This is a genomic window from Flavobacterium notoginsengisoli (assembly GCF_014207905.1).
GTDB lineage: Bacteria > Bacteroidota > Bacteroidia > Flavobacteriales > Flavobacteriaceae > Flavobacterium > Flavobacterium notoginsengisoli_A.
The window spans coordinates 1-57,671 of the sequence record NZ_JACHLB010000002.1 but is presented as its reverse complement, the minus strand read 5'-3'; the positions used below and the strand labels follow the sequence as shown (position 1 = coordinate 57,671).

The window sequence follows — 57,671 nt, the reverse complement described above, 5'->3', positions numbered from 1 at the left end:
CTCAGAGCAATAACTTTTGTATTTCTTTTGGTAAATTCAGGAACATAATTCGCTACAGTTCCCAATTCAGTTGTACAAACAGGAGTAAAATCTGCTGGATGCGAAAATAAAACACCCCAAGAATCTCCTAACCATTCGTGAAAATTGATTGGTCCCTGCGTGGTTTGTGCGCTGAAATCTGGTGCTATATCGCCTAATCTTAATGTTGACATAATTTATCTTTTTTAGTTCCTCTAAAATTAACTAAAAAATACATGTAGAAAACATTCAAAAGGTAAAAAAAAGTTAAAATTCTACTTTATCTATCTAATTAGTATTTTGAATTAAATAAAACTCAGGATAAAGTACCAAATAGCAAGAGTTAAGAAAGAAATCGGAATTCCAAAACCAATCATCATACTGCTTAATTTTGGCTTCAATCCGTAAGTAGAAGCTAGAATTGCACCCGTGATCATTGGAGCCATTGCAGTTTCCATTAAAGTAATTTTAATAGCCTCCGAACGCTGATTGAAAATAAAAACATACAGTACAAAAATTACAAACGGAACTAATAGCAGTTTAAAGAAAAGTCCCAGCCTTAAGAATTTCCAGTGCTGGCTTTTTCGATCAAAAGTCAATTGCAAACCAACTGAAAGTAATGCTAGTGGCGTAACTAAACTTCCTATCTTTAATAATACATTTTGAATATTTTCATTTAAATCGTAATTCATAACATTGAAAATACAAGCCAAAACAAACATCAGAAATGGCGGAAATGTAATAATCTTTTTAAATATCCCTAAAAAGTTTGGACTTCCTTTAGAATAAAAAGCCGCTGTAAAAACGCCAAGTGTAGAAACCACCACAAAAGTCCCCGGCTGATCTACTAAAACTGCCGTTTCTAAACCTTTTTTTCCAAACAAAGCTTCAATAATCGGATAACCTAAAAATGAACTGTTACTTAATCCTGCGGTTAGAATCAGACAGCCAATCAATTTATTCGACCAGCCCTTTTTCCTTCCTAAAAAATGAAAAAATAAAAAAGCCAAGATATAAGTAATCCAGCCCGCTCCTATTGGAAACAGCAATTCGTTGCTCCATTTTATTTTAGGAATATGATAAAGTGTAATTGCCGGAAGACAGAAATAAATAACAATTTTATTTAATGTCTTGTAAATATGAGTCGGAAATTGCTTTACTCGTTGTAAAACTAAACCGAGTGCAAGGAATAAAAATATTAGAAGAAAATTGTTCATATCTATAGTTCATCACAAAAATAAGTATTTATAGTTTAGTGATTAGTAAAAAGTAATTAGTAATTAGCTCTTTTAGTAAATAGTAACTACTGCTTTTCTTTTGTTAAACCTATAACAATTAACAAGGAACTTTTCAAATCAACTTCAAAACTTGAATTGGCTTTTCACATCTCAAAAACAACTAGTTACTAGTCACTTTTCACTAATCACTTTTTACTAATTTCAAAAAAAATAGTTAAATTAGTATTTTGTGTAACAAAAAAATGTAAATTTGTAACATATTTTATTACAGTATGATTTCAGGTAAATTTGCCATTACGATTCACATTCTTACGCTACTGCATAAGTTTCCTAACGATTATTTATCGTCGGAATTTATTGCAGGAAGTATGAATTTAAATCCTGTTCTGGTTAGGAAAGAAATTGCCAATTTAAAAGCACATCATGTTGTAGAGAGTAAAGAAGGAAAAAATGGCGGAACAAAATTGGCCGTAAATGCTTCCGAATTGACATTAAAAGAAATATTTGAAATGACTTTTGAAACCATTGGTTTAGGTTTTGCTAAAAATCAGCCAAATCCTGATTGTCCTGTTGGAAAAAAAATCAATCAGAATCTGGAAGCTTTATACAGCGAAATGAACGAAAAAGTAGGTGCTCAATTGCAGAATATTTCTTTGGAAGACTTTTCGAATCAATTTTAAAACTATTTTTTTAATCAAAACTGTAACATTTTTTATTACTAAATAAATTTATATATTATGAAAATCGCTATTATTGGAGCAACAGGATTTGTTGGTTCCGCACTTGTAAACGAATTCTCAGACAGAAAACATGAAATCACTGCTATAGCAAGAACTCCAAAAGATACTGCAAATGCTACTTGGGTTGCTGCAGATGTTTATAATGCAGACGCATTGGCAGAAATTTTAAAAGGACATGATGTTGTAGTAAACGCTTTTAATCCAGGATGGTCAAATCCAAACATTTATGAGGACTCAATGAAAGGTTCTAAAGCTATTCAAGAGGCAGTAAAAAAATCTGGCGTTAAAAGATTTATCACTATCGGTGGTGCAGGAAGTTTATTTGTTGCTCCAGGTTTACAAGCAATTGACACTCCAGATTTTCCAAAAGAAATATTCGACGGTGCAAATGCTGCAAGACATTATTTAGATATCATTAAAGAAGAAAAAGATTTAGATTGGGCATTTTTTAGTCCGGCTTTTGAAATGCACGCAGGCACTAAAACAGGAAGAACTGGAAAATACCGTTTAGGTTTAGATAATCCGGTTTTCAATGATGAGCAAAGAAGTATTTTATCTGTAGAAGATTTAGCGGTTGTTATTGCTGATGAAGTGGAAACTCCAAAACATCATCAAGTTAGATTTACAGCGGGATATTAAAAAAGATACTAAGTTTCTAAGAGGGTAAGATTCTAAGTTTTTTTGCCACTAATTACACTAATTTTCACGAATTATTTTTATAAGTTCTAGATGTCATCCTGAGCGAAGTCGAAGGACTCACAAAGTAATTCCATAATAATATTCAAACCCGACAGGTTTTTGAAACCTGTCGGGTTTCTTTTCATTAAACAAGCTTTGTCGAGCTACTTGCGTGCCCTTCGACTTCGCTCAGGATGACAAAAAATTGATAACAAATTCGTGAGAATTCGTGGGATTCGTGGCTAACTAACTTTTTGAAACTGTTTTTGTTTTCAGTACTTTTACATTTCTAAATAATGTATTTTGTCAAATTTGAATAAACAAGCTGGAAACATCTCTGAGAAACCTGGGATTTCATCTCCCGAAATCACCAATATTTCGGCTATTAATCAAATTAAAAACAAACGCAGGCAACAACCCACTTCAGAAGAATTAATTAACGGAATTTTAGACGGCAATAGAACTTTTCTAAGCCGTGCGATTACTTTAATTGAAAGCACAAATCCAGATCATTTTGAAAAAGCCAATGAAGTAGTTCAAGGCTGTTTGGCGCACGCAAACAAATCAATTCGCATTGGAATTACGGGTGTTCCCGGTGTTGGAAAAAGTACATTTATTGAAGTTTTTGGAAAACATCTTACTCAGTTGGGCAAAAAAGTTGCCGTTTTGGCCGTTGATCCAAGCAGTTCTCTTTCGCATGGAAGCATTCTAGGCGATAAAACTCGTATGGAAGAATTGGTTAAAGATGAAAATGCATTTATCAGACCAAGTGCTTCTGGGGAAACTTTAGGCGGTGTCGCACGTAAAACTAGAGAAACTATTATTCTTTGCGAAGCCGCAGGTTTTGATACTATTATTATTGAAACTGTTGGTGTTGGCCAAAGCGAAACCGCTGTTCACAGTATGGTCGATTTCTTTTTACTTTTAAAAATTTCTGGTGCTGGAGATGAACTTCAGGGCATTAAACGGGGAATTATGGAAATGGCAGATGCCATCGTAATCAATAAAGCGGATGGAGATAATATTAAAAAAGCCAATCAGGCGAAAGTAGATTTCAATAGAGCTTTGCATTTATTTCCTCCCAAAAAATCAAAATGGGAACCAAAAGTAACGACATGCAGTTCTATAACTAAAGAAGGTATTTCTGAAATCTGGAATACAGTTTCTGACTATTTTGAATTGACTAAAGAGTCAGGTTTCTTTCAAGAAAAAAGAAACGACCAAAATCATTTCTGGATGATGGAAACCATCAACGAACAATTGAAGCAAAATTTCTACAATCAATCTGAAATTATTTCTCTTTTAGAAGAAAATAAAAAAGCAGTGCAAAACAATGAAATCTCACCTTTTGCAGCTGCTTCTGAGTTGTTAAAATTATATTTTAAAAAAGATACTAAGTAGCTAAGATGCTAAGGTTCTAAGGTTTTTTCTCGATATTCTCACATTGAGCGAAACCGCAATGCATTTCGACTTCGCTCAATGTGACAATGTTATATAAATCCTCTAAATAAAAACTTAGAATCTTAGCAACTTAGAACCTTAGCGTCTTAATTTATATTTACTTTCTTTATATAAATTTCCAGCCGTAATTACATGCGCTAAAGCATCTTTTGCCAATTCTTCATTTAATTTTACTGGAATTAATGTTGTATCATTTTTAACTTCAAACTGAAGCGGTTTCAAATTCGGTTGCATAATGACAACTTGATTTTCTACTCTAAAAGCATTGATGTCATTAAATTGCATAATAGCTCTTCCCTGTACTTTTGGATCTAATTTCGCTAAATTTCTACCAACCATTGGTGTTTCAAAAGGAATTCCTAAATAAGCTAACAATGTTGGAGGAATATCAATCTGACTTGCCAATCTATCATAAACGGCATTTTTTGGAACTCTAGGTCCCATAATAAATGCCGGAATATGGAATTTATTTATTGGAACTAAATTCTTTCCATACGTTCTGGTATTATGATCTGCAATTACTATGAAAATAGTGTTTTTAAAATAAGCTTCTTTTTTAGCCAATTCAAAGAATTTTCCAATTGAGAAATCGGCGTATTTCATAGCATTGTTTACCGTTGCAGGTTTTTTATCATAAGGTTTGATTCTTCCGGCAGGATATTCAAATGGTTCATGATTGGAAGTGGAAAACATCAGAGAGAAAAATGGTTTATCTCCTTTTGATTTAAAATATTGATTGGCTTTCGTTACTAAATCTTCATCAGAATATCCCCAAGTTCCTTTGAAAGCATATTTATTTCCATCAGATTCGAAATCGGTTTGATCTACAATATCCTGAAATCCATTTCCGTTGAAAAATGATGCCATGTTATCAAAATTTGCCATTCCGCCGTAAATGAAACTAGTGTCGTAACCTTTTTGTTTTAAGGCATCTGCAAGTGTGAAAAATCCTTGTTGCGAATTTCCTAATCTTACAACACTTTCAGATGGCGAAGGTAAAAATCCAGTTACAACGGCTTCAATTCCGCGAACACTTCTTGTCCCTGTGCAATACAAATTGGTAAATAAAGTTCCCTCTTTAGATAATTTATCAAATTCGGGCGTTAATGGTTTCCCTCCTAAGATTCCAACATATTCTGCACCTAAACTTTCTTGTAGAAAAATCACCAAATTATATGGCTTTTTCATCACAGAATCTGGTTGTCGTACATGTAAAAACGGAATCTCAGCATCTGTAAAATCATTTGGTCCAGCAATCATGTATTTTTTTACACGGGCGATTGCTTCTGCTTCATCCATTTTACCGTACATTTTGGTGTTTCCTTCATTTTTGATAGAATACGCGGCAAAAGCAACCGTATAAAACGAATTCAAACCCAAAGTATTTGTCAGCTGATCTGTTGAGAAAACAGCATTACTGGCATTGATTGGACGTTTGGAAGTTAAACTTGAACGTGCTCCAAAAAACAACAGAAAAGCTACTAACGGAAAAACGATTAGTTTAAACTTATAATCTGCATTTGTTGTATAAAAAAACTTTTTCCCTTTTTTGAAAGCAAAATAAAGTACTATTCCCAAAATTAGGAAAGTCACAATTATAGAAGTCTGATAACTTTTCAGAAGCATTCCGACAACTTCTTTTGGATAAATCAGATAATCTAAGAAAATCTTATTTGGACGTGTGTCGTATTGTTTAACAAAGTCTGGCGAAGCTAATTCTACAAATAAAATTAAAAACAGGAATAAAAAGCTGTAAATCACCAAAAACTTATTGGTAAATTTTAGCCATTTATTTGGAAGAAAAGTGATTAATAAAGCAGGCAGAAATGACAAATAACAAAGCAATATCAAATCCATTCTAAGACCGATTGGAAAAATATACCAGAAATTTTCGGTCTGCTCTACTCTTTCTTTAAAAAGGAAAAATAAAAAAAGACGACTTAAAGTGGTAATCAATAAACCGACTAAAATAAAATTGAAAATCGGCTTTAAATAACTTAATTTTTTCATTGAAAAATAAAATAAGAACGTAAAAAATCAATAAAAGTAAAGACACAAAAGGTGCATCTTTACTCTTCGTAACGATTCACTTCTCTGTCATAAAACTCATTAGCTTTCTCGATCAATCCTTCCATTTCTGCATTTAATTCTGCCTCATCAAGATCTTCTGCTTCTTCTAAAAACTCTACCTCATCGTCTTTCAAATTGATGATAAATCTTGGATAATCTAAGTGAATGATAAAAATATCATCTGGAAAATCAGTGTTGTCTCCAAGTAAAAATTTAGGTAATTCCATATTTATTATTTTTTATTAATGGTTATTTTTTGAATCTAAAATTTTTTCAAAATTAGTTATTTGAAACTGAATTTGTAATCAATTTCTTAGTTAGATAATTAAAACGTAAATATAACATAACTGCCGCTGCGGTTAAACCAGCCAAAAGTCCGATCCAAACACCTTGCGCTTTCAATTCGGTATGTTCTCCTAAATAATAAGAAATAGGAAAACCAATTACCCAATACGCTACAAAGGTAATATACATTGGGATTTTTACATCTTGTAATCCTCTCAATGCGCCTAAAACAACAACTTGAATTCCGTCGGAAATCTGGAAAACTGCTGCGATTAATAATAATTTGGAAGCAATTGCAATAACCTCAGTATTATCTGTAAGCTGAATTGTGTTTTCCATATTTAAAAAGATATGCGGCAAAACAGTGTGAAAAGTAATAAATACCAAAGCAAAGAAAACTTCTAAAATAATGGCCAAAAGAAAAATAGATCTTGCCACAACAAGCAGTTTTTTATAATCTGTTAAACCTCTCTGATTACTCACACGAATCATCGAAGTTACGCTTAATCCCATTGCAAACATAAAAGTAAGTGAAGCTAAACTCAATGCAATTTGGTTTGCTGCCTGACTTGTTTTTCCGATATTTCCGCAAAGCCAGATTGAAGCCGTAAACAAAACCACTTCAAACAACATTTGCATTGCCGATGGAAAACCTATGCTGATAATCTTCTTTATTGTTGCTTTTTTAATTTCATTAAAACTGAAACCTTTAAAGAAACGTTTTAAATCTTCTCTTCGCGAAAGCATAATATGCATAAACATCACCAAAAATATTCTCGAAATTACGGTACCAAGTGCTGCACCGATAATTCCCATTTTTGGAAAAATCCAGATTCCGTAAATCAAAACATAATTGATTCCGACGTGTAAAACATTTGCCATAACCATTGCATACATAGAATATTTAGTCAACGACATTCCGTCTGCAAATTGTTTATATCCTTGATACATTACTAACGGAATCAACGAAAAAGCAACCCAACCTAAATATGGTTTTGCCAAAATAATAACGTCTTCAGGCTGTTTTAATAATTCCATTATTGGTTTTGCACACATAATAATACTGAACAAAACTAATCCTAAAATGGTACATAGAAATAAACCGTGATGAAACGCAGAACGAATTTTAGAGTCATTTTTTTCTGCATCTCCTTCTGCAACAATTGGTGTTATAGCAGTCGAGAAACCAATTCCGAGAGACATCGCGATAAAAATCATGCTGTTTCCTAATGAAACTGCAGCCAATTCTGTACTTCCGATTTTTCCCACCATAATGTTATCGACTATACCAATTAAAGTATGCCCAACCATTCCCAAAATAACAGGATATGCTAGTCTCAAATTATACGAAAACTCTTTGGTGTACTGCTTTAAATTCACTTCTACTCGATTTTAGTCGGCAAAGATAATCAGAAGCTTCGAATTCTATCCTATTAATAAAATTATATCCCAATCTTAAGGCAAAAATAAGGTGAACTCAATATTATATAAAGATTTTTAAAAATTGTATAACAATCTGCCAATACCTCCGTTTTAATTTTACAATATTAATAATTCAAATATATAAGCCATGAAAAAATTACAGATTATTTGCCTAGCTGCTTTTGCATTTTTATTCTCTAACAACACATTCGCTCAAGACACAGCAGCAACAAATTACGATCAAGGATTTAGATTAGGATTCGGTTTAAACGGCGGATTACCAACAGATGGCGATTACGACTGGGCTCTTGGAGGAGACGTTCGTTTACAATATGACCTTTCTAAGAAAACATCTTTAACCTTAACAACAGGTTTTACAAACTTATTCATGGGAAAAGATGATTTAGGAAACAACATAAAAGATGTAGGATTCATTCCGGCAAAAGCAGGTTTTAAAGCTTTTGTATTAAAAGATCAATTTTATGTATTAGGAGAAGTTGGTGCCGGTTTTGCCGTAACAAATGGTTATGATAAAACAACATTTTTATGGGCTCCAGGAATTGGATACGCTAACAAATTTATTGATTTAAGCGTACGTTACGAAGATTACCACGACTTTAGAACCAACCAAGTAGCGCTTCGTGTTGCTTATGGTTTTAAACTATAAAAAATAGGTTTAATTTATTATTTTGTTTTTGGATAAAAGCCGACAGATCTGCATAATCTGTCGGTTTTTTATTTTTTTTGAAAATTATCTAATTATCAAATTGACACATTTTCTAATTTAACTATTCTCCAAAGTCTTCTTGTAAGTATCAAAATTATCCAGAATTTCTTTGTCTAAAGCAGGAACCTGAATATCGGTATATTGCTTCATTTCTTCCCAAATAATCTTCGCTACAATATAACGCGCCATATCTTTATCATCTGCAGGAACAATGTACCAAGGCGCATGTTCTTTAGAAGTCTGATTGATGGCTTCTTCGTAATATTCCTGATATTCATCCCAATGTTCGCGTTCTCTCAAATCTCCAGGCGAAAATTTCCAATTGTGTTTTCCTTCTTCCAAACGACGCAGTAAACGGCTTTTTTGTTCGTCTTTACTTAAATGCAAAAAGAACTTCATCACAATCGTTCCGTTTTGTGCAATGTGTTTTTCGAAATTATTAATTTGATCAATTCTCTTTTCCCAGAATTTAGGTGTAATATCATCTACAGAATTAATGTCTGGTAAATTCTCTGCCAAAATAAATTCAGGATGCACGCGAGTCACCAAAACATTTTCGTAATGCGTTCTATTAAAAATCGCAAATTTTCCTTTTTCAGGCAATGCAATATAATGACGCCATAAATAATCATGCTCCAATTCGGTCGAATTTGGTGTTTTAAAACTATGCACCACTACTCCACGCGGATTAAATTCTTTAAAAACTTCTCGAATCAAACTATCTTTTCCCGAAGTATCCATTCCTTGAAGACAGATTAAAACCGAATATTTGTTGTGCGCATACATAATATCTTGCAAATTGCTCAATTTAGCCTGTACCTTATCTAGTTTTTCTTCTTTTTCATCATCATCTGCATCGACATTTAATAAAGTCGGAAGCTTTTTTAATTTTACTTTATCTACAACTTTAAAATCTTTTGGATCTATTGACTTCATATTTTCAAATTTTATATCATAAATATACTAATTTTACGAAGCAAATTCCTGCTATTCATTGCAATACTTTTCAATAAACTGCTTTTTTCCAAAGCCATAACAAGAGCTTCTTTCAGTCGCTTTGTTCTGTCAGGAAAAAATGCAATTTCTTTTCAAAGTATTTCTCCCGAAGCGTCGGGACTATCAGGGCTAGGCAATCGTTTTCAAAAGAACTTTCTGAAATTTCAAAATTTATAATGACGAAAAGAATTCTATTTTTATTTCTTATTTGTGTAATGTGCATAGGAAACGCACAAACAAATCAAAAAGTTAAGATTGATGAATTAGTTTCAGATTATATTAAAGAACTTCAATCTCAAAAAATTGATACTATTTGTGTTTATGAAAGTTATTGTGTTGGTTACATAAAGACTTACGATGAGCCTATCAATGGCACTAAAGAAACTTGCATTGATTATTTAACTAATGAACCTGTTTATGTATTTTGGAAAGAAGATGGAAAAACTTTTCTAACTAAAATTAATTACTGCTGGAAATTTTCTAAAATTGAAATCCCTAAAGATGATTTTTGGCAAATATACATTTTAAACAAAAAGATTATTAAGGAAGAAAAAATCCTGTCTTATGAATATGAAACTTTTGAAAATTCCAAAAAAGTAAAGTATAGAATTGCGGTTGACCATTCATGCCATAATGATTTTAGATTATTATTAAATGGCGAAATAATTGAGAAACGTTTTCATGATTTTGTTCTTCAAGAAAAAGATCAAGATTCATCGAATTTAAACATAAATTACAAACATAATATCAGCTTAAAAAGTAAACTAATAGTTGATATTCTCAAGAAAATAACTTCAGAAGCAGAAAAAAACAATACATTTAAAAAGATAAAGTCACGTTAGTAAAAGACTTTCAAAACAAAATTCATGGAAAAATTCACCTTAGAAATATTATTTCAAATTATCGGAATCGGTTCGGCATCAGGATTATTTTATAATAACGACGCACTTTATGTAATTGGCGACAACAGCGGATTTTTATACGAATACAATATGCAGAATCAGCAATTGAACCAACACGCTTTAATTGACAACCCGACGCAAAATATTCCGAAAAACCTAAAACCAGATTTTGAATCGATTACACATCATAACGATACGCTTTATGTTTTTGGTTCCGGTTCAACAGAAAACCGAAACAAAATGATTGAGTTTGATTTAAAGTCAAAAACTGTTTCAAAGAAAAATAATCTTGTCGATTTATACGCTTTAATGCAAAGTTTCGGCGAAATAAAACCAGAAGATTTCAATTTGGAAGGCGCTATTTTTGATGGAGAAAATTGGTATTTGTTCAATCGCGGAAATGGCGTTTCAAACAAAAACACGATTTTTACCATTCACGCCAAAAAATTAGATGAAGAATTTGCCTTGATTTCTGTCAATTATAAACTGCCAAAAATAAAAGGTGTTCGCTCTAGTTTTACAGATGCGGTTTTAGTTGAAGATAAAATTTATTTTCTTTCTACAGCCGAAGACACCAAATCGACTTATGATGACGGCGAAATCTTAGGAAGTTTTATTGGCAGAATCGATCTTAAAACGATGAAAATCGATTTTACGCAAAAAATAACTTCAACCAATAAATTTGAAGGTTTAACTTTTTATAAAAAAGAAAACAATAAAATCGAGTTTTTGCTTTGTGAAGATAATGATACGGAAGTTTTAGAAACTAAGATTTATAAATTGACGTTGCCTATTAAATAATCATTTATGAAAAAACTAATTCTTCGTGTCATAATAGTTTTCATGCTTTTTACTTTTATTCCTATTTTTTATTCTTTTGGAATACATAAAGCAGAGCAAGAAAATCATAAAATATTATATATAAAAGATTTAAATCCAAAATCATTTATTACCCTTTGTAAAGAACGACATAATAAAACACCAATAAATAGTGTTTCGATGGCTGGAGAATTCCCAGATAATTGGGTAAAACAAAATGATGTGCAATACTTAATATCAATAATGCATTCTAAAGAAAAATGTTGCGGATATATGAATATCCTTTCCTCTCATATTTCGAAAGATGATGCTGAAGTCGGAGGTTTTGCTATAATTTTCCTAAATTCTTATATCAATAAAACAAAGATAAATTTAGGTTTAAACAGTTATCCTAAAACGGATAAAGAATCAATTAAAAAAATAGAAAACTGGTATAAAAAAACAGCAAAGTAAATTGAATTCATTTTTCTCATTTCTAGGAATGACAAATTTTGAGAACAATTAGATTGCGTTAGACGCACTGCGGTGCGTCTCTACAGTAAAAAAAAAAACTTTTTTTCACATCCATCCCAACCTTTTTATCTTTTTATCTCTCTATATAAGAAAGACAACAATTGTGATAAACGAGACTCAAATAGCAAACTGTAAAAAAATGCATCGCGATGCCCAGCGCGAGGTGTACGAATACATGGCGCCTAAGTTGTACCGCCTTTGCAAAAGATATTTAAAAAAGGAAGAAGAAATTGAAGAAGCTCTTGCCGATGCATTCTTTACTATTTTCACCAAACTAGATCAGTTAAAAGAAGCTTATGCTTTTGAAGCTTGGGCAAAAAGAATAACGGTCAATCACTGTTTGGCAACGATTAGAAAAGCAACCAATTTTAATATGTATCTCGACGACGTGAAATTGCTTTCGCAACCTTCTGTCGAAGAATTAAACACATTAGAAGAAGAAGATTTACTTAATTTATTAAACCACATTCCAGACGGCTGTAAAACGGTCTTTAACCTTTTTGTTATTGAAGGTTACGGACATAAAGAAATAGCCGAAATGCTGAAGATCTCCGAAGGCACCTCAAAATCACAATTGAATGCCGCTAAGACCAAACTGAAAGAACTGGTTAATAAACTGTATTATCAAAAAGCAAAATAGTCATGGACAATCAAGATAAATTATTCGATAAAATAAAACAAGCTTCGCAAAATGCCGAGTTTAAAGACTTTCCCGGAATGGAAAAAGTCTGGTCGCGTGTTGAAGACAAACTGGACAAAAAAGAAGATAAAAAAACAATCGCTTTGTGGAAAAAAATTGCTGTTGCGGCTTCTCTTCTTTTACTGATATCTTTAGGTTTTCAATTTTTACGCACCGATAAAAACGTTGTGAATGAAACTCCTAAAGTAGTCATTCAGGAAAAAGAAAAATATCAAGAAACAATTTTAGAACAAAAAAATGCAACACCATCTTCTGGTTCTGGAATTGTTTCGAATGAAGAAGCTGTTAAAATTTTAGAAAATCAAACTAAGAATAAAGAAAGCATTGGTCTTCAAGAAATGGCAGTTCCGAAGGCAGAAGCTATTCAATCTGCACCAGCGCCGCAAATCACTTCAGAAGCTGTTGTTTCTGCAACTGCACCGCTTAAGGCTGAAGATATTGAAGAAAGTGACAATATGAGTTCTAAGAAAGACGCTTTTTCTGATAGAGCCTATTTACAAAAAAGAGAAATGGAATCGGCAAGAGTGGCTTACGCTTCTGAGTCAGCTCAAAAAGCGAAGAAAAGCAATCCTTTGGTAGTTCTTAACGGAAATGCAATGGCGCATAGTGACGATGCCAAAAAAGATAAAATGCTTCGAGAAGAAATGCCAAATTTTGCTCCAGAAAATGTAGATTCGCTTGTAATTTTAGATGAGCCTTTATACATCATCGATGGCATTTATTATTCTGAAAATGATTTATTTGGAAAGAATCCAACGAGTCCATACGCGCCTTTAGACAAACAAGAAATTAAAACTATAACTATTTTACAAGACCTTGAAGCTACAGAAAAGTATGGCGAAAAAGGTAAAAAAGGAGTTGTCATAATCACCACAAAAAACGGAAAACCAGCTCCGAAAAAATAATCTCAAGCTTTGTCAAAGTCTGCAGCTTTGACAAAGCAAAATCCGAACATTAATCTTAAAACTTCTTATCATGAAAAGTCTAAAACTTATTTCATCAGCTATTGCTATGCTTATATGTTTCGTAAGCATGGCGCAAGAAAGAACTATTACAGGAATCGTTTCAGATGAAACAAAACAACCACTTCCAGGTGTAAACATTTTCAATCAGACAGCAAAAACTTCGGCTTCTACTAATTTTGATGGACAATACAGCATTCAAGCTAAAAAAGGCGATCTTTTGATTTTTACTTTTATCGGTTACGATTCACAAAGACAATACGTACAAGATTCTAATATCATTAACATAAAAATGCGTGCCTCTCAACAAAGTTTAAATGAAGTTGTAGTTGTCGGATACGGAAGAAGTACTTCTGAATACGAAGACAGAAGTTATGCACGTGCCGAAAAAAGAAAAGAAAAAAGAGAAGCTTCAAAAGCGCTTCAAGGAAAAGTAGCGGGAATTCAGGTTTCTAATAATATTGCATACGTTGCTGCTCCAAGTCAAAATTTTAAAATGCCAAGAGAATCTTCGTCTATATCTCCAAAAAATGAGCCTTTATATATCATTGACGGAGTTCCTGCAAAAGCGAATCAAATAGCCAAAATTAACCCGAATGATATTGATAATGTTTCGGTTTTAAAGGACAAAAATGCTACTTCAATTTATGGAAATAAAGCTTTAAATGGCGTCGTTGTGATTTCGACAAAAAATGAACTTTATAAAAACCTTTCTGAAAAAGAATTGGATAAAAAATTAAATATAATGCCAATTCCAACAGAACCAACTCAGGAAGATTATGATGCTTTTGTGGAAAATGCTTTTGAAAGTCCAAAAACAGCGCCGCTTTCTACTTTTTCTATAGATGTTGATAATGCTTCTTACACAAATATCAGACGCTTTTTAAACAACGGACAGCAAGTTCCAAAAGATGCTGTTCGCGTAGAAGAAATGGTTAATTTCTTCAAATACACGTATCCGCAGCCTAAAACTGAACATCCGTTTTCTATCAATACAGAAGTAAGCGATTCGCCTTGGAATTCTAACAATAAAATCTTGAAGATTGGTTTGCAAGGAAAAAACATTCCGACTGAAGATTTACCAGCATCAAATCTTGTTTTCTTGATTGATGTTTCGGGTTCAATGAGCGACATGAACAAATTGCCTTTATTAAAACAATCTTTAAAAATTTTGGTGAATGAATTAAGACCAAAAGATAAAGTAGCCATTGTCGTTTACGCTGGCGCAGCAGGAATGGTTTTGCCTCCAACTTCTGGAGACGAGAAAAAAACAATTATTGATGCCTTAGACAAATTACAATCTGGTGGAAGCACGGCTGGAGGCGCAGGTATCGAACTGGCGTATAAAACGGCTACAGAAAATTTCATTAAAGGAGGAAATAATCGTGTTATTCTAGCAACTGACGGAGATTTTAACGTAGGAAGTTCTTCTAATTCGGATATGGAAAAACTAATTGAAGAGAAAAGAAAAACAGGTGTTTTCTTAACTTGTTTAGGTTACGGAATGGGCAATTACAAAGACAGTAAAATGGAAATTTTAGCAGACAAAGGAAACGGAAATTATGCTTATATCGACAACATTCAGGAAGCGAATCGTTTTTTAGGAAAAGAATTTAAAGGTTCTATGTTTGCGATTGCCAAAGATGTAAAAATTCAGATCGAGTTTAATCCAAAGCAAGTTCAAGCTTATCGTTTGATTGGTTATGAAAATAGAAAACTTCGTCCAGAGGATTTTAAAAATGATGCGATTGATGCAGGAGAACTAGGAAGCAATCATACTGTTACGGCTTTGTATGAAATTATTCCAGCGAATGTAAAAAGCAACTATTTAGCAGAACAGCCTGATCCTTTAAAATACACAAAAACAGAAACTAATTCTAATACTTACAGCAATGAATTGGCAACTATAAAATTCCGCTACAAAAAACCTGATGGCGAAAAAAGTATCGAAATGATCCAAGTAATTGAAAACAAATCAGTTGCTTTGGAAAAAGCGAGTGATGATATGAAATTTAGTTCTGCCGTAGCTTGGTTCGGATTGAAATTAAGAGATTCGAAATTAATTGCAGATAAATCTACTGAAGAAATTGTAAAACTAGCGAAACAAGGAAATTCTAACGATGGCGAAGGTTATAAAGCAGAATTTATTCGTTTAGTTGAAACTTCTAAGCAATATAATTAATAAATATTTTATTACATTTACGGCTTTATTTTTTAAATTTTATTACACACGTATGAATCCCATTTTAAGCCAAAATCTATTTTTAGTAAAAGAACATGTCGGAATGTTTAAAGCTGCAAACAATTACGACATTTACAATCCGGAAACCAATCAAATTATTATGAACTGTCGCGAAAACAATTTGGGATTTTTTACCAAAATGTTGCGATTCACAGAATATAAAAGAGCGACTCCATTTAATGTTGAAATTACAACTGCTTCTGGCGAAAAGTTAATTACCGTAAGAAGAGGTGTTGCAATATTCAGATCGACGGTTGAAGTTTTAGATGAAAAAGATCATTTGGTTGGAACCTTCAAACAAAAATTCTTTTCTATCGGAGGAAAATTTGAAATCTTAGATAAAAATGAAAGACCTGTTGCCACTTTACAAGGAAAATGGACTGGCTGGGATTTTAAATTCTCACACGAAAACAAACAATTGGCTCAAGTAAGTAAAAAATGGGCAGGATTAGGAAAAGAGTTTTTTACTAGTGCCGACAATTATGTACTGCAAATTGAAGAAACCATAGCAGCTGACAGTCCGTTGAGACAATTAATTTTAGGAGCTGTCATGTGTATTGACATGGTTCTGAAAGAATAACAAAAAGTTGTTAAACTTAGATTAAGAATAACTGACAAAGCATCATTTTAGTTTTCAAAACCCTATTTTTGTAAGACTTAAAATGATGCTTTCTGCATTTCTAAAAATTACCATAATGACCGACTTAAAAAATAAAAACGCCTTTATTACTGGCGCTGGAAAAGGAATTGGAAAAGCCGTTGCTATTGCATTGGCAAAAGAGGGCGTAAACCTTGTTTTAGTTTCTAGAACTCTAAAAGATGTAGAGCAATTGGCTGATGAAGCTTCTAATTTAGGCGTGAAAGCTTTGGCTTTAAGTGCCGATGTTTCTGATATTAATTCTATAAATGCTGCAGCAGAAAAAGCTATTGCGGAATTCAAACATATTGACATTCTAATAAACAGCGCTGGAATTGCTTCTTTTGGAAAATTCTTAGAATTAGAACCAGAAGCTTGGGAAAGAATTATTCAGGTAAATTTAATGGGAACGTATTTTACAACTCGTGCCATTATTCCAAATATGATCGAAAGACAAACTGGTGATATTATTAATATTTCTTCTACTGCTGGATTAAACGGAAACGCATTGACGAGTGCTTACAGCGCTTCTAAATTTGCTGTTTTAGGTTTAACCGATTCTTTGATGCAAGAAATGAGAAAACACAATATTCGTGTTACGGCTTTAACGCCAAGTACAGTTGCAACTGACATGGCAAAAGACTTAAACTTAACTGATGGAAATCCTGAAAAAGTAATGCAGTCTGAAGACATGGCCGATTTGATTATTGCACAGTTAAAATTAAACCGAAGAGTGTTTATTAAAAACAGCAGTATCTGGTCTACTAATCCTTAAAAAATTCCAATTTTGAAATTCCAAATTCCAATTATACTGCAATTGAATTATGAATTTTAAAATATTAAAGTCTTCAAAAAAATTCTGACCAACTTTGTCAAAGTTTAAAACTTTGACAAAGTTCTAACCAATCCTAAGCTTAAAATTTAAATTCAACCACAATTGGAATTTGGAATTTAAGTATTGGAAATTTAAAAAAATACAATGGAACAATATTTAAGACAATTAATCGAAATAGAATTTCAGGATAAGAAACAAATCTATAGCGGATTTTTAATTGATTATTCTGACGATTGGATTTTGCTTCGAAATAACCCGGTGGATTTTATTTTGGATGGTTTTGTTATTTTGAGAAATAAAAATATTGAAGCAATTCACCGAGATGAAGAACACATTTTTACTGAAAAAGTCATTCGCTTAAAAGGAATAAACATCAACACCGAAGACATTATTCCTATTCAGGATTTAAACTCGATTTTGAACTTTCTTGATCGAAAGTACACTATTTTTCAGCTTGCAAAAAAATCTTCTAAAGCGGTTTATTTAGGAAAATTAATTTCTCTTACTGAAGAAGAATTACTAATTGATTTCTTGGAAACAAGAGGTAAATTTGGAGGCGAATTAGGTTTTAATCCAGAAAAAATTCGAGTTATAGAATTTGATACAGATTATATTAATTCTTTGAAATTGCTTATTCCTGAAGATCAGAAGTAAGATGTTTTAAAATAGAAAAGCCCTTTTTGAAAAGGGCTTTTTTATTTTTATCATTCGACCGAAGGGAGAAATCTCCGAAATTAACTCCACTCTTAAAATTGCCAATCTTTGTAGAATTCTTTGCGGAGATTCCTCGTTCCTCGGAATGACAAACTTTATGTTTAAACTTTGTCAAAGTTTGGAACTTTGACAAAGTTCTTAAAATCGTTAATTAAGCTTCCGCCAATTTATTTAAAAACTCCAAACGAACGCTTCCGTCTTCGTCTATTTTAGTCAAATTGATTTCTTGCAAGGTATTTACCAATTCTGGATTCCAAGGCGTTTTTACCTTTACGTAGTTTTCAGTAAATCCGTGAATATAGCCTTCTTTATTTTCACCTTCAAAAAGAACCGTTCTATTTGTTCCTAATTGGCTTTCGTAAAAAGCACGACGCTTTTTAACAGAAAGTCCACGAAGCATTTTACTTCTTTTTGCTCTTACATTTGAAGGAACAACACCTTCCATTTCTGCCGCTTCTGTATTATCTCTTTCCGAATAAGTAAAAACGTGCAAATAAGAAATTTCCAATTCATTTAAGAAATGGTACGTTTCTAAGAAATGTTCGTCTGTTTCTCCAGGAAAACCAACAATTACGTCTACACCAATACAAGCATGAGGCATTACTTCGCGAATCTTATTTACGCGATCAGTATAAACTTCACGCAAATAACGACGTTTCATTAATTTCAAAATATCATTGCTTCCAGATTGTAGCGGAATATGAAAATGTGGTACAAAAGTGCGGCTTCTAGAAACAAATTCTATTGTTTCGTTTTTCAATAAATTTGGCTCGATTGAGGAAATCCTTAAACGTTCAATTCCTTCTACTTTATCCAAAGCCTGAACTAAATCTAGAAAAGTATGTTCGTGTTTTTTGTTTCCGAACTCTCCTTTTCCGTAATCTCCAATGTTTACACCCGTTAAAACAATTTCACGGATATTTTGAGCCGAGATTTCTTTGGCATTTTTCAATACATTTTCTAAAGCATCACTTCTAGAAATTCCTCTCGCTAACGGAATTGTGCAATACGTACATTTGTAATCGCAACCGTCTTGAACTTTTAAGAATGCTCTTGTACGATCTCCGATTGAGTAACTTCCAACGTAAAAATCGGCTTCAGCAATTTCGCAAGAATGCACTTCGCCCATGTCATTTTTACTCAAATCATGGATATAGTCGGTGATTTTGAATTTTTCTGTCGCTCCCAAAACCAAATCTACACCATCAACAGCAGCTAATTCTTCTGGTTTTAATTGTGCATAACAGCCAACAGCGGCAACAAAAGCTTTATCGTTAAGCTTCATTGCTTTTCTAACTACTTGCTTAAACTGCTTATCTGCATTTTCTGTTACAGAGCAAGTATTAATTACATAAATATCTGCTATTTCTTCAAAATCAACGCGGTCGAAACCTTCGTCATTAAAATTTCTGGCAATTGTAGAAGTCTCTGAAAAATTCAGTTTACAACCCAGCGTATAAAAGGCAACTTTCTTTCTATTTTCCATAATCTGTCTTAAATTAATGAAATCGTTGTCAAAAAATTTAAGGCTGCAAATTTACAAACAATATTCATCAAAAGAAAGCGATTAATCAACTTCGAATCAATTATTTGCGCCAATGTTATTAATAATGCATTCCTAAATTAATTTTTATTCCTTAAATTTAAGAGCCAGAAATGCACTTTTGGATGCTTTTTTTAACATTTCAATAAGAATAAAATGACAAAATAATCGATTAAGTGCAAATTTTATCGATTAAATACATTTTTTTCGTTTATAAAATCTAAATTTCTTACATTTACTTTAGTTTTAAACGAAATTGGAAATAATTTCTTATTTAAGAATTTTAATAAGCTTTAATTAATTTAATAATAATTCGGACATAACAATTTTGAATTTTAGCCGTTATGTTGTTGTTTTGTGTTACAAAATGAAATGGGAAAGCCGAAAACCAAAGAGAGTAGGCAAAATTAAATTACAAATACCACGCTTTATGAAAGCATTTTTACCCACGATCTGCTTGATGTTCTTAACCCTTTTTAGTTCGCAAGCGCAAACTAATACTCCAGCTGCAAATCCGTTTCCTACTATTAGTACATTAACGACTTGGGCTAGCTTTAATTCACAACAGCAATTTGATGTTGCTATTCGTGCTGTAGGGTTTAAGTTTGAAGTTAAAGAACCAGGTGAAGGATCTACAGCTTACACTTATATTCGTAAAGTAACTGTAAATGAAGTAAATTATACTGATAGAATTGTATACAGAATTACAAATAATAATTCTGCAAGTATCATTTCATTAGTAACGGCTTCTACAGACTTGGTTAGTTTGTATACTCCACAATTAACAACTTTCAAAAACAACAACTGTAAGACAGAAATGTCTAAAGACAAAAATACAACTTGCAGCTGTTACGAAAGTGCTAATTTTGCTATCGATCTTTGCGATGAGCGTGTAAAATTGACAATGGGTGACGGAAATAAATATTTTGTTTCTGTAGCTAAAAAATAATATTCAAAATATTATTTCTTTAATTGATTCCAAATCTTTACTGACTTTTAAGTATGTAAAGATTTGGAATTCGTTTTTTATAATGAGTTCGGATTTTTAAGTTCGTACCAAACTTCAAGTTCTTCATTGTATTCGAATGAATTCACAAAATGAAAACCTAGTTTCTCAAGAATTTTTCTAGAATTTTCGTTTCCTGCATCTGCGTAAGCGTAAAGCGTTTCGACCTTCATTTCGTTAAAAGCATAATCAACAAAAGCTTTTCCAGCTTCAGAAGCATAACCTTTTCCCCAATGTTTTTCGATAAAACGATATCCTAATTCGTAAAAGTTTTTATGATTATTGATTTCGTCTGTAATATATTTTATTCCAGACCAGCCAATAAATTCGTTAGTTTCTTTTAAAACAACTGCCCAGCGTCCAGTGCCAAAATCCTTATATTGTTTATGAACGAATTTGATATACTCAATACTTTCTTCAATATGTTTGACAGGCCTGTTACCAACAAACAAATGCACGTTAGGATTAGAATCCAACTCAAACATACCTTCGGCATCAGAAAGAAGTAACTCTCTTAAAATCAAGCGATCGGTTTCAATTGGATTTTTCATTTTCTTTAATTTAGAATATAACGGTTAATTACCTCAGCAACACCATCATTGTTATTTGAAGCTACAATTACATCAGCTTTATCACGCAATTCTGGCGTTACATTATCGACCCAAACACCTAAACCTGCATATTCAATCATTGTTAAATCATTTCCTGCGTTTCCAACAGCGATAATTTCACTTTGATGAATTCCTAGCTTATCTGCCAAATATTTTAAACTTGCCGCTTTATCAATTCCTTGCTGCGCGGCTTCTAAGAAAAATGGCTTAGACATCGAAACACTCAAATGTGGCATTTCTTCAATTAAATCATTTTCGACTGTTTTTAGATATTCAGGCTTTTCAAGTAAAATACATTTTACAGCTGGTCTATCAACATAACTTTTAAAATCAGAAACTTTACGATGTACCATTCCAGTAATTTCTTTTTCAACTTCGATATATTCAGAATCTGTCTGGCTGATAATTTCGTCATCTAAATAAGTAATGATATCGGTTTTCATTTTAACGCTGTAATCATATAAATCATGAATCTGTTCTACAGTAAGCTTTTGTTCAAATAAAACCAAATCGTCTTTTACACGGCTTATTATTGCACCATTAAACGAAATGATATACGAATCATTTAAGTCTAATTCCAGTTCTTTAGCGTAGGCTGTCATTGCGATTGTAGGTCTGCCCGAAGCCAGAATCACATAAACTCCTTTTGCCTGTGCTTCTAATATTACTTTTTTATTTAAATCTGAAATTCTGTGGTCGTCTGTCAACAAGGTGTCATCCATGTCGAGCACTAACATTTTGTATTGCATATTTTTTTTAGTTTTCAGTCGCAGTCACAGTTTACAGTTTGAATACTGAAAACTGTGACTGCAAACTGCGACTTCTTAAAGACTCATTCTAAATTTTTCTATAACAGGATTTGCTTTTGCAAAATCAGTTTCTTGAATAAAAATCTCAACAGCCAAATCTGTTCCGCCGAAACCTCCTAAACGAGCCGATTGAATATTATCTTTTTTCACTGTTTCTACGCCAGCTTCTTCTAATCTTTCTTGCAAACCAATTGCTAATACTTCACTTCCCGAAAACACTTTCATTAATCCCATGATAATCTATATTTTATTCTAATATTATAAATCAAAAATCCCGCTTTCCAATAACTGAGACTGAAAACCGGGACTGTATACTAATTTTATTCCTCTTCAATATCGTCTTCCTCTTCGTCAAGTTCTTCTCCTTCTTCATCCATATCAAACAAATAAGGCTCAACTAACATTTTGTCTGCCAAAATTTCAACACGCTCTGTCAGTGTTTCAGCAAAAATAATTCGCTGCGTTTTAGCAATACTGTTGGAAATACGCATAATTTTTGGTTCATGACGCAATTTTAAAATTGGATCAGCATCATCTAAAATAAACATTTTAAGACGATTTACGTTGTAACCTGCCGTACTAAACATATCGTTTAGTTTTGTTGGAGTTCCGATTAAAACATCAATTCCGGTTGAAACGTAGTTTTTATCATAATCCATATCACCTTTTTCATTTACGCCGTAAATTTCTAAATTGGTATATTTTCCATATTTATTAAAAAGATCAACCATTTCTAAAACCTTAGCCTTGTCTTCAACAATAATTAAGGCGCGAGGCGATTCTTCAGTTTTCCCAGCCAATTGCTGAATTACATTTAAAACAATTGTTGTTGTTTTTCCACTTCCTTTTGGCGAAACAATTACACAGTCGGCTCCACTTTTTATAGTCGAAAAAGTTTCTAACTGCAGAGCATTTGCTTCTGTTAAACCGTTTTCAATTAGTCCGTCTTGTAATTTCTCGTTTATCTTTTTTAGTTTCATTTCTTTTTAGCTTTAAGCTTTAAGCTATACGCCTTAAGCAAAAATTATTCATATTTTTTTAAAGCTTAAGCCTGTAGCTTATAGCCTAAAGCGCGAAGCTTTTATTTGCTTGCGAACATTTTCACGTCGCTTTCTGAGATTTCGCTTCCTCCTAGAATAATTAATCTTTCGACCACATTTCGAAGTTCACGAATATTTCCTGTCCAATCGTATTCCTGCAATAATTGTATGGCTTGTGCCGAAAATCCTTTTACTGCATTTCCTTGCTCTGAAGCGATCTTCTCTGTAAAATGCTTAATTAATGCTGGAATATCATCACGTCTTTCGTTCAAAGGTGGAACTTTTATCAAAATTACAGCCAGACGATGGTACAAATCTTCTCTAAAACGACCTTCAGCAATTTCAGTTTTCAAATCTTTGTTGGTTGCCGCCACCACACGAACATCAACTTTAATATCTTTATCTGCACCAACTCTAGTAATCATACTTTCTTGAAGTGCGCGTAAAACTTTGGCTTGCGCCGAAAGGCTCATGTCTCCAATTTCATCTAAGAAAATAGTTCCTTTGTCTGCTGCTTCAAACTTTCCAGCACGATCTTTTACAGCCGATGTAAAAGCACCTTTTACATGTCCGAATAATTCACTTTCAATCAATTCGCTTGGAATTGCCGCACAGTTTACTTCGATTAAAGGAAAAGCAGAACGTTCACTTTTTTCATGTAATTGATGTGCTACTAATTCTTTTCCAGTTCCGTTTGGCCCTGTAATTAAAACTCTAGCTTCGGTCGGAGCGACTTTATCAATCATTACTTTGATGTGATTGATTGATTCGCTTTCGCCGATCATTTCGTAATTCTTACTAACTTTTTTCTTTAAGATTTTATTCTCAACAACTAATTGTTTTTTGTCTAAAGCATTACGAACTGTATTTAACAAACGATTTAAATCTGGCGGTTTAGAAATATAATCAAATGCTCCTAAACGCATGGTTTGAATCGCAGTTTCCATATCTCCGTGACCAGAAATCATAACCATGGGAATTTCTGGCTTGATTTTTTTTACCTCTTCTAAAACCTCAACACCGTCCATTTTTGGCATTTTGATATCACACAAAACCAAATCGTAATCGTTGTTTTTTATTTTTTCAAGCCCCGCAACACCATCTTCGGCTTCATCAACCTGATACGAATCATTTTCTTCTGATAATATTTTAACCAAAACTCTTCTGATCGCCGCTTCGTCTTCGATAATTAGTATTTTACTCATTTCTTTTAAGGTTCTGAGATTCCAAGTTACTAAGGTTCTAAGGTTTTTACGCAAGAAATTAAAAAAATCTTAGCATCTCAGAACCTTAGAACCTTAGCAACTTTAAAAAGTTAATATTTTAGCCACTTATACAATTCCTTCCAGCTTGGTTTTTTGCCGTACATTAAAATACCTACTCGGTAAATTTTGGCCGCGAACCAAACTACAAGGAAAAAGGTTGCAAACAATAATGATACCGAAATTGCAATTTGCCACCACGGCACTCCAAACGGAATACGCATTAGCATTACGATTGGCGAAGTAAGCGGAATCATAGAAAAGATTACCGCGATACTTCCGTGCGGATCATTTACTACTGTAAAGAATCCGATGTAAACACTCAAAATTAATGGCATTATGATTGGCAACAAAAATTGTTGTGAATCGGTCTGATTATCTACCGCCGCTCCAATTGCAGCATAAAATGAACTATAAAGAAAATATCCTCCAATAAAATAAACTACAAATCCGATGATAATACTGGCTATTGGCAGATTCCAAGCTTCTCTCAATCCCATTTGCACTACACCTGAAAAATCATGCTGGGCAGATTGGGCTAATACTGGCGGAATATTACTTCCCGCACCAACGTTTACACCAAAAAATGCAGAAGCAGCAAACATTAATCCCAAACCAATAATGGCCCAAATCATAAATTGCAGAATTCCAGCTAATGAAGTTCCAACAATTTTACCAATCATTAATTGAAATGGTTTTACAGATGAAATAATGATTTCGATAATTCGGTTTGTTTTTTCTTCAATAACGCTTCGCATTACCATGTTTCCGTAAATGATAATAAACATCATAATTAAATAACCAAAAGCTCCACCAATTCCGATTTTAATTTCATTTAAACCTTTTAAACTTTCTTCTCCAGAAGCCTTCACCAAATGAATATTAACCTTTGATTGTGCTTTCTGAATTGCCAAAGTATCTAGTTTTGCTTCTTCGAGATTTAATTTGGTTATTTTTTTTGCAATTACATTCTGAGTTCTTTCAATAAAAGAAATACTTGGACTGTTATTTGAAATAAACTCTATTTTATTTTCTAAATCATTAACATTATTTGTTTTTGGGATAACAATTAAACCGCTAAAACGCTCTGTTGTAATACTATCTTTTAAAGCTTGAACATCAAAGTCGGACAAATTGTAAAATTTAAACTCCGAACTATTTTTATTTTCCTTTAAAAAATCGGAAGCAAAAAGTCCAGTTGCGTCATGAATCACAATACTTTTCGTTTCGGCTTTCATGGAACTTAAATAGCCAATAAATACTGCAATAGCCACAAATAAAAGCGGACTTAAAAAAGTCATGACAACAAAAGATTTATTGCGGACTTTGGCAATAAATTCTCTTTTTATAATTAATGAAATAATATTCATAAATATTTAAATTTTCAAATTCCAAATTCCAATTTTGAACATTTTGCCATTGGAATTTGGAATTTATTTTTTGGAATTTTAATTTTTATTTTCTGTTACTGTTTGAATAAAAATATCGTTTATGCTTGGAATTTTCTCTACGAAATGTGTTACTTGTCCGCGTTGTGTCAAAACGTTCAATAATTCATTTGGCGAAGCATTTCCTATTTCAATATTCAATTTCAAATCATCATTAAGAGATTTAAAATTAGCAGGAGAAACGGTAAACTTTTGAGTAATATCATACATCAAACCTTCAACGTTGTTTGTTAAAATTCCAACTTCAAAACTGTTAGTTCTAAATTGGCGTTTTACATCAGTCACTTTTCCTTCGATCAGTTTATTAGATTTGTGAATCAATGCAATGTTTTCGCAAAGTTCCTCTACACTTTCCATTCTGTGAGTTGAAAAAATAATAGTTGAACCTTGTTCTTTTAAAGCTAAAATTTCGTCTTTGATAATATTTGCATTTACAGGGTCAAATCCAGAAAAAGGCTCATCCAGAATCAGCAATTTTGGTTTATGCAAAACACAAACCACAAACTGGATTTTTTGCGCCATTCCTTTAGAAAGCTCTTGAATTTTCTTATTCCACCAACCTTGAATTCCTAAACGGTCAAACCAATAATCTAATTGTTTTTTGGCTTCAGCTTTAGAAAGTCCTTTCATTTGAGCCAGATACAAACATTGTTCTCCAACTTTCATCGAACTGTACAAACCTCTTTCTTCTGGAAGATAGCCAATTGTTTGCACATGTTTAGGCTGTAGCCTTTCTCCATCTAAAATTATTTCGCCACTATCAGGCAATGTAATTTGATTTATGATTCTTATAAGGGAAGTTTTTCCAGCTCCATTCGGACCTAAAAGTCCATATATACTGCCTTTTGGCACATTTAATGAAACTTCGTTAAGCGCTACATAATCGCCGTATTGTTTTACGACCTTATGTACTTCTAGTAAGTTGCTCATGTTATTTTTAAGGATTTACTGCGTCACTTAGCCAATTACGGCTCAGCGACTGTAAAAGTAAATAATTACTAGCGAATCTGTGTCATAATACGCAAAAAACCCATTCTAAATCTATAGAATGGGTTTTTAATATATTTAAACTTTTAAAAAAGTTAGATTATGAAAACATATCTTTTACTTTTTCAAAAAATGATTTCTCTGATTTCTCAGGACTTGGAGCAAAGTGCTCGTCAGTTAAAGCGTTTTCAAAGAATTGTTTTTGTTCTTTATTTAATGTTCTTGGAGTCCAAACATTTACGTGAACTAATAAATCACCATTTCCGTAACCATTTAAACTTGGAATTCCTTTTCCTTTCAATCTTAAAATTTTTCCAGACTGAATTCCTTCCTCTAACTTAATACGAACTTTTCCGTTAATAGCTTCGATATCTTTTGAAGCTCCTAAAACTGCTTCTGGGAAACTGATGTATAAATCAAAATGAACATTTTCACCTTCACGTTTCAAGAATTCGTGTTCAATTTCTTCAATTGCAACAATTAAATCTCCTGGAATACTATTTCCTGGCGCATCGTTACCTTTGTTAGAAACTTTCAACTGCATTCCGTCAACAACTCCCGCAGGAATTTTGATTGATACCGTTTCGTCTTCCTGAACCATTCCTTGTGCATCTGCCTCAGAAGGTTTTTTATCTAAAATCTGACCAGAACCGCCGCAAGTAGGACAAGTTGACGCAGATTGCATTCTTCCTAAAATGGTATTAGTAACACGCATCACCTGACCTTGACCATTACAAGTTGTACAAGTTTTATACGTTACACCTTTAGCTTGAACTTTACGTTTTACTTTTACTTTTTTCTCCACTCCATTTGCAATTTCTTCTAAAGTCAATTTTACTTTAATTCGAAGATTGCTTCCTTTTGCACGACGAGGACCACCGCCTCCGCCTCCGAAGCCGCCAAATCCACCACCAAAAATATCACCAAACTGACTGAAAATGTCATCCATATTCATACCGCCATGACCACCGCCAAATCCGCCAGAACCATCAAATGCTTGATGACCGTATTGATCGTATTTTGCTTTTTTCTGCGGATCACTCAAAACTTCATAAGCTTCTGCCGCCAATTTGAAGTTTTCTTCTGCCTCTTTGTCGCCTGGGTTTTTATCAGGATGGTATTTTAGCGCACTTTTTCTGTATGCTTTTTTAATTTCGGCAGCGTCAGCATTTTTTGAAATGCCTAGTATTTCGTAAAAATCTTTTTTCATAATTTAGGTTAAATTCTAAATCTAAAAATTCCAAATTCCAATTTTAAAAACTGAATTTTGAACTTTTATTGCTTCTTAGTTTCCAACAACAACTTTAGGGAAACGAATAATTTTGTCTCCTAATTTGTATCCTTTTTCAATAACATCAACGATTTTACCTTTTAATTTGTCAGATGGGGCTGGGATTTGAGTAATCGCTTCAGCAATATCAGCATTAAAAGCATCACCTGCTTGAATTTCAACTTGCTCTAAACCTTTAGAAACCAAAGTGTTTTTCAATTTTTCATGAATTAATTCAACACCTTTTTTCAAATTTTCATCATCAGATTTGTTGATCTCTACAGCTGCTCTGTCAAAATCATCTAAAACTGGAAGCATAGCCAATAAAACTTCTTGGTTTGCTGTTTTAAATAATTCAAGACGCTCTTTTGAAGTTCTTTTTTTGTAATTTTCAAATTCAGCAAATAATCTCAAAAACTTATCTTTTTCTTTAGCTAAGTCTTGAGCTAATTGCTCCTCAACACTTAATTCTTCAACAATTAATTGCTCTCCATTAGCGTTAGTCTCTATCGTTGCATCATCTAATTCCTGATCGAATTCTGTATTTTCCGTAGTCATATTACTTTTATTTTTAAAAATATTTTTAAACTTCATTTTTTATTTCTTTCTGTTGGATTGCAAAAGTACTGCCAAATCTTATAAAATGTCAAATTGTCACTCTATTAATTATGAGACTTTTAAAAAAGGAAATTAGACAGTCAAAATTTAGTATAATTTTAAGACTATTACGTTATAGTTTATTTTATCTTTGATTGCGTAAAACAAAAATTATTACCACCAAAATTGAATTTAAGGGTTGGCTTTGGCCTCAAAATAATTATTAATTCAAATTTACCTTATATTAAAAAAAGCTTCGCCTACAGAGACGAAGCTTTTTTTTATGCTTTAATGAATTAATGACAAAGTCTGACTAACAAAAAAATTAACGCAAAGTACGCTAAGTTTTTTTTTCACTCTTAAACTTTTACAAAAAATCAAAAAGTTCGCAAAGCTTTGTATTAATAGCTATGCGAACTTTGTAAAAATTATTCTTAGATAAAAATCTTTGCGTTCTTTGCGTTAAAAAAACAATTGCACGGGCGGAGGGATTCGAACCCCCATCAACGGTTTTGGAGACCGCTATTCTACCCTTGAACTACGCCCGTAACTTAAGGTGGGCAAATTAAGAGTTTTTTTTCTTTACTGGCAACTATTTTCTAAAGAGATTTTAAAAGAAATTCCTTTAAATATGCGCGATTCCAAGCAAAAACCTTTGATTCAAACAGTTAACCTATATTTTATTTCACGCAGATTTAAAAAAAGATTTAGGCAGATTAGCGCAGATTTTTTTAAACAAAAAATCAAATATAATCTGCTCAAATCTATAAAATCTGCGTGCAAAAAACTTATAAATCTGATTTTTAGATCAATGCATTTTTTAATCCTTCAAAATCTACAGAAATCTGTTCTCCTGTCACTAAATTTTTAAGTGCATAAGTATTCGAAGCTATTTCCTGATCTCCAGCAATTACCGCAAACGGAATCAAGCGTTTATCTGCATATTGAAATTGTTTCCCAACTTTTACATTGTCTGGATACAACTCCACTTTTACATTTTCTTGTCTTAATTTCTGAATTGCTTTTGAAGCATATAAAGCTTCTTTATCTCCATAATTGATAAAAATAGCTTTAGAAGTAGCCGCTACAGTTTCTGGAAACAATTGCAATTCTTCTAAAACTAGATAAATTCTATCCAATCCAAAAGAAATTCCGACACCGCTCATATTCTTCAAACCAAAAATACCAGTCAAGTCGTCGTATCTTCCGCCACCGCCGATAGATCCCATGGCAACTGTTTTTGGAGCTGCAACTTCAAAAATTGCTCCTGTGTAATAATTTAAACCACGAGCCAAAGTCACATCTAAGTCTAAAATTGCTGTTGACAATCCTAAAACTGCAACATTGTCACATATAAATTTCAATTCTTCAACACCTTTCATTCCTTCTTCAGAAGAAGCCAACAAATCTGAAAGCTGATTGATTTTATCTGCAAAAGTTCCAGAAAAGCTAAAAAGTGGCTGCACTTTTACTAAAGCGTCTTCAGAAATTCCTTTTTCAATCATTTCTTTCTTTACGCCATCTTCTCCAATTTTATCTAATTTATCTAGAGCAACTGTAAAATCGATTAATTTATCTGAAGCGCCAATTACTTCTGCAATTCCAGATAAAATCTTTCTATTGTTGATTTTAATGGTTACGCCTTCTAAACCTAAAGAAGTAAAAACAGTATCGTATAGTTGAACCAATTCTACTTCTTGCCATAGAGATTTTGAACCTACAACATCGGCATCGCATTGAAAAAATTCTCTAAAACGTCCTTTCTGTGGATTATCTGCTCTCCAAACTGGCTGAATTTGATATCTTTTAAATGGAAATTCTATTTCACTTTGGTGTTGCACAACGTATCTAGCAAACGGAACTGTCAAATCGTAACGTAGAGCTTTTTCAGAAATTTTTCCTGTAAATTTATTTAGTTCGATTCTTTGTTCTAGACTGATTTTTTCAGCCGAATTTATTTGTAATTCTTCAATAGATTCTGGCAATTCAATTTTACTTTTATTGTAGAAAAAATTCCCAGAGTTTAATATTTTAAAAATCAGACGATCTCCTTCTTCTCCATATTTCCCCATTAAGGTATCTGAATTTTCAAACGAAGGTGTTTCGATTGGCTGAAAACCAAACTTTTCAAAATTTGCTTTTATGGTCTGAATAATATATTGACGTTTTGACACCTCAGCAGGCGAAAAATCTCTTGTCCCTTTTGGAATACTTGGTTTAGAAGCCATCTTCTTTATTTTAGATTGTCGATTTTAGATTTTAGATTTCTTTTTGAAACTTAAATTCAAAAACCTTAAAAATTAATTTATTTATATTTTTTTTGATTGCTGGCGTTTTTAGACTTTCCAACTTTCGACTTAATTTAAGTCTGCAAATATCTTACTTTTTAAAATAAATAATAGCAGTTCGAAAACAAACTTGTAACAAAAAACGTATTTTCGTGACAAATTGGTCATGATGCTAAAATTATTTAAAGAAAATATCCGAATTGCGTTTGGTTCTATCAAAACGCAAATTCTGCGAACTATTCTTACTGTTTTAATTATCGCCATCGGAATTACCGCTTTGGTTGGAATTCTTACTGTGGTTTCTGCTTTAGAAAATACTATTTCTAGTGATTTTGCATCTATGGGAGCCAATACTTTCAATATTAATCAATACGAAAATAAAGTTCGTAACCGCGGCGGGAATGAGAGAGAAGTTATTAATCCAATTATTTCTTATCCTGAAGCTGTTGCTTTCAAAAACAAATACAAATATCCTTTTACCGAAACTTCTCTATCGTTTACAGCAACTTCAACCGCCGAAGTTAAATATTTGGGCGAAAAAACAGATCCGGAAATTACAATTGTTGGTGTTGACGAACATTTTATTACCAATTCTGGTTTAGAAACTAGTTTAGGAAGAAGTTTCAACCAGTTTGATATTGACAATAACACTTATTCTTGTATTGTAGGTTCTGATTTTGAAAAAGGACTTTTGAAAGATGTAAATCCAATTGATAAAGTAATATCAATTCGAGGTGCAAGATTTAAAGTAATTGGAGTTTTAAAAGAGAAAGGTTCAACGTTTGGAAACAGTCAGGATTTACGTGTTCTGATTCCAATTCAGGTAGCACGATCTTTATTTACAGCGCCAAATATTAATTACACCATAAGTGTCATGGTTTCTAAAAAAGAAGTTTTAGACCAAGCTATTGACAATGCGACCAGTACTATGCGAAGAGTTCGAAAATTAAGTCCTGTTCGTGATAATAATTTTGGAGTGGTACGAAGCGATGATTTGATTAATCGTATTCTTGGAATCACAAAATATCTTGGATGGGCTTCTTGGATTATCAGCATTATCACAATATTAGGCTCTTCTATTGCTTTAATGAATATTATGATTGTTTCGGTTACTGAACGAACTCGCGAAATTGGCGTTCGTAAAGCTTTGGGAGCAAAAAGGACAACGGTCGCTTTTCAGTTTTTTATCGAAACTTTGCTAATTGGACAAATCGGAGGTTTGGTCGGAATCATTCTCGGAATACTTCTTGGTTTTGCAATTGCAACCGCAATGAGTTTTTCATTTGTAATTCCGTGGATGGCTATTTTTGCCGCTTTTGCAACTAGTTTTTGTGTTGCTTTAGTTTCTGGTTTATATCCAGCAATTAAAGCTTCTAAGTTAGATCCGATTGAAGCGCTTCGCTATGAATAATTTTTTAGTTTTCAGTCACAGTCTCGGTTTTCAGTTGTTGACTGCGACTGAAAACTGCGACTGAAAACTTTTAAATATTCCCTTTAATCATTCTGTCGTTATCGTAAATATCTTTTCGAAGTTCTACATTATTGAAATTCATATTTTCAAGCAATTCGATCATTTCTTTACCAAGATATTGATTGATTTCAAAATATAATTTTCCTTTTCCGAAAAGGGCTTTTTTTGCCAGTGAAGCAATTTTTCTGTAAAAAATCAACGCATCATTATCTTCTACAAAAAGTGCCAAGTGAGGTTCGTAATTCAAGACATTTTTCTTGATTTCTACTTTTTCTAAATTTCGAACATAAGGCGGATTCGAAACAATAATATCAAACTGGCATCGTAATTCTTCTTCTTTCAGAATATCCAGCAATACAAAAGTTACATCGACGTTATTTCGAACAGCGTTTCTTTTAGCAGTTTCAATTGCTTTTTTAGAAACATCAATAGCAACAACTTCTGCATTTGGAAGATTCTTCGCCAAAGAAATAGCAATACAGCCGCTTCCGGTTCCAATATCTAAAATTTTTATTTTCTTGGATTTTTCTGGACTTGCATTCTCGTTAATAATCCATTCTACCAATTCTTCCGTTTCAGGTCTTGGAATTAAGACATTTTCATTTACTTCAAAATCCAATCCATAAAAATGTGTTTTTCCAAGTAAATACTGGATCGGAACTTCATTTTTAAGATGATTTACAAGTTCATCCCACATAATAAAGTCGTTTTCCTCAAAAGTTAATTCATGATTTAACGCTAAATCAATCTGGCGAAGTTTGTGCCGATCTTCTAAAATCAAATAAAAAAAACTTTCCGCTTCGTACGCATCGTAAAAAGGCGATAATTCTTTGATAAATTGAGTGCGGTATTGTTTAATCTTCATTTTAATTTTCTGAATATTATTCCATCAGCAAAAAGCTGTTTTAATCTTTCCATAAGTCTTACCCATTAAGATTTGTTACAAACTTTAACTATAAAACTTTCAACATCCACACGGGACAAGAACTATGCCCAGTTGATCCTAACGGAGCGTCTAAATATTCAAAACCCGATTTTTTATACAGCTTTTGGGCAGCGTGCATAAATGGCATCGTTTCTATATAACATTTTTCAAAACCAAATTCTCTAGCTTGCTTCAAGCAAATTTCCATCATTTGAGTTCCAATTCCTAAACCTCTTGTTTGGGGCAAAAAATACATTTTTTGTAATTCGCAGATTTTCGGATCTCCATTTTCTAGAGATGCAATTCCAGCGCATCCTACTATTTCACCATCATTTTCAACAACAAAATATGCTGATTTCGGTTTACCATATTCTTCAAACATCAAATCCAAATAAGGATCTTCGTAAGCAGTTCCAACTTTCGGAATTTCCATTTCGTCAAAAACTGATTGTATTAAACTCGCTATAGCTTGATTGTCTTCTTTTTTAATTTTTCTGATAATCCAGTTTTTCATTTTTTCTTTACCATCTTTATCTTTACAAAAATAAAAATACTTTTCTGATAGTATCATAACTATTTGGATTGTTTCACAACTTAAGCCTAAACATTAGACAAAAAAATCAAAAATAATTACTTTTGCACTGTGAATATACATGAAAAATACATAAAACGCTGTATCGAACTAGCACAGAATGGGCTCGGAAACACGTATCCGAATCCAATGGTTGGAAGCGTAATTGTTTACGAAAATCAGATTATTGGCGAAGGCTGGCATAAAAAAGCAGGAGAACCTCATGCAGAAGTTAATGCGGTTCGTTCTGTAAAAGACAAATCATTACTAAAAAAAGCTACTATTTATGTAAGCTTAGAACCTTGCAGTCATTTTGGAAAAACACCTCCGTGTTGTGATTTGATCATTGCTAATGAAATTCCGAATGTTGTTGTCGGAACGGTTGACCCTAACGAAAAAGTAGCAGGAAAAGGGATTCTAAAACTAATTGAAGCTGGTGCAAATGTTACTGTCGGCGTTTTGGAAAATGAATGCAACGAACTGAATAAGCGCTTCTTTACCTTTCATCAGAAAAAGAGACCTTATATCATTTTGAAATGGGCCGAAAGTCAAGACGGCTTTTTATCTCCTGAAAAAGTTATTGATCAAGATCGAAAGCCAATTTGGATTACAAATCAATATTCTAGACAATTGGTTCATAAATGGAGAACAGAAGAACAAGCCATTTTAGTTGGCACACAAACTGTTGCAGATGATAATCCGAAATTGAATGCGAGAGATTGGAGCGGAAATGATCCTGTTCGAGTAATTATAGATCGAAACAACAGAATTGACAAAAATAGTTTCGTTCTTGATGATTCTGTTAAAACTATTATTTTTTCGAATGGAAATTTAAAATCATCCACCGAAAACACAACCTTTGAAGCAATTGATTTTAACCAAAATATCATTCCTCAGATTTTAGATGTTTTATATCAAAATCAAATTCAATCCATAATAATTGAAGGCGGAAGACAAACAATTCAATCTTTTATAGATGAAAATTTTTGGGACGAAGCTCGTATTTTTATCGGAAAAACAAGTTTTCAATCTGGAACAAAAGCCCCAATTATTTCAAGAAAAAACATTATAAAAACCAACATTTCAAGCGACGAATTAATACAATTTAGAAATTATGATTGATGCAATAATTTTTGACTTTGGAGATATTTTTATCAATTTAGATAAACCTGCGACAATTTCTGGTTTACAAAAATTAGGAATGACAGAATGGAATACTGAATTGGATCAATTAAATCTTTCTTTTGAAACAGGATCAATTTCACCAGAAGATTTTATTGGAGGCTTCAAAAAACAGCTCCCAAACGCTTCTGAAGAAGAAATTTTAAAAGCTTGGAATGCTATTTTGGCCGATTTTCCATTTTACCGTTTAGAATTCCTTCAAGAATTAGCTAAAAAATACCGTTTGTTTTTACTAAGCAATACCGATTCTATTCACATCAACACTTTTGAACAGAAAAGTGGCGTTTCTTTCTACAAAGATTTTTACAATTGTTTTGAAAAAGTATATTTTTCATTTGATATCGGAATGAGAAAACCAGATCCAAAAATTTATGAATTTGTTCTTGAAGAAAATAATCTGATTGCTGAAAACACTTTATTTGTTGATGACAAAAAAGAAAATACAGATAGTGCTGCCGCTTTAGGAATAAAAGTTTGGAATCTTCAAGTTGGAAAAGAAGATGTAATTGATCTTTATAAAAAAAATATACTTTAAGAATACTGCTTTTGGAAATTAATGATACTTATCAAACTATTGCAACTGCATCTGAAGAAATACTGTTTAAGGAAAAAGGCAGTAAATTCTTTGGCTATGCATTTCCGATAGATCATGAAGATGAAGTAAAACCAATTATAGAAGACCTTAAAAAACTGCATCCTCATGCTGTGCATTATTGTTATGCCTATCAGTTGGGAGTTGGAAACAAAATTTCTTATCGCGCCAATGATGATGGCGAACCCAGCAATACAGCAGGCGCACCAATCTACGGACAAATACAATCTTTTGGATTAACGAACGTTCTTGTTGTAGTCGTTCGAATTTTTGGAGGAGTAAAATTAGGTGTGGGCGGTTTAATTTCGGCTTATCGAACAACCGCTCAATTGACACTAGATGTTTGTGAAATTGTCGAAAAAACAATAGATGTTGAATATTTAATTTCTTTTGACTACAAAAATATGAATAAAGTAATGCGCGTTATCAAAGAAAAAAAACTAGAAATAACATCTCAGGAAATGGAAATGGATGAAATTTCAGGCTTACCAATTGGTAAAATCACGATAAAAACGCGAAAAAAAAATGCCGAAACAGTGTTCAGCATTTTTGATTTAATGTTCGAAATTGATATTAAATTAATATAAATTAACATCAAAATCTTATTCATTTTAACAATTATTCAAGCGATTTAAATATTTCCAAAATATAATCTGGAGGGGCAGTTGGACGACCTGTTTTTAACGCTACAAATACTAAAATAAACGTCGCAGTTGTTAATAACTCATTTGCCTCATTATAGATTGCACAGTCGAATTCAATCTTAACAGATGAATGACTTTTGAAAGTGGTATGAATTGTTAAAAGTTCGTCATATCTCGCCGACTTTTTGTAATTTATATTCATATTTACAATCGGAAGTCCAATTCCGCTTTCTTCCATGCTTTTATACGAAACTCCTTTATTTCTAAGCCATTCCACGCGTCCAATTTCAAAATAAGGCACATAATTTCCGTGATAAACGACTCCCATTTGGTCTGTTTCGGAGTAACGAACTCGCACTTGAGTCTGGTGATTTTTCATTGATAAAATATTAAAAAAATTCGAATTTAAAAAGCCTTATTACAACTTTTTTTTATAAAATTAGATACCAAAATATTTTTTTTTACAGAAATTTGTTCACATATTTGTTATCCCGAAATACGGAATAAAATTGCTCTTAATTTATTAAGAGAATCTTTATAACAATAATAAAAAATTTATCTGAATCTATGACTAAAACTGCTCAATCGGTATGGGAAAACTGTTTGTCCTTTATAAAGGATAATATTCAAGACCAAGCATATAAAACTTGGTTTGAACCAATCAAATCAGTTGAGCTAACCGATAACGCGTTATATATTCAAGTTCCAAGTAAATTTTTCTACGAATGGCTCGAAGAGCATTACGTAAAATTGTTGAAAGTTGCGCTAACCAAAGAACTGGGAAAAAACGCAAAGTTACTCTATAAAATTAAAATGGAGAACACTTATGGAAATAAACAGCCGTTTACCGAGCAGCTGCCAAGTTCTAATAGAGTTCCGATGAAACCTCAAGAAGTTGATGCTCCATTTAAAAACTTAAATCCTGAATTAAAAAATCCTTTTGTAATTCCTGGAATTAGAAATTTAAAAATTGAGTCTCAGTTAAATCCGAACTACAGTTTTGATAATTTCTTAGAAGGAGATTCTAACCGTTTGGCTCGTTCTGCGGGTATGGCTGTTGCTAACAAACCAGGAGGAACTTCATTTAATCCGTTATTGATTTTTGGAGGAGTTGGTTTAGGTAAAACACACTTAGCGCATGCTATAGGCGTAGAAGTAAAAGATAAATATCCTGAAAAAACGGTTTTATATATTTCTGCTGAGATTTTCACACAACAATATATTGATTCGGTAAAAAAGAATAATCGTAATGATTTCATTCACTTTTACCAATTAATTGATGTTTTAATTATTGACGACGTTCAATTTTTATCTGGAAAATCTGGAACTCAGGATGTATTCTTCCATATTTTCAACTATTTGCACCAAAACGGAAAACAAGTAATCTTAACTTCAGACAAAGCTCCTGTAGATATGCAGGATATTGAACAAAGATTATTATCTCGTTTTAAATGGGGATTGTCTGCAGAATTGCATCAGCCTGATTACGAAACTCGTATTTCGATCTTAAAAAACATCTTATATCGTGACGGTGTAGAAATGCCAGAAGATATTTTAGAATATGTAGCTCGTAACATTAAAACCAATGTTAGAGAACTTGAAGGCGCTATTATTTCGTTAATTGCTCAATCTTCTTTCAATAAAAAAGAGGTTACAATTGAATTGGCAAAAAGCGTTGTAGAGAAATTTGTTAAAAACGTAAAGAGAGAAATCTCAATCGATTATATCCAAAAAATCGTTTCAGACTATTTCCAATTGGACATCGAAACGCTTCAATCTAAAACTCGAAAGAGGCACGTGGTTCAGGCAAGACAATTGGCTATGTTTTTTGCAAAGAAATTTACAAAAGCTTCTTTAGCTAATATTGGTTCGCAAATTGGAGATCGCGATCACGCTACTGTTCTTCATGCTTGCAAAACGGTTGACAATTTAGTTTCTACGGACAAACAATTTAAAAAATTTGTTGAAGACATCAATAAAAAACTAACGCTTTAATACATCTCATGCCTGTAAAAATCTTAATGGTTTGTTTAGGAAATATCTGTAGATCTCCTTTAGCAGAAGGAATTTTAGCTTCTAAATTACCTAAAGACAAATTCTTTGTAGATTCTGCAGGAACAGGTTCTTGGCATGTTGGCCATTGTCCTGACAAACGTTCGATTGAAGTAGCTCGAAAAAACGGCATCGACATTAGCAAACAAAAAGGCAGACAAATCAAAGTTGCCGATTTTGACGAATTTGACTACATCTATGTCATGGACAATTCCAATTTTAATGATGTAAATCATCTTGCTCAAACTCCTGAACACAAGCAAAAAGTTCATTTAATTTTGAACGAATTATTTCCAGACGAAAATGTCGACGTTCCAGACCCTTACTTCGGAGCATCAAACGGATTTACCAACGTATACCAAATGTTGGACGAAGTAACCGATTTGATAGCAGAAAAACTAATCAAAAAACACGCATAATACAATTCAATTATTTCAGTATATGAAATGATTGAATTTTTTAATTTTAAATACTTCCACACATGAAACTTCTCGGAAAATTATATTTAATTCCTACTACAATGGGCGAAAGCGATCCGATGGATGTTTTACCGCAAACTGTTAGAAGAACCATAGAAGTTATTGACCATTATATTGTTGAGAATGATAAAACGGCTAGAAAATCGATAAAAGCAGTTTATCCAGAAAAAAAACAATCAGAATTGATTCTCTTTACTTTAAATAAAAGAACTGAAACGCACGAGCATTTAGAATTCATAAAACCTTTATTGGAAGGAAAAAATATGGGTTTAATGAGTGAAGCAGGATGTCCGGGCGTTGCTGATCCTGGTGCTGTAATTGTAAAACTGGCGCACGAAAGAGGAATTCAGGTTGTGCCTTTGGTCGGACCTTCTTCTATCTTATTGGCTATGATGGCTTCTGGAATGAATGGTCAGAGCTTTACTTTCAATGGTTATTTACCAATTGATAAAGACGAGAAGAAATCGGCAATTCGTCATTTCGAGAAATTATCTTACGATAAAAATCAATCGCAATTATTCATTGAAACACCATACAGAAATAATAAACTGATTGAAGATCTTTTACAGATTTTAAGTCCTGCAACTCATCTTTGCATTGCTACAGATATTACTTTGCCAACAGAATTTATTAAAACTTTAAAAGTAGCTGATTGGAAAAAATTAAAAATAGACATTGACAAACGTCCAACTATTTTTATTATTCATAAAATGTAAACCTACTATCTAAATGCATATGAAAAAGTTAACAATTCTAATCTTAATTTGTTTCGCACAAACAATTTGCGCACAGACTTCCAAAACAACAACCACAAAACCAGCCATAAATAAAGAATCTCAAAATGTAGATAAAAATAAAGTCTACAATATAGATGCTGTAAATGTAAAACCTGAATTTGAGGGAGGGTTAAAGAAATTTCAAAAATTTATCAGCAATAACACAAGGTATCCAGACGAAGAACTTCAGGTAAAAGGAACAGTTGAAGTAAATTATATAGTAGAAAAAGACGGTACATTAAGCAACATAAATGTTACCAAAGATATTGGTTACGATACAGGAGCAGAAGCAATTCGTGTTTTGAAAAAATCTCCAAAATGGATCCCAGGAACGCATAACCACAGACTTGTTAGAGTACTATATTATTTATCGATACCTATACCTCCAAATAATCCAAACTAAATTTCTGTTTTTTAATTCCAAAAAAAACGCTCAATACACTTTTTTTTAGGTTAGCATGTTTCAAAATTTAATGATAAAACGTTTTTTTTTTAATGACGACAAAAATGACAACTGGGTTTAATATTCATATCTCATAATCATGAAAAAGTTTTTAATTCTGATTTTAATTTGTCTTTCTCAAAGTGTGTTTTCTCAATCTAAAAAAAACCAGATAACTCCAGATAACTTAAAAGACAATTTAGAAAATTACAAAAGTGAAGAAGTTATTATTGATGAAAATCATGTCTACAATACTGCCGGACTAGAAATTCTTCCTTCTTTTCCCGGAGGAAAAGATGCGTTAGATCGTTTTATTAAAGAAAATTACAAAAACCCAAAAGATAAAACGCTTAAAGGAAACGTATATCTGACTTTTATAATAGAAAAAGATGGTTCATTAACTGACATTAAAGTATTAAGAGATATTGGTTTCGGAACTGGATCTGAAGCTATTAGAGTCTTAAAAACATCTCCTAAATGGATTCCTGGAAAACAAAACAACATTGTGGTTAGAACTTTGTATTCATTACCAATTTCTATAAATAATTTCTTAAAGTAATTATTCAATAAAATTTGTCTTAAATTGTACTCACAAGTTCTACTAACCAAACTTTATCATGAGCAAACTACCAAACGTAACCACAAGCATTTTCACGATAATGTCAAAAATGGCAGTAGAATACAATGCTATAAATCTTTCGCAAGGATTTCCAAACTTTCCTGTTGATGAAAGATTAACCGATATTGTTTCAAGATTAGCAAAGGAAAACGTTCACCAATATACTCCAATGGCAGGCTATCCTCCGTTGATGAACAAAATTGCAAAACTAACTCAGGATTCTTATAACAGAATAATAAATCCTGATACAGAACTTTTGGTTACTGCTGGAGCAACTCAGGGAATTTTTACTACAATTCTAGCTTTAGTCAAAGAAAATGACGAAGTAATTATTCTCGATCCGAGTTACGATTCTTATGAATCTCCTGTTTTATTATGTAAAGCCAAACCTGTTCGAGTTGCCTTAAACGATGATTATACTCCAAATTGGGAAAGAATTGAAAAAGCTTGTTCGGCCAAAACCAGAATGATGATCATCAATAATCCGCATAATCCGACGGGGAAAATTTTAACTGAAAACGATTTTATTCAGTTAAAAAATCTTCTTGAAAAATATCCTGACATTATTATATTGTCTGACGAAGTTTATGAATACATCACTTTTGAAGAAAAACACATTTCGGCACACACCAAAAGTTTTCTTTTAGACCGCTGCGTAACCGTTTCCTCTTTCGGAAAATCATTTCATATTACAGGCTGGAAAATTGGCTATACCATTGCACCTGAATATTTAATGAAAGAAATCAAAAAAGTACATCAATTTTTAGTTTTCAGTGTAAACAGTATTTCACAATTTGCTATCAGCGAATATTTAGATGTTGTTAATGTAAATCTACTTGGGAAATTCTATCAAGAAAAACGAGATTATTTCCAGAAACTGCTTCAAAACAGCCGATTTGAATTAAAACCATGCGAAGGAACTTATTTTCAAGTTGCGTCTTATGCAGCTATTTCAGATGAAGACGATGTGACTTTCTGCAAAAACTTAATTATTAATCATGGCGTTGCAGCTATTCCGATTTCTACTTTTTATTCGGATCATAAAGACCAGAAATTAATCCGTTTTTGTTTTGCGAAAGATGACTTTACTTTAGAGTCCGCAGCAAAAAAAATATGTCAAATATAAAATTTTTTGAAATTTTATAACAATATTATGCGTGCATCCTATTTTATTTAATTAATATTGCAAAAAAAGAAAAAGTATGAGCTATACAGATAAAATGTTGCGTGATGATGCTTTAAAAGGCAAAGTCATTGTCGTTACAGGCGGCGGAAGCGGTTTAGGCAAAGCCATGACCAAATATTTTCTCGAATTAGGAGCTCAAGTAGCGATAACTTCTAGAGATTTAGAAAAGTTAAAAACTACAGCTGCTGAACTGGAAAGCCAGACTGGAGGCAAATGTCTTCCTTTGCAATGTGACGTTCGTCATTACGAAGAGGTTGAAAATATGCTTCAAGAAACTTTGAAAGTTTTTGGCAAAGTTGACGTTCTTTTAAACAATGCGGCAGGAAATTTTATTTCGCCGACAGAAAGATTATCTGCAAATGCATTTGACACTGTTATTGATATCGTATTAAAAGGTTCTAAAAACTGTACACTTGCTTTTGGAAAACACTGGATTGATACCAAACAAACTTCGGCAACGATTTTAAATATAGTAACAACTTATGCCTGGACAGGATCTGCTTATGTAGTTCCTAGCGCAACGGCAAAAGCTGGAGTTCTAGCCATGACAAGAAGCCTTGCTGTAGAATGGGCCAAATATGGAATCCGTTCTAATGCAATTGCACCAGGACCATTCCCTACAAAAGGAGCTTGGGACAGATTATTGCCAGGAGATCTTTCAGAAAAATTCGACATGGCTAAAAAAGTGCCATTAAAAAGAGTTGGAGACCACCAAGAATTAGCAAATTTAGCAGCTTATCTAGTTTCTGATTTTTCATCTTACATCAACGGAGATGTAATTACGATTGATGGTGGTGAATGGCTAAAAGGCGCAGGACAATTCAACTTATTAGAAGCAATTCCAGAAGAACTTTGGGATCAGCTTGAAATGATGATAAAAGCAAAAAAGAATAAATAATTACAAGTGCTTACTAAATTCAGAATATTTTTTAAAACTATACTGATTGCACGAAATCCCGAAGGTTTACTTTCGGGATTTTTTTATGCTTTTTAACCATATAAGTGATATAAGTTCAATGAAGTAAAAAAATGTTTAAAAATCTGATTGCTTAAATTTACTTACATTACTTATATGGTTAAATTACATTACATGTTTAGCAATTCAGTTAAATTATTATTTTTGCGTAACAAATATCAAATAAAAATTTTATGCTCATTATCGGACTTGCAGGAGGAACAGGAAGTGGAAAAACTACAGTAGTACACCAAATTATGAATGAATTACCAGATACAGAAGTTGGAGTAATTTCTCAAGATTCATACTACAAACAAACCGATAATTTATCGTTTGACGAAAGAGCATTAATCAATTTCGATCACCCACGTGCAATTGATTTTGAATTATTGGTAAAACATTTAAAAGCTCTTAAAGCTGGAGAAACAATCGATCAGCCTGTTTATTCTTTTATTCAGCATAACAGAACCGATGATACCGTTTCAACTCATCCAAGAAAAGTAATGATTGTGGAAGGAATTTTAATTTTAACAAATCCGGAATTACGCGATATGTTTGACATCAAAATTTTCGTTCACGCAGATTCAGATGAAAGATTAATTCGTCGTTTAAAAAGAGATATTTCAGAACGCGGACGTGACATCGATGAAGTTTTAAACCGTTACCAAACAACTTTAAAACCTATGCACGAGCAATTTATCGAACCATCTAAGGCTTTTGCTGATATCATTATCCCAAATGACAAATACAATACAGTAGCAATTGATGTCGTTCGTGCCGTAATTAATCAGCGAATTTCATAATTTTTATTGTAAATTTAAACCATAAAATCATAAGCATCCCGACCAATGTCGGGGTTGCTTTCTATAACGTCTAAAAAAACAATTCAAAAGAAATTATCTTTTATGAAATTTAAAAATCCATACAAAGACAAAAAATGGTTCAAATACCTAGGCAACAAATACGTTTGGGTTTTACTTTTTTTTATTGTTTGGATGTTATTTTTAGACAATTACTCTTATTTTGATCATCGTTTCTTAGATGAACAAATAAATGAACTTCAGGATAATAAAAAATATTATCAGGAAGAAATCAAAAAAGATCAGGAGCAAATTAAATTGCTTAAAAATCCGGAACAAATTGAGAAATACGCCCGCGAAAAGTATTTCATGAAAAAAGACAGCGAAGATATCTATATCATTCAATTTGAAGGAGACACAATTCAAGAAAAAGAATAATCAATAAAAATACAATGGCCACTAACCTATTCGACGATTTTAATCCGATTTCATCCAAACAATGGAAACAAAAAATTCAGTTTGAATTAGATGGAGCCGATTATAACCAGACTGTTATATGGAATTCTCCAGAAGACATTCAGGTAAAACCATTTTATCATAGTGACGAATTTTCTAAAGCTGCCACTGTAAACACTAAAGCTGCTGATTTTAAAATCTGCCAGAATATCTTTGTTTTTGATGTTGATAAATCTATTGAAAGAGCTTTAAACACTTTAGAAAGAGGTGCAGAAAGCCTTCGTTTTACAATCCAAAATGATAAAATCGATGTTCAAAAACTATTGGAAAATCTTCCTTTAGAAAACAAAACCGTTTACTTTAATTTCAATTTTATCTCAATCGATTTCGTTAAAAAATTAGATACGATTTCGATTCAGAAAAAAGCCATTTTTTACTGTAATTTTGATCCAATCGGAAAATTGGCTCGTGAAGGAAATTGGTTTACAACTTCAGAAAAAAATAATTTTGAAACTTTAGCTTTACTTTTTAAAAATACCACAAATTTAAATCTGCTGAGTGTCGATTTAGGTTTATATCAAAATTCGGGCGCCAATATTACACAGCAAATTGCATATAGTCTAGCACATACAAACGAATATTTGAATCGTTTTTCGAATCAGACAAAATCTATAGTTTTTCAAATTTCGGTTGGAAGCAATTATTTCTTTGAAATTGCCAAACTTCGTGCGCTTAGAATGTTGTTTGATTTAATTGCGGGAGAATATAATTCCGATATCAAATGTCATTTTTTGGTGACGCCAACCAAACGAAATAAGACAATTTACGATTATAATGTCAACATGCTTCGAACTACAACCGAATGCATGTCGGCAATTTTAGGAGGAGCAGATGCAATTGCCAATTTACCTTACGATGCTTTATATCATAAAGACAATGAGTTTGGAGATCGAATAGCTCGAAACCAGCTTTTGATTTTAAAACATGAAAGTTATTTTGACAAAGTAAACAATCCAGCTGATGGAAGTTATTATATCGAAAGTTTGACGATGCAACTGGCTGAAAAAAGTTTGAATTTATTTAAGGAAATTGAAGCCAATGGAGGTTTCCTAAAACTTTTAAATGAAGGCACGATCAAAAAGAAAATACAGGAAAGCGCCAATAAAGAACAAGAACTCTTTGATTCGAAAAAAGAAGTTCTTTTAGGCACAAATAAATATCCAAACAAAGAAGACCGAATGAAACATGATTTAGAATTGTTTCCTTTTGTAAAAATCAAACCAAGAAAAACATTAATTACACCAATTATCGAAAAAAGATTGGCAGAGAAAATGGAGCAAGAGCGATTAGAACTTGAATAATCTGGAACGTAATTAATTACAAATTCAAATAAAGTGTCTCGATGATAAGAAAAGACCTTAAACATATAAAGTTAGATGTAAAAAGTGAAACGTCAGATAAACTGACGCATAACTCAGAACCTTTAACTCAAAACTTCACGACAGCCGAAGGAATCGAAATCAAAAGAAACTATTCTGAAAAGGATATAGAAGAGCTAGAATTTCTTGATTTTGGAGCTGGTTTTGCACCGAATTTACGTGGTCCGTATGCAACAATGTATGTAAGACGTCCGTGGACAATTCGTCAGTATGCAGGATTTTCTACAGCGGAAGAAAGTAATGCTTTTTACAGAAAGAATTTAGCAGCAGGTCAAAAGGGACTTTCAATTGCGTTTGATTTACCAACGCATCGTGGTTATGATTCTGATCATGAAAGAGTTGTTGGTGATGTTGGAAAAGCAGGAGTTGCAATCGATTCTGTTGAAGATATGAAAATACTTTTCGATCAGATTCCGCTTGATGAAATGTCGGTATCCATGACTATGAATGGAGCCGTTTTACCAATTATGGCTTTTTATATTGTTGCTGCCGAAGAGCAAGGCGTTTCTCCACAAAAATTAGCAGGAACAATTCAGAACGATATTCTGAAAGAGTTTATGGTTAGAAATACTTATATCTACCCGCCAACTCCTTCGATGAAAATAATTGCTGATATTTTTGAATTTACAAGCAAAAAAATGCCAAAATTCAACTCGATATCTATTTCTGGATATCATATGCAGGAAGCTGGAGCAACAGCAGATATTGAGTTAGCTTATACTTTAGCAGATGGTTTAGAATATATTAGAACTGGATTATCAACAGGGATGACTATTGATGAGTTTGCTCCTCGCCTATCTTTCTTTTGGGCAATTGGCATGAATCATTTTATGGAAATTGCTAAAATGAGAGCGGGACGAATGATTTGGGCAAAATTACTAACACAGTTCAATCCAAAAAGTGATAAATCTTTAGCTTTAAGAACACATTGCCAAACCAGCGGATGGAGTTTAACCGAACAAGATCCTTTTAATAATGTAGCCAGAACTTGTATAGAAGCCACTGCAGCTGTTTTTGGGGGAACACAATCACTTCATACCAATGCATTAGACGAAGCTATTGCACTTCCAACAGATTTCTCTGCGAGAATTGCCAGAAATACTCAAATATTTCTTCAGGAAGAAACTAAAATCACTAAAACCGTAGATCCTTGGGCGGGAAGTTATTATGTAGAAAGTCTGACAAATGAAATCGTTGACAAAACCTGGAAACTAATTGAAGAAGTTGAAGAATTAGGCGGAATGACCAAAGCAATTGAAGCTGGAATTCCAAAACTTCGAATTGAAGAAGCTGCAGCAAGAAAACAGGCAAGAATTGACAGCGGGCAAGATATTATTGTTGGAGTAAACAAATATCGTTTAGAAAAAGAAGATCCGTTAGATATTTTAGATGTAGATAATCAATCGGTTCGAAGACAGCAAATAGAACGTCTGGAAGAAATAAAAAGAACACGAGATACTGAAAAAGTAAATCATTCACTGGAAAAATTAATCCTTTGTGCGCAAACGGGAGAAGGCAACTTACTAGAAATTGCAATTGATGCCGCTAGAAATAGAGCAACACTTGGTGAAATAAGTAATGCATTAGAAACTGTTTTTGGCCGTTTTAAAGCACAAATTAAATCTTTTAGCGGTGTGTATAGTGCAGCAATAAAAAATGACGAAAATTTTGAAAAAGCAAAGCAACTAGCTGATGTTTTTGCTAAACAAGAAGGAAGACGTCCTAGAATTATGATTGCAAAAATGGGACAAGACGGTCACGATCGCGGCGCAAAAGTCGTTGCAACAGGTTATGCCGATGTTGGGTTTGATGTGGATATTGGGCCTTTATTTCAAACTCCTGCAGAAGCAGCAAAGCAAGCAGTTGAAAATGATGTGCATATTTTAGGTGTTTCGTCTTTAGCCGCGGGTCACAAAACATTAGTGCCACAAGTAATAGAAGAACTAAAAAAACATGGAAGAGAAGATATAATGGTAATTGTTGGCGGAGTAATTCCGTCTCAGGACTATCAATTCTTATTTGATGCAGGAGCTTCTGCGGTTTTTGGTCCTGGAACTAAAATTAGCGAAGCTGCTATAAAAATCTTAGAAGCTTTAATAGATTAAGTTTTCAGTCTCAGTCTCGGTTTTCGGTTGTTAGCGCGATAGATAAGATGAAAAAAAAATTAAAGATTGCACATTAAATTTACGACTCATTAAATAGAAAAAAGGTTATTTCATAAATGTGAAATAACCTTTTTTAATTTAGTCGTTTACTGTTGCGTTATAATCTGCCTCGATAAAAGAAAGATCATAACCTGCAAAATCTTTCATATAGCTTTTTAAGGAAGTTCCGAAAGCATCTCTAAAATGTCTGCTTCCTTTGTTTTTAAAAAAGTTCTTTACAGAACCTGCACCACCTAAATGCGCTGCAGCTAAAATTCCAGATTCGGTAATTTCGATACCATTGATAATTTTACCGTTGTACTTTGCGATTTCGTAACGTAAAATCCATTTGTTTTTGGCTAATAAAGCCATAAAAGCTTTTTCTTGTAGAGCAGGATCTTTTAAAAAGGCTTGATTATCATTAATTCCGATTGCTCTTAAAGCTTTAGAACCAAATTGATATTTACCCATGTATCCAAGAGAATTGATTAATCTGTATTTCCCTTGTGATTCTTTAAAAGCTACAGCTTCTTTAAATCCTATAAGACGATTTCCTGTGTATGGGACGTTGCTGATTTTTGGATAATCCTCTTTTTCTTTTGATGGAAAAATGTATTCTGTTCCATCTGTTTTTTCAATTAAAAACCAAGGTTTGGTTTCTTTTTCTGAGGGAATAAATCCCAAACTTAAAAATGTAATAATAACGACTAAACTCGCATAAAAATACCATTTCTTTATCATAAATTGTTTTTCTTCAAAAAGCTGTCACCCTCTTGAAATTTCTACGGTGCAAAGATAAGACATTTTCAAAATATGCTATAAACCAACATTTTAACATTTTCAAAGAAAAACTAAGATTCGCTTTCATCCCAGTTATACTAATGGATTCCGAAAGATTTTAATAACGTTTTTTTAACCTTAAAAATTGAAAATCTGGTTCAAAAAAAATCCAATTTTATATAAATTTTAAGCAAATTCATTAAAAAAGAAAGAAATAACTCACATTGAAACTGTCTTTTTTATGTCAATTTTGAAAATGAGTTTTTGAATTTTATAAAATTTGAAATGAAAAAAAGTTTAAATTTTAAAAACTTTTCATTCAAAAAAAGCCAAAATAATAATTCGATAAATTTTAGCTCAAAAATAGTTTCTTGTAAAAATTAGACATAAAAAAAACCGAAGTAAAATTGACTTCGGTTTTTAAATATTTTCGGACTGAAAATTTATCTTGTCACACCTTGACTAGCAATCCAATCAGAATATTTTTTTGCATTTACATTATGCTCCGCTAAAGTTGCTGCAAATTCGTGATATCCAAAACGATCTACACTAGCACAGAAATAGATATAATCGTTCTTTTCAGGATTTAAAACCGCTTCTAATGCAGTAATATCAGGCATTGCAATTGGTCCTGGAGGAAGTCCTTTGTTTACATAAGTATTGTATGGAGATCTCATAACCAAATCATTATAAAAAACTCTTTTTATAACTTGATCAAAATTATTATCTCTAAGCTTTAATGCATAAATTACAGTTGGATCTGCTTGCAAAGGCATTTCTAAACGCAATCGGTTTAAATAAACACCCGCAATACGAGGTCTTTCGTCTTTCTTCACTGATTCTTTATGAACAATTGAAGCTAATATTGTAGCTTGAACAGGAGTTAATCCTTGTGCTTTTGCTTTAGCAATTCTTTCTTCTGTCCAGAAATTGTGATATTCTTTTATCATTTTATCACGGAATTTCTCCGCAGAAGTATTCCAATAGATTTCATAAGTATTTGGAATGAACATTGCAAAAACGTTGTCTTCATTAAATCCGTTTGCGGCTAAGAATGTAGAATCTTTTATGGCTTTCACTAAAGACAAACTGTCAGCTTCGATTTCTGAACCAATTCTTCCTGCAAAGTTTTCTAAACGTTCTTGATTATTAAATACCAACTTAACTGGAACATTTGAACGCATTGCTCTCACCAAATCGATATTATTCATATCTTTTTTTAGAAGAAATCGACCTGATTTTACATTCTCTGGATAATCTCTTTTTTCAGCGACTAATTCAAAATTGTCAAAGTTTTTTACATAGGGAGCTAATATCTTTTTTACATCTGAATAGTTAGCGCCAGTTGGAACATAGACGTATAATTCTTTTTCCTCAAATTTAGTATTAGAACTAAAAATTTTACTGATTAAAATAAAACCATAAATCAATAAAACTGAAATTATGGCCACTGCACTTATTGTGATTATTTTCTTTAGACTCAAAGCTTAAAATTTAAATTTGTTTATTAATTAATTGATAAAGAGCTTCATCTTGATAGTGGTTTTGAAGCAAAATCCAATCTTTTTTTATTCCGATTTTCTCAAAACCAAATTTAGTAAAAAGTGCGATACTTGCTACATTTTCTACTCCTATATTTGCGTATAATTGATGAAGATTTAAATTGTAAAATGCATATTTTATCAAAAGCTCTAAAGCCTCAGAACCAATATTTTGACCTTTATTTTCCTCTTTTTGAATTACAATTCCAATTCCTGCCCTATTATTTCTAGGATCAAAATCAAATAAATCGATCAATCCAAGCGCAGGAAAATCTTCGTCTTGACAGATTGCCAAACGAAGTTGTTTTGCTTCATAAATATCCTGATGAGCATTTTCTAAATACTGTTTAATCAGAAAACGACTGTAAGGCGTTTGTGTATTACTAACTTCCCAAATATTCTGATCATTTTCAATAGCATAAATAAACTCTAAATCCTGAGGTTCAAGAGCTCTTAAATAAATTGATTCTCCTTTTAATGTTATCATTTACAATATTTATATTTTTCCTTATTCAAAAATGAAATTTACAAGTAAATAGTCTTTTTATTTTCTTTCAAAATACAATCAATAAAGAGGTATTTGAATAAATTAAAAACAACAATATTCTTAAATTATTACAAACAACGTCATTAATTATAAAACTCTAGCTACATTTTACATATTTTGAAACACAAAAATACGAACTATTAATTAAGGAAATGTTAATCATTGTTAAAGAGCGTTAAACCATTTTTACAAATAATTTTTTGAAGTAATTTTACGTTAAATAAAACATGAACATAAATTCTAATAACTTAATTACATATTTTAATATGAAAAGATTTTCAGCCTTATTTTTAGTGTCATTATTAAGTGGTGCTATTACTCTTGGTGCTTACAAGTTATTATTTGAAAGCAACAATTCTTTTTTTGGAAAAGGAAATTCTGTTGTAACTCTTGCCCCAAACTCTTATGGAAAAAATGTTGGTTTAGGAGCTGAAACAGTCGATTTTACCGAAGCCGCAGACAAAACAATCCACACTGTTGTTCACGTTAAGAACGTTTCCCGAAGAACTGTAAGCAACCCAATGCTTGAGTTTTTCTATGGATATGGAGGCCAGCAACAACAAGAACAAGTAGGAACTGGTTCTGGAGTAATTATTTCTGAAGATGGGTATATTGTTACTAATAATCACGTGATTAAAGATGCTACAGAAATTGAAATTACTTTAAACAATAAAAAATCATACAAGGCAAAACTTATTGGAACAGATTCTAAAATGGATATTGCATTGTTAAAAATCAATGCTGACGAAAAACTTCCTTACACTGCTTTTGCAAACTCCGACAGTGTAAAAGTGGGAGAATGGGTTTTAGCGGTTGGTAATCCATATAATTTAACTTCAACTGTTACTGCCGGAATTGTTTCAGCTAAAGCCAGAAATTTAGATCAAAGTGGCATTCAGTCATTCATTCAAACTGACGCAGCTGTAAACCCAGGTAATAGCGGTGGAGCGTTAGTAAATGCTAGAGGAGAATTAATTGGTATTAATACTATGATTTCTTCTATGACAGGTTCTTATGTTGGTTATTCTTTTGCGGTTCCATCTAATATCGCCAGAAAAATTATCGAAGACATAATGGAGTATGGAAATGTACAGAGAGGAATTTTAGGAGTTGAAGGAGGAGAATTGAACGCAACTGCTTCTAAAGAATTAGGCGTAACAGAAACACAAGGTTTTTACATCAATAGAGTTTCTAAAAATTCTGGCGCAGAAAAAGCTGGTTTAGGCAAAGGTGATATCATCATAAAGTTGGATGACCAGAATATTTCTACTTATGCTGATTTATCAGGTTATATCAATACAAAACGTCCAAATGATGTGGTAAAAGTAACTTATATTAAAGATGGAAAAACGAAAACAGTTCCAGTTACTTTAAGTAAAAATGAGTTTTACAGCGCCGAATTCAAAGGAATCGAATTAGAAAATATAGATGCTGCGGATAAGAAAAAATTCAGAATTGATTATGGTGTAAAAATCAAGAATATCACGAATGAGAATTTGATGCAATACCAAAATGAATTACAAGGAAATATTATTCTTAGCATTGATAATGTAAAAGCTACAAATGTTGAAACTGTTTCAAAACTATTGAGCAAAAAAGATGAAGGACAAAGTGTTCGAATCGAAATGATCAATAGAAACGGAGAAGTTTTTAGAATAATTATTTAAGCCAATAGATTTAGTCACAGTTTTCAGTCACAGTTTTCAGCTTTAAAGACTGAATACTGTGACTGCTACTGAAAACTTATAAAAAAGCCATCTTAAGAAATTTAAGGTGGCTTTTTCATTTTTAAAAATAAATGCTAAAATAGTTTACGAAATCGATTGAAATAGATACTTTTGCGCCAAATTATAAAATAAGTGAGTGTTTTATTATTTCAATTAATCCATTATGAACAACAAATCTTTGTACCAAAAAGAGGTATCATTACAAGTCGACCGAAGAAGAGCTGGTGTCGAATTAATCAAAATTATTAGTGATTTATGGTATGATAAATCGATAGAAATGGTTTTATTTAAAAACCAGCTATTAGATAAAAATGTCAGCGATATTATCAACCTTCATCAATATGCCGGCGAATTTGTTGGCAAACCAATCACAATTTTTGACTCTGTTGAAATCGCAAAAGTGGTTTTATCTTTAGATCTTCCGCCTGCGAAAATTGATCTTGGTAAATTAACCTACGAATATGGTTTAGAAGACGAAAAATATCCCGATGCAAGATATTTTGTTATCGAAAAATTAAAAAAGGCAAAATCATCAAAAGAAATTCACCCAAAAGATGTCATCCTTTATGGTTTTGGAAGAATTGGACGATTATTAGCAAGAGAGCTAATGTCGAAAACCGGAAAAGGAAACCAACTGCGTCTTCGAGCTATCGTGACGCGCGATAAAAATGACGCAACTACTCTAGAGAAACGAGCTTCTCTTTTGCGTTACGATTCCATTCATGGTGATTTTCACGGATCGGTAATTGCTGATCCAAAAAACAATGCTTTAATTATAAATGGAACCACAGTTCATATAATTACAGCAAATTCTCCAGAGGAAATAGATTATACTCAATATGAAATTAATGATGCTTTACTAATTGATAATACTGGTGCCTACACAACTGAAGAAGCTTTAAAAAGGCATTTGAAATCTAATGGGGTCGAAAAAGTTCTATTAACAGCTCCAGGTAAAGGCGTTCCAAATATAGTTTATGGAGTAAATCAGAACGATTACAATCCAGATGAAATTGACATTTTTTCTGCCGCATCTTGTACAACAAATGCGATCACACCAGTTTTAAAAGTAATCGAAGATACTTTAGGAGTTACTAAAGGACATTTAGAAACCATTCATTCTTATACTAATGACCAAAATTTGGTCGATAATATGCATAAAAAATACCGTCGCGGAAGAGCGGCAGCTCTAAATATGGTCATTACGGAAACAGGTGCCGGAAGTGCTGTTGCAAAAGCACTGCCATCATTAGAAGGAAAATTAACCTCTAATGCTATTCGTGTTCCAGTTCCAAATGGATCATTAGTTGTTTTAAACTTAGACGTAAAAAAAGCGACATCTATCGCTGGAATTAATAAAATCATGAAGAAATATGCTCTTGAAGGCGAATTAGTAGAGCAAATAAAATATTCTTTAAACAACGAACTTGTATCATCTGACATTGTGGGAACTTCTGCCCCAGCAATTTATGACAGTAATGCAACAATTGTCTCTAAAGACGGCAAAAACATTGTACTCTACATATGGTACGATAATGAATATGGTTATAGCCATCAAGTAATTCGTTTAGCAAAATATATTGCCAAGGTAAGACGTTATACTTATTATTAATTCAACCAAACTAACTACTATTTAAAAACCATCAAGACTTCTTGGTGGTTTTTTTTATAGATTTAAATTGGCAAAACCGTAGTACTTTTAACTTCGGAAATTACAAAAACGGTATTGATTAAAGAAACCTCAGGCAAAACAGATAATTTCTTTTGATGAAAATGATGATAGCTTTCCATATCAGGAATTATAATTTTAAGCATATAATCAAAATTCCCTGAAACATAATTACACTCCACAACCTCTGGCAGATTTAGAATCGACTGATTAAATCCTTCCGAGGTATCATAAGTCTGTTTAGTTAAGGTGACCTGACAATAAACTGTTAGATTATTGCCCAATTTTTTCTTATCCAAAAGAGTGACATATTTTTCTATAATTCCATCTTTTTCAAGACGTTTCACTCTATCATGAACAGGAGTCAGTGACAAATTTATTTTGTTTGCAATATCCTTTAAAGTATAATGCGCATCTTCTTGCAAAAGACGTAAGATTTTCTTGTCAATTTCATCTAAAGCCATAACGAAAACGTTTTATTAAAATGATCAAATTCAGTCTTTTTTTCTTTTTGAAGAATATTTCTTGACTTCAAAAAGAAAATTTTTCTGTAAAAGTAAAAAATAAAATAATATTTTCTTATTTATCAAGCATTAAACCATAATTTCTTCTCTATCTGTAGATTTGTAAAAACAATTTCAATAAAACAAAAAAATATAACAAAATGATAATAGGTGTTCCAAAGGAAATTAAAAATAATGAAAACAGAGTTGCATTAACTCCTGCTGGTGTATCAGAAATGAAAAAACACGGCCATACTGTTTATGTTCAAGCGACTGCTGGTTTAGGAAGTGGTTTTGCTGACGAAGAATATACTGAAGCTGGCGCAGTAGTTTTACCAACTATTGAAGATGTTTATGCAATTGCAGAAATGATTATCAAAGTAAAAGAGCCAATTGCTTCTGAATACCCACTAATCAAAAAAGATCAATTATTATTCACTTACTTCCACTTTGCATCTTCTGAAGAATTAACACATGCAATGTTAGAAAAAGGAGCTGTTTGTTTAGCTTACGAAACAGTTGAAAAAACAGATAGAAGCTTACCATTGTTGGTTCCAATGTCTGAAGTTGCAGGTCGTATGGCAATTCAGCAAGGAGCAAAATACCTTGAAAAACCATTGAAAGGAAGAGGTATTCTTTTAGGTGGTGTTCCAGGTGTTCCACCAGCAAAAGTATTAGTATTAGGAGGAGGAATCGTAGGAACGCAAGCTGCAAAAATGGCTGCAGGTTTAGGAGCTCAGGTAACAATTATGGATTTAAGCTTACCTCGTTTACGTCAATTAGATGACATTATGCCTGCAAACGTAAACACAGAGATGTCTAACCACTACAACATTACAAGAGCTATCAAAGAAGCTGACTTAATTGTTGGAGCAGTTTTAATTCCAGGAGCAAAAGCACCTCACTTAATTACACGTGATATGCTTAAATTAATGCGTCCAGGTACTGTTGTTGTTGACGTAGCTGTAGACCAAGGAGGATGTATCGAAACTTGTACTCCTACAACACACGAAAATCCAACTTTTATTATCGATGATATTGTTCACTATTGTGTAGCTAATATGCCTGGAGCTGTTCCTTACACTTCTACTTTAGCTTTAACAAACGCAACTTTACCATACGCTGTACAATTAGCGAATAAAGGATGGGAAAAAGCATGTGCAGAAAATGAAGAATTGAAAAAAGGATTAAATGTAGCTAACGGAAAAATCCTTTACAAAGGAGTTGCTGAAGCTTGGAATCTTCCTTTTAACGAAGAAATAGTATTAGCAAACGCATAGTGCTACTACTCAAATAAGTGCTTACAGTCACTATTAAAAAGGCTTTCTTAACTGAAAAGCCTTTTTTTTTGTTACATAAAAAAAACCTGTCTAAAAGAAGACAGGTTTAATTTTATTTTTTCTGATCCAAAACCTCAGTCATTACTTTAGCTTCAGTTCCATTAGGAAAAGTAACTTTAATTTTTTGAGCTATTGTTGGTGCAATCTCGGTAATCGCTTTTTTATCATACGATTCACCTTTTTTAATGTGCCATCCATAAAAAATAGCAGGAACATGTGTATCATAGCTGTAAATTGTTCCGTGTGAAGTTCCTGTAGTTGAATATTCGATATCACCAGGTTTATCAACAATTACTAAATCTCCATTTTGGGTAACATCATATCCTTTAGCAACGAAATTTAAAGAATAATCATTTCCTGCATTAGCCAAAATTTCTTCTTCTGTATATACCTTTTTTACTTGTGGCTGTGAAATTAGAAATTCTTTAAAAGCTTGTTTTACTTTAGTCAATTCTAAACCTTTGTCTTTTATGATCTGTTTATTAAAAAAAACATTAAAGTTTGAATAATTCTGAATTAAATCAACTCCAAAAGTTTTTGTCGAAAAATCCTGTAAACTTTTCTTAACTTCTTTTGAAGGATAATTATCTACATTATATTTACGATCTTTCAAATAAATTACATTTTCCGCTCCAGCATGATCAGCTGTTAAGAAAAGTAAATAATTGCCTTTTCCAACCGTTTTGTCTAAATAATTTAAAAAGTCAGCAATTGTTTCGTCTAATCTCAAATAAGTATCCTGTAATTCCATAGATCTTGGACCAAGTAAATGACCTACATAATCTGTAGAAGAAAAACTTACCGTTAAGAAATCAGTAATATTATCTTTACCTAGCTCTTCCTTTTCAATTGCTCTCTTAGCAAACTCAGCTAAAAGATCATTTCCAAAAGGAGTTGCACGAATTACACCAGCATCATTTTTCTCATACATTGATTTTAAATCGTACGGAAAAACTGGAGCAGCACTTCCATACAATTTACCCTCATAAGGATTATTATCTGGAAGGCTTTCATTATAAACAGAAGCAGGTCTAGACAAATCCCAACCTTTATTAATGTATTTTAAGTATTTTTTTTCGTTATTGAATTCAGACACCCATTGAGGTAATTTTTCACCGTAAAAAGTACTCGAAATAAACGTTCCTGTTTTACTGTACCAAAAAGCCCAATTAGCAAAATGTCCAGCAGGTAAAATTGCGCCACGATCTTTCAAACTCATTCCGATAACTTTTCCGTTAAAGTTTGTAGCCATACGAACTTCATCTGTTATTGTAGTACTTTGAAGATTTTTAGGAGACATTGCCCCTTCTTCGGCAGTACCATCTCCTACCGTTTTTACACCTGCATCGTCTGTACAGTACATCTCTTTACCTAGAGTTCTACTGAACCATTCGTTGCCTACAATTCCATGGGTAGCAGGAGTAGTACCAGTATAAATTGAAGCATGCCCCGGTGCTGTATAAGTTGGCATATAATTATAATGCATGTTTTGAAAAACAAAACCATCATTCATCAATCTTTTAAAACCATTTGGAGAGAAATCATCTGAAAAACGATATAAATATTCCATTTTCATTTGATCGACAACTATACCTACAACTAATTTGGGACGTTGTTGCGCACTTAAACTTGTAATAATAAAAAGTGCAAGCAGTAAAATACTTTTCTTCATGTTTAATAAATAATTTAAACACAAAAATACTCATTCAAATTCGAAAATTCTAAAGTATTGATACCTAAGACAGACAATTCACTATAATTTAACAAAAATTGAACGTAGCAAATCTGAAAGTAATTGCAGAAAATGTTTCCGTCAAAGTAGATTCGACTATAAGCTAAATCCACGTGTTCTCTGCACTAAAAGCAAAAAGGGTACAAAACAAAAAATCCCCATCAAATAAATGATGAGGATTCCAAAAAGAAAGGCGACGACATACTCTCCCACATAACTGCAGTACCATCTGCGCAGGCGGGCTTAACTTCTCTGTTCGGGATGGGAAGAGGTGAGCCC

57 protein-coding genes, 1 tRNA gene and 1 rRNA gene (1 of these 59 running past the window's edge) are annotated in these 57,671 nt (G+C 32.5%); 32 read left to right on the top strand and 27 right to left on the bottom strand.

Annotated features, from left to right (window positions below; translation table 11 throughout):
- Together HNP35_RS07140 and HNP35_RS07135 are read right to left on the bottom strand one after the other, a co-directional pair.
- On the bottom strand, positions 1-212 hold the beginning of the coding sequence (locus HNP35_RS07140) for a peroxiredoxin (protein WP_184159842.1). 427 nt of this gene lie to the left of the window's left edge; the window shows 212 of its 639 coding nt (coding positions 1-212); it begins with the start codon at positions 210-212; its stop codon lies beyond the left edge, outside the window.
- A gap of 111 nt (positions 213-323) precedes the next feature.
- Positions 324-1,235: an AEC family transporter gene (locus HNP35_RS07135; RefSeq protein WP_184159840.1), complete on the bottom strand. Its 912-nt coding sequence runs from the start codon at positions 1,233-1,235 to the stop codon at positions 324-326.
- Positions 1,236-1,528: 293 nt separating this feature from the next.
- Between HNP35_RS07135 and HNP35_RS07130 the strand changes: the two genes are divergently transcribed.
- The 3 genes from HNP35_RS07130 to meaB all read left to right on the top strand — a co-directional run bounded on the left by HNP35_RS07130 (position 1,529) and on the right by meaB (position 4,075).
- The gene (locus tag HNP35_RS07130; RefSeq protein WP_184159838.1) at positions 1,529-1,936 is read left to right on the top strand and encodes an RrF2 family transcriptional regulator; all 408 of its coding nucleotides are present in this window, start codon (positions 1,529-1,531) and stop codon (positions 1,934-1,936) included.
- Between the two features lie 57 nt (positions 1,937-1,993).
- Positions 1,994-2,635 (top strand): NAD(P)-dependent oxidoreductase, encoded by a 642-nt coding sequence (locus HNP35_RS07125; protein WP_184159836.1) that lies wholly within the window; start codon positions 1,994-1,996, stop codon positions 2,633-2,635.
- 342 nt (positions 2,636-2,977) lie between these two features.
- A complete protein-coding gene (gene meaB, locus HNP35_RS07120; protein WP_184159834.1) occupies positions 2,978-4,075 on the top strand; it encodes a methylmalonyl Co-A mutase-associated GTPase MeaB in 1,098 nt (365 codons plus the stop codon).
- A 138-nt stretch (positions 4,076-4,213) separates the two neighbouring features.
- On the opposite strand, the gene HNP35_RS07115 is transcribed toward meaB, so the two are convergent.
- From HNP35_RS07115 to HNP35_RS07105, 3 genes are read right to left on the bottom strand one after another with little or no spacing between them, the layout of a single operon-like run.
- Positions 4,214-6,145, bottom strand: a complete 1,932-nt coding sequence (locus tag HNP35_RS07115) for an LTA synthase family protein (protein ID WP_184159832.1) — start codon at positions 6,143-6,145, stop codon at positions 4,214-4,216.
- Positions 6,146-6,204: 59 nt separating this feature from the next.
- A complete protein-coding gene (locus HNP35_RS07110; protein ID WP_012026986.1) occupies positions 6,205-6,432 on the bottom strand; it encodes a hypothetical protein in 228 nt (75 codons plus the stop codon).
- 52 nt (positions 6,433-6,484) lie between these two features.
- Entirely contained in the window at positions 6,485-7,870 is a 1,386-nt protein-coding gene (locus HNP35_RS07105; RefSeq protein WP_184159830.1) for an MATE family efflux transporter, read from the bottom strand.
- A gap of 190 nt (positions 7,871-8,060) precedes the next feature.
- On the opposite strand from HNP35_RS07105, the gene HNP35_RS07100 reads away from it, so the two are divergent.
- Positions 8,061-8,579, top strand: a complete 519-nt coding sequence (locus tag HNP35_RS07100) for a hypothetical protein (protein ID WP_184159828.1) — start codon at positions 8,061-8,063, stop codon at positions 8,577-8,579.
- A gap of 117 nt (positions 8,580-8,696) precedes the next feature.
- On the opposite strand, the gene HNP35_RS07095 is transcribed toward HNP35_RS07100, so the two are convergent.
- Entirely contained in the window at positions 8,697-9,575 is an 879-nt protein-coding gene (locus tag HNP35_RS07095; protein WP_184159826.1) for a PPK2 family polyphosphate kinase, read from the bottom strand.
- A gap of 236 nt (positions 9,576-9,811) precedes the next feature.
- Here HNP35_RS07095 and HNP35_RS07090 point away from each other — a divergent pair, with 236 nt between their 5' ends.
- The 9 genes from HNP35_RS07090 to HNP35_RS07050 all read left to right on the top strand — a co-directional run bounded on the left by HNP35_RS07090 (position 9,812) and on the right by HNP35_RS07050 (position 17,899).
- A complete protein-coding gene (locus HNP35_RS07090) occupies positions 9,812-10,477 on the top strand; it encodes a hypothetical protein (RefSeq protein WP_184159824.1) in 666 nt (221 codons plus the stop codon).
- 24 nt (positions 10,478-10,501) lie between these two features.
- The gene (locus tag HNP35_RS07085) at positions 10,502-11,338 is read left to right on the top strand and encodes a DUF6929 family protein (protein WP_184159822.1); all 837 of its coding nucleotides are present in this window, start codon (positions 10,502-10,504) and stop codon (positions 11,336-11,338) included.
- Positions 11,339-11,344: 6 nt separating this feature from the next.
- Positions 11,345-11,809 (top strand): hypothetical protein, encoded by a 465-nt coding sequence (locus HNP35_RS07080; RefSeq protein WP_184159820.1) that lies wholly within the window; start codon positions 11,345-11,347, stop codon positions 11,807-11,809.
- 199 nt (positions 11,810-12,008) lie between these two features.
- A complete protein-coding gene (locus HNP35_RS07075; protein ID WP_184159818.1) occupies positions 12,009-12,509 on the top strand; it encodes an RNA polymerase sigma factor in 501 nt (166 codons plus the stop codon).
- A 2-nt stretch (positions 12,510-12,511) separates the two neighbouring features.
- Positions 12,512-13,474, top strand: a complete 963-nt coding sequence (locus HNP35_RS07070; protein ID WP_184159816.1) for a hypothetical protein — start codon at positions 12,512-12,514, stop codon at positions 13,472-13,474.
- 70 nt (positions 13,475-13,544) lie between these two features.
- Complete coding sequence (locus HNP35_RS07065; protein WP_184159814.1) at positions 13,545-15,713, top strand: vWA domain-containing protein; 2,169 nt, start codon at positions 13,545-13,547, stop codon at positions 15,711-15,713.
- Between the two features lie 52 nt (positions 15,714-15,765).
- Complete coding sequence (locus HNP35_RS07060) at positions 15,766-16,353, top strand: LURP-one-related/scramblase family protein (RefSeq protein ID WP_184159813.1); 588 nt, start codon at positions 15,766-15,768, stop codon at positions 16,351-16,353.
- A gap of 115 nt (positions 16,354-16,468) precedes the next feature.
- Entirely contained in the window at positions 16,469-17,185 is a 717-nt protein-coding gene (locus tag HNP35_RS07055; RefSeq protein ID WP_184159811.1) for a 3-ketoacyl-ACP reductase, read from the top strand.
- Between the two features lie 204 nt (positions 17,186-17,389).
- Positions 17,390-17,899: a hypothetical protein gene (locus HNP35_RS07050; RefSeq protein WP_184159809.1), complete on the top strand. Its 510-nt coding sequence runs from the start codon at positions 17,390-17,392 to the stop codon at positions 17,897-17,899.
- Positions 17,900-18,110: 211 nt separating this feature from the next.
- On the opposite strand, the gene mtaB is transcribed toward HNP35_RS07050, so the two are convergent.
- Positions 18,111-19,445 carry a tRNA (N(6)-L-threonylcarbamoyladenosine(37)-C(2))-methylthiotransferase MtaB gene (mtaB, locus tag HNP35_RS07045; RefSeq protein WP_184159807.1) on the bottom strand — a complete coding sequence of 445 codons (1,335 nt, stop codon included), beginning with the start codon at positions 19,443-19,445 and terminating at the stop codon, positions 18,111-18,113.
- A gap of 487 nt (positions 19,446-19,932) precedes the next feature.
- On the opposite strand from mtaB, the gene HNP35_RS07040 reads away from it, so the two are divergent.
- A complete protein-coding gene (locus HNP35_RS07040; protein WP_184159805.1) occupies positions 19,933-20,451 on the top strand; it encodes a hypothetical protein in 519 nt (172 codons plus the stop codon).
- Positions 20,452-20,528: 77 nt separating this feature from the next.
- On the opposite strand, the gene HNP35_RS07035 is transcribed toward HNP35_RS07040, so the two are convergent.
- The 11 genes from HNP35_RS07035 to hisS all read right to left on the bottom strand — a co-directional run bounded on the left by HNP35_RS07035 (position 20,529) and on the right by hisS (position 30,760).
- Entirely contained in the window at positions 20,529-21,059 is a 531-nt protein-coding gene (locus tag HNP35_RS07035) for a GNAT family N-acetyltransferase (RefSeq protein ID WP_184159803.1), read from the bottom strand.
- Positions 21,060-21,064: 5 nt separating this feature from the next.
- On the bottom strand, positions 21,065-21,868 hold the full coding sequence (locus HNP35_RS07030; RefSeq protein WP_184159801.1) for a Cof-type HAD-IIB family hydrolase: 804 nt from the start codon (positions 21,866-21,868) through the stop codon (positions 21,065-21,067).
- A 75-nt stretch (positions 21,869-21,943) separates the two neighbouring features.
- Complete coding sequence (locus HNP35_RS07025; protein WP_184159799.1) at positions 21,944-22,162, bottom strand: putative signal transducing protein; 219 nt, start codon at positions 22,160-22,162, stop codon at positions 21,944-21,946.
- 86 nt (positions 22,163-22,248) lie between these two features.
- Positions 22,249-22,908: a DEAD/DEAH box helicase gene (locus HNP35_RS07020; RefSeq protein WP_184159798.1), complete on the bottom strand. Its 660-nt coding sequence runs from the start codon at positions 22,906-22,908 to the stop codon at positions 22,249-22,251.
- 101 nt (positions 22,909-23,009) lie between these two features.
- Positions 23,010-24,173, bottom strand: coding sequence for a sigma-54-dependent transcriptional regulator (locus HNP35_RS07015; RefSeq protein ID WP_184159796.1), 1,164 nt, complete (start codon positions 24,171-24,173; stop codon positions 23,010-23,012).
- 110 nt (positions 24,174-24,283) lie between these two features.
- Positions 24,284-25,600 carry an ABC transporter permease gene (locus tag HNP35_RS07010; RefSeq protein WP_184159794.1) on the bottom strand — a complete coding sequence of 439 codons (1,317 nt, stop codon included), beginning with the start codon at positions 25,598-25,600 and terminating at the stop codon, positions 24,284-24,286.
- A gap of 78 nt (positions 25,601-25,678) precedes the next feature.
- Positions 25,679-26,608: an ABC transporter ATP-binding protein gene (locus tag HNP35_RS07005; protein ID WP_184159792.1), complete on the bottom strand. Its 930-nt coding sequence runs from the start codon at positions 26,606-26,608 to the stop codon at positions 25,679-25,681.
- A gap of 157 nt (positions 26,609-26,765) precedes the next feature.
- Positions 26,766-27,875 carry a molecular chaperone DnaJ gene (dnaJ, locus tag HNP35_RS07000; RefSeq protein WP_184159791.1) on the bottom strand — a complete coding sequence of 370 codons (1,110 nt, stop codon included), beginning with the start codon at positions 27,873-27,875 and terminating at the stop codon, positions 26,766-26,768.
- A 75-nt stretch (positions 27,876-27,950) separates the two neighbouring features.
- Positions 27,951-28,529, bottom strand: coding sequence for a nucleotide exchange factor GrpE (locus HNP35_RS06995; protein WP_184159789.1), 579 nt, complete (start codon positions 28,527-28,529; stop codon positions 27,951-27,953).
- A 480-nt stretch (positions 28,530-29,009) separates the two neighbouring features.
- A tRNA-Trp gene (locus HNP35_RS06990) sits at positions 29,010-29,080 on the bottom strand.
- Between the two features lie 255 nt (positions 29,081-29,335).
- A complete protein-coding gene (gene hisS, locus HNP35_RS06985) occupies positions 29,336-30,760 on the bottom strand; it encodes a histidine--tRNA ligase (RefSeq protein WP_184159786.1) in 1,425 nt (474 codons plus the stop codon).
- A gap of 226 nt (positions 30,761-30,986) precedes the next feature.
- Between hisS and HNP35_RS06980 the strand changes: the two genes are divergently transcribed.
- Positions 30,987-32,231: an ABC transporter permease gene (locus HNP35_RS06980; protein WP_184159784.1), complete on the top strand. Its 1,245-nt coding sequence runs from the start codon at positions 30,987-30,989 to the stop codon at positions 32,229-32,231.
- A 70-nt stretch (positions 32,232-32,301) separates the two neighbouring features.
- On the opposite strand, the gene prmC is transcribed toward HNP35_RS06980, so the two are convergent.
- Complete coding sequence (prmC, locus tag HNP35_RS06975; protein WP_317618009.1) at positions 32,302-33,171, bottom strand: peptide chain release factor N(5)-glutamine methyltransferase; 870 nt, start codon at positions 33,169-33,171, stop codon at positions 32,302-32,304.
- Positions 33,172-33,244: 73 nt separating this feature from the next.
- On the bottom strand, positions 33,245-33,730 hold the full coding sequence (locus HNP35_RS06970) for a GNAT family N-acetyltransferase (protein ID WP_184161196.1): 486 nt from the start codon (positions 33,728-33,730) through the stop codon (positions 33,245-33,247).
- A gap of 129 nt (positions 33,731-33,859) precedes the next feature.
- Here HNP35_RS06970 and ribD point away from each other — a divergent pair, with 129 nt between their 5' ends.
- From ribD to HNP35_RS06955, 3 genes are read left to right on the top strand one after another with little or no spacing between them, the layout of a single operon-like run.
- Positions 33,860-34,909: a bifunctional diaminohydroxyphosphoribosylaminopyrimidine deaminase/5-amino-6-(5-phosphoribosylamino)uracil reductase RibD gene (gene ribD / locus HNP35_RS06965; RefSeq protein ID WP_184159780.1), complete on the top strand. Its 1,050-nt coding sequence runs from the start codon at positions 33,860-33,862 to the stop codon at positions 34,907-34,909.
- Positions 34,902-35,504: an HAD family hydrolase gene (locus tag HNP35_RS06960; protein ID WP_184159778.1), complete on the top strand. Its 603-nt coding sequence runs from the start codon at positions 34,902-34,904 to the stop codon at positions 35,502-35,504. The genes ribD and HNP35_RS06960 overlap by 8 nt, the downstream gene beginning before the upstream one ends.
- Positions 35,505-35,515: 11 nt before the next feature.
- Positions 35,516-36,148, top strand: a complete 633-nt coding sequence (locus HNP35_RS06955; protein ID WP_184159776.1) for an IMPACT family protein — start codon at positions 35,516-35,518, stop codon at positions 36,146-36,148.
- Between the two features lie 31 nt (positions 36,149-36,179).
- On the opposite strand, the gene HNP35_RS06950 is transcribed toward HNP35_RS06955, so the two are convergent.
- On the bottom strand, positions 36,180-36,584 hold the full coding sequence (locus tag HNP35_RS06950; RefSeq protein WP_111289216.1) for an acyl-CoA thioesterase: 405 nt from the start codon (positions 36,582-36,584) through the stop codon (positions 36,180-36,182).
- Positions 36,585-36,772: 188 nt separating this feature from the next.
- Between HNP35_RS06950 and dnaA the strand changes: the two genes are divergently transcribed.
- The 11 genes from dnaA (at position 36,773) to scpA (ending at position 47,514) form a co-directional block, all read left to right on the top strand.
- Positions 36,773-38,200, top strand: a complete 1,428-nt coding sequence (gene dnaA, locus HNP35_RS06945) for a chromosomal replication initiator protein DnaA (protein WP_057116951.1) — start codon at positions 36,773-36,775, stop codon at positions 38,198-38,200.
- 8 nt (positions 38,201-38,208) lie between these two features.
- Complete coding sequence (locus tag HNP35_RS06940; protein WP_184159774.1) at positions 38,209-38,676, top strand: low molecular weight protein-tyrosine-phosphatase; 468 nt, start codon at positions 38,209-38,211, stop codon at positions 38,674-38,676.
- A gap of 62 nt (positions 38,677-38,738) precedes the next feature.
- Positions 38,739-39,452 carry an SAM-dependent methyltransferase gene (locus HNP35_RS06935; RefSeq protein ID WP_184159772.1) on the top strand — a complete coding sequence of 238 codons (714 nt, stop codon included), beginning with the start codon at positions 38,739-38,741 and terminating at the stop codon, positions 39,450-39,452.
- A 19-nt stretch (positions 39,453-39,471) separates the two neighbouring features.
- A complete protein-coding gene (locus HNP35_RS06930; RefSeq protein WP_184159770.1) occupies positions 39,472-39,915 on the top strand; it encodes an energy transducer TonB in 444 nt (147 codons plus the stop codon).
- A gap of 139 nt (positions 39,916-40,054) precedes the next feature.
- On the top strand, positions 40,055-40,513 hold the full coding sequence (locus tag HNP35_RS06925) for an energy transducer TonB (protein WP_184159768.1): 459 nt from the start codon (positions 40,055-40,057) through the stop codon (positions 40,511-40,513).
- A gap of 58 nt (positions 40,514-40,571) precedes the next feature.
- Positions 40,572-41,699, top strand: coding sequence for a methionine aminotransferase (locus tag HNP35_RS06920; RefSeq protein WP_184159766.1), 1,128 nt, complete (start codon positions 40,572-40,574; stop codon positions 41,697-41,699).
- A gap of 76 nt (positions 41,700-41,775) precedes the next feature.
- On the top strand, positions 41,776-42,657 hold the full coding sequence (locus HNP35_RS06915) for an SDR family oxidoreductase (protein WP_008467969.1): 882 nt from the start codon (positions 41,776-41,778) through the stop codon (positions 42,655-42,657).
- Between the two features lie 251 nt (positions 42,658-42,908).
- Positions 42,909-43,517 (top strand): uridine kinase, encoded by a 609-nt coding sequence (gene udk / locus HNP35_RS06910; RefSeq protein WP_008467967.1) that lies wholly within the window; start codon positions 42,909-42,911, stop codon positions 43,515-43,517.
- Positions 43,518-43,619: 102 nt separating this feature from the next.
- Complete coding sequence (locus HNP35_RS06905; protein ID WP_184159764.1) at positions 43,620-43,952, top strand: FtsB family cell division protein; 333 nt, start codon at positions 43,620-43,622, stop codon at positions 43,950-43,952.
- Between the two features lie 14 nt (positions 43,953-43,966).
- Positions 43,967-45,331 carry a methylmalonyl-CoA mutase subunit beta gene (locus tag HNP35_RS06900; protein WP_184159762.1) on the top strand — a complete coding sequence of 455 codons (1,365 nt, stop codon included), beginning with the start codon at positions 43,967-43,969 and terminating at the stop codon, positions 45,329-45,331.
- Between the two features lie 41 nt (positions 45,332-45,372).
- Positions 45,373-47,514 carry a methylmalonyl-CoA mutase gene (gene scpA / locus HNP35_RS06895; protein WP_184159760.1) on the top strand — a complete coding sequence of 714 codons (2,142 nt, stop codon included), beginning with the start codon at positions 45,373-45,375 and terminating at the stop codon, positions 47,512-47,514.
- 138 nt (positions 47,515-47,652) lie between these two features.
- Here scpA and HNP35_RS06890 read toward each other — a convergent pair whose 3' ends face one another.
- The 3 genes from HNP35_RS06890 to HNP35_RS06880 form a co-directional block, all read right to left on the bottom strand.
- Positions 47,653-48,294 (bottom strand): peptidoglycan-binding protein LysM, encoded by a 642-nt coding sequence (locus HNP35_RS06890; protein WP_184159759.1) that lies wholly within the window; start codon positions 48,292-48,294, stop codon positions 47,653-47,655.
- A 482-nt stretch (positions 48,295-48,776) separates the two neighbouring features.
- The gene (gene mltG / locus HNP35_RS06885; protein WP_184159757.1) at positions 48,777-49,817 is read right to left on the bottom strand and encodes an endolytic transglycosylase MltG; all 1,041 of its coding nucleotides are present in this window, start codon (positions 49,815-49,817) and stop codon (positions 48,777-48,779) included.
- Between the two features lie 10 nt (positions 49,818-49,827).
- Entirely contained in the window at positions 49,828-50,361 is a 534-nt protein-coding gene (locus HNP35_RS06880) for a GNAT family N-acetyltransferase (RefSeq protein WP_184159755.1), read from the bottom strand.
- Between the two features lie 326 nt (positions 50,362-50,687).
- Here HNP35_RS06880 and HNP35_RS06875 point away from each other — a divergent pair, with 326 nt between their 5' ends.
- Together HNP35_RS06875 and HNP35_RS06870 are read left to right on the top strand one after the other, a co-directional pair.
- Positions 50,688-52,088, top strand: coding sequence for a trypsin-like peptidase domain-containing protein (locus HNP35_RS06875; RefSeq protein WP_184159753.1), 1,401 nt, complete (start codon positions 50,688-50,690; stop codon positions 52,086-52,088).
- Positions 52,089-52,311: 223 nt separating this feature from the next.
- A complete protein-coding gene (locus HNP35_RS06870; protein WP_184159751.1) occupies positions 52,312-53,760 on the top strand; it encodes a glyceraldehyde-3-phosphate dehydrogenase in 1,449 nt (482 codons plus the stop codon).
- A 62-nt stretch (positions 53,761-53,822) separates the two neighbouring features.
- Here the strand turns inward: HNP35_RS06870 and HNP35_RS06865 are convergent, their stop codons facing one another.
- Positions 53,823-54,281 (bottom strand): Lrp/AsnC family transcriptional regulator, encoded by a 459-nt coding sequence (locus HNP35_RS06865; RefSeq protein WP_008467950.1) that lies wholly within the window; start codon positions 54,279-54,281, stop codon positions 53,823-53,825.
- Positions 54,282-54,481: 200 nt separating this feature from the next.
- Between HNP35_RS06865 and ald the strand changes: the two genes are divergently transcribed.
- The gene (ald, locus tag HNP35_RS06860; RefSeq protein ID WP_184159749.1) at positions 54,482-55,600 is read left to right on the top strand and encodes an alanine dehydrogenase; all 1,119 of its coding nucleotides are present in this window, start codon (positions 54,482-54,484) and stop codon (positions 55,598-55,600) included.
- Between the two features lie 112 nt (positions 55,601-55,712).
- Here the strand turns inward: ald and pafA are convergent, their stop codons facing one another.
- A complete protein-coding gene (gene pafA, locus HNP35_RS06855) occupies positions 55,713-57,332 on the bottom strand; it encodes an alkaline phosphatase PafA (protein ID WP_184159747.1) in 1,620 nt (539 codons plus the stop codon).
- A gap of 248 nt (positions 57,333-57,580) precedes the next feature.
- Positions 57,581-57,671 (bottom strand): 5S ribosomal RNA (gene rrf, locus HNP35_RS06850); the annotation flags it as partial.

What these genes read in the sequence shown, in the direction of transcription:
- HNP35_RS06935 (WP_184159772.1), top strand. Translation starts at nt 38,739, where the DNA reads ATGAAACTTCTCGGAAAATTATATTTAATTCCTACTACAATGGGCGAA.
- HNP35_RS07130 (WP_184159838.1), top strand. Translation starts at nt 1,529, where the DNA reads ATGATTTCAGGTAAATTTGCCATTACGATTCACATTCTTACGCTACTG.
- HNP35_RS07125 (WP_184159836.1), top strand. Translation starts at nt 1,994, where the DNA reads ATGAAAATCGCTATTATTGGAGCAACAGGATTTGTTGGTTCCGCACTT.
- HNP35_RS07065 (WP_184159814.1), top strand. Translation starts at nt 13,545, where the DNA reads ATGAAAAGTCTAAAACTTATTTCATCAGCTATTGCTATGCTTATATGT.
- HNP35_RS07070 (WP_184159816.1), top strand. Translation starts at nt 12,512, where the DNA reads ATGGACAATCAAGATAAATTATTCGATAAAATAAAACAAGCTTCGCAA.
- HNP35_RS06915 (WP_008467969.1), top strand. Translation starts at nt 41,776, where the DNA reads ATGAGCTATACAGATAAAATGTTGCGTGATGATGCTTTAAAAGGCAAA.
- HNP35_RS07055 (WP_184159811.1), top strand. Translation starts at nt 16,469, where the DNA reads ATGACCGACTTAAAAAATAAAAACGCCTTTATTACTGGCGCTGGAAAA.
- HNP35_RS07110 (WP_012026986.1), bottom strand. Translation starts at nt 6,432, where the DNA reads ATGGAATTACCTAAATTTTTACTTGGAGACAACACTGATTTTCCAGAT.
- HNP35_RS07025 (WP_184159799.1), bottom strand. Translation starts at nt 22,162, where the DNA reads ATGGGATTAATGAAAGTGTTTTCGGGAAGTGAAGTATTAGCAATTGGT.
- HNP35_RS07035 (WP_184159803.1), bottom strand. Translation starts at nt 21,059, where the DNA reads ATGAAAAATCCAATTGAAACCGATCGCTTGATTTTAAGAGAGTTACTT.
- hisS (WP_184159786.1), bottom strand. Translation starts at nt 30,760, where the DNA reads ATGGCTTCTAAACCAAGTATTCCAAAAGGGACAAGAGATTTTTCGCCT.
- HNP35_RS07020 (WP_184159798.1), bottom strand. Translation starts at nt 22,908, where the DNA reads ATGAAACTAAAAAAGATAAACGAGAAATTACAAGACGGACTAATTGAA.
- HNP35_RS06930 (WP_184159770.1), top strand. Translation starts at nt 39,472, where the DNA reads ATGAAAAAGTTAACAATTCTAATCTTAATTTGTTTCGCACAAACAATT.
- ald (WP_184159749.1), top strand. Translation starts at nt 54,482, where the DNA reads ATGATAATAGGTGTTCCAAAGGAAATTAAAAATAATGAAAACAGAGTT.
- HNP35_RS06920 (WP_184159766.1), top strand. Translation starts at nt 40,572, where the DNA reads ATGAGCAAACTACCAAACGTAACCACAAGCATTTTCACGATAATGTCA.
- HNP35_RS06870 (WP_184159751.1), top strand. Translation starts at nt 52,312, where the DNA reads ATGAACAACAAATCTTTGTACCAAAAAGAGGTATCATTACAAGTCGAC.
- HNP35_RS07015 (WP_184159796.1), bottom strand. Translation starts at nt 24,173, where the DNA reads ATGAGTAAAATACTAATTATCGAAGACGAAGCGGCGATCAGAAGAGTT.
- HNP35_RS07010 (WP_184159794.1), bottom strand. Translation starts at nt 25,600, where the DNA reads ATGAATATTATTTCATTAATTATAAAAAGAGAATTTATTGCCAAAGTC.
- HNP35_RS06890 (WP_184159759.1), bottom strand. Translation starts at nt 48,294, where the DNA reads ATGATAAAGAAATGGTATTTTTATGCGAGTTTAGTCGTTATTATTACA.
- HNP35_RS06880 (WP_184159755.1), bottom strand. Translation starts at nt 50,361, where the DNA reads ATGATAACATTAAAAGGAGAATCAATTTATTTAAGAGCTCTTGAACCT.
- HNP35_RS07115 (WP_184159832.1), bottom strand. Translation starts at nt 6,145, where the DNA reads ATGAAAAAATTAAGTTATTTAAAGCCGATTTTCAATTTTATTTTAGTC.
- HNP35_RS07075 (WP_184159818.1), top strand. Translation starts at nt 12,009, where the DNA reads ATGCATCGCGATGCCCAGCGCGAGGTGTACGAATACATGGCGCCTAAG.
- HNP35_RS06925 (WP_184159768.1), top strand. Translation starts at nt 40,055, where the DNA reads ATGAAAAAGTTTTTAATTCTGATTTTAATTTGTCTTTCTCAAAGTGTG.
- HNP35_RS07050 (WP_184159809.1), top strand. Translation starts at nt 17,390, where the DNA reads ATGGAACAATATTTAAGACAATTAATCGAAATAGAATTTCAGGATAAG.
- HNP35_RS06905 (WP_184159764.1), top strand. Translation starts at nt 43,620, where the DNA reads ATGAAATTTAAAAATCCATACAAAGACAAAAAATGGTTCAAATACCTA.
- HNP35_RS07030 (WP_184159801.1), bottom strand. Translation starts at nt 21,868, where the DNA reads ATGCAATACAAAATGTTAGTGCTCGACATGGATGACACCTTGTTGACA.
- HNP35_RS07085 (WP_184159822.1), top strand. Translation starts at nt 10,502, where the DNA reads ATGGAAAAATTCACCTTAGAAATATTATTTCAAATTATCGGAATCGGT.
- HNP35_RS07005 (WP_184159792.1), bottom strand. Translation starts at nt 26,608, where the DNA reads ATGAGCAACTTACTAGAAGTACATAAGGTCGTAAAACAATACGGCGAT.
- HNP35_RS07090 (WP_184159824.1), top strand. Translation starts at nt 9,812, where the DNA reads ATGACGAAAAGAATTCTATTTTTATTTCTTATTTGTGTAATGTGCATA.
- HNP35_RS06875 (WP_184159753.1), top strand. Translation starts at nt 50,688, where the DNA reads ATGAAAAGATTTTCAGCCTTATTTTTAGTGTCATTATTAAGTGGTGCT.
- dnaA (WP_057116951.1), top strand. Translation starts at nt 36,773, where the DNA reads ATGACTAAAACTGCTCAATCGGTATGGGAAAACTGTTTGTCCTTTATA.
- pafA (WP_184159747.1), bottom strand. Translation starts at nt 57,332, where the DNA reads ATGAAGAAAAGTATTTTACTGCTTGCACTTTTTATTATTACAAGTTTA.
- HNP35_RS06980 (WP_184159784.1), top strand. Translation starts at nt 30,987, where the DNA reads ATGATGCTAAAATTATTTAAAGAAAATATCCGAATTGCGTTTGGTTCT.
- HNP35_RS07100 (WP_184159828.1), top strand. Translation starts at nt 8,061, where the DNA reads ATGAAAAAATTACAGATTATTTGCCTAGCTGCTTTTGCATTTTTATTC.
- HNP35_RS07060 (WP_184159813.1), top strand. Translation starts at nt 15,766, where the DNA reads ATGAATCCCATTTTAAGCCAAAATCTATTTTTAGTAAAAGAACATGTC.
- HNP35_RS06950 (WP_111289216.1), bottom strand. Translation starts at nt 36,584, where the DNA reads ATGAAAAATCACCAGACTCAAGTGCGAGTTCGTTACTCCGAAACAGAC.
- HNP35_RS06900 (WP_184159762.1), top strand. Translation starts at nt 43,967, where the DNA reads ATGGCCACTAACCTATTCGACGATTTTAATCCGATTTCATCCAAACAA.
- HNP35_RS06865 (WP_008467950.1), bottom strand. Translation starts at nt 54,281, where the DNA reads ATGGCTTTAGATGAAATTGACAAGAAAATCTTACGTCTTTTGCAAGAA.
- HNP35_RS07135 (WP_184159840.1), bottom strand. Translation starts at nt 1,235, where the DNA reads ATGAACAATTTTCTTCTAATATTTTTATTCCTTGCACTCGGTTTAGTT.
- HNP35_RS06995 (WP_184159789.1), bottom strand. Translation starts at nt 28,529, where the DNA reads ATGAAGTTTAAAAATATTTTTAAAAATAAAAGTAATATGACTACGGAA.
- HNP35_RS06970 (WP_184161196.1), bottom strand. Translation starts at nt 33,730, where the DNA reads ATGAAAAACTGGATTATCAGAAAAATTAAAAAAGAAGACAATCAAGCT.
- dnaJ (WP_184159791.1), bottom strand. Translation starts at nt 27,875, where the DNA reads ATGAAAAAAGATTTTTACGAAATACTAGGCATTTCAAAAAATGCTGAC.
- HNP35_RS06960 (WP_184159778.1), top strand. Translation starts at nt 34,902, where the DNA reads ATGATTGATGCAATAATTTTTGACTTTGGAGATATTTTTATCAATTTA.
- HNP35_RS07095 (WP_184159826.1), bottom strand. Translation starts at nt 9,575, where the DNA reads ATGAAGTCAATAGATCCAAAAGATTTTAAAGTTGTAGATAAAGTAAAA.
- mtaB (WP_184159807.1), bottom strand. Translation starts at nt 19,445, where the DNA reads ATGGAAAATAGAAAGAAAGTTGCCTTTTATACGCTGGGTTGTAAACTG.
- udk (WP_008467967.1), top strand. Translation starts at nt 42,909, where the DNA reads ATGCTCATTATCGGACTTGCAGGAGGAACAGGAAGTGGAAAAACTACA.
- scpA (WP_184159760.1), top strand. Translation starts at nt 45,373, where the DNA reads ATGATAAGAAAAGACCTTAAACATATAAAGTTAGATGTAAAAAGTGAA.
- HNP35_RS07040 (WP_184159805.1), top strand. Translation starts at nt 19,933, where the DNA reads ATGAAAGCATTTTTACCCACGATCTGCTTGATGTTCTTAACCCTTTTT.
- HNP35_RS07080 (WP_184159820.1), top strand. Translation starts at nt 11,345, where the DNA reads ATGAAAAAACTAATTCTTCGTGTCATAATAGTTTTCATGCTTTTTACT.
- HNP35_RS06940 (WP_184159774.1), top strand. Translation starts at nt 38,209, where the DNA reads ATGCCTGTAAAAATCTTAATGGTTTGTTTAGGAAATATCTGTAGATCT.